52 protein-coding genes and 1 pseudogene (1 of these 53 running past the window's edge) are annotated in these 57,047 nt (G+C 49.6%); 27 read left to right on the top strand and 26 right to left on the bottom strand.

The window, feature by feature from the left end; genetic code table 11:
- The 10 genes from mfd to ACK5LI_RS00625 form a co-directional block, all read left to right on the top strand.
- On the top strand, positions 1 to 3,110 hold the 3' portion of the coding sequence (gene mfd, locus ACK5LI_RS00670) for a transcription-repair coupling factor (RefSeq protein WP_416945703.1). 346 nt of this gene lie to the left of the window's left edge; the window shows 3,110 of its 3,456 coding nt (coding positions 347-3,456); the start codon falls outside the window, past its left edge; its stop codon occupies positions 3,108 to 3,110.
- The gene (locus ACK5LI_RS00665) at positions 3,058 to 4,143 is read left to right on the top strand and encodes a peptidylprolyl isomerase (protein WP_416945702.1); all 1,086 of its coding nucleotides are present in this window, start codon (positions 3,058 to 3,060) and stop codon (positions 4,141 to 4,143) included. Before mfd ends, ACK5LI_RS00665 begins: the two co-directional genes overlap by 53 nt.
- Positions 4,144 to 4,276: 133 nt before the next feature.
- Entirely contained in the window at positions 4,277 to 5,215 is a 939-nt protein-coding gene (locus tag ACK5LI_RS00660; protein WP_416945701.1) for a SurA N-terminal domain-containing protein, read from the top strand.
- A 13-nt stretch (positions 5,216 to 5,228) separates the two neighbouring features.
- Complete coding sequence (locus tag ACK5LI_RS00655) at positions 5,229 to 6,173, top strand: RodZ domain-containing protein (RefSeq protein WP_416945700.1); 945 nt, start codon at positions 5,229 to 5,231, stop codon at positions 6,171 to 6,173.
- Between the two features lie 12 nt (positions 6,174 to 6,185).
- The gene (gene recO / locus ACK5LI_RS00650; RefSeq protein WP_416945699.1) at positions 6,186 to 6,932 is read left to right on the top strand and encodes a DNA repair protein RecO; all 747 of its coding nucleotides are present in this window, start codon (positions 6,186 to 6,188) and stop codon (positions 6,930 to 6,932) included.
- A gap of 54 nt (positions 6,933 to 6,986) precedes the next feature.
- A complete protein-coding gene (gene glyQ / locus ACK5LI_RS00645) occupies positions 6,987 to 7,871 on the top strand; it encodes a glycine--tRNA ligase subunit alpha (protein WP_416945698.1) in 885 nt (294 codons plus the stop codon).
- 13 nt (positions 7,872 to 7,884) lie between these two features.
- Entirely contained in the window at positions 7,885 to 9,975 is a 2,091-nt protein-coding gene (gene glyS / locus ACK5LI_RS00640) for a glycine--tRNA ligase subunit beta (protein WP_416945697.1), read from the top strand.
- A 155-nt stretch (positions 9,976 to 10,130) separates the two neighbouring features.
- Positions 10,131 to 10,394: a 30S ribosomal protein S20 gene (rpsT, locus tag ACK5LI_RS00635; protein WP_416945696.1), complete on the top strand. Its 264-nt coding sequence runs from the start codon at positions 10,131 to 10,133 to the stop codon at positions 10,392 to 10,394.
- A 229-nt stretch (positions 10,395 to 10,623) separates the two neighbouring features.
- Positions 10,624 to 12,021: a Trk system potassium transporter TrkA gene (gene trkA, locus ACK5LI_RS00630; protein ID WP_416945695.1), complete on the top strand. Its 1,398-nt coding sequence runs from the start codon at positions 10,624 to 10,626 to the stop codon at positions 12,019 to 12,021.
- A 15-nt stretch (positions 12,022 to 12,036) separates the two neighbouring features.
- The gene (locus ACK5LI_RS00625; RefSeq protein ID WP_416945694.1) at positions 12,037 to 13,482 is read left to right on the top strand and encodes a TrkH family potassium uptake protein; all 1,446 of its coding nucleotides are present in this window, start codon (positions 12,037 to 12,039) and stop codon (positions 13,480 to 13,482) included.
- A 177-nt stretch (positions 13,483 to 13,659) separates the two neighbouring features.
- Here the strand turns inward: ACK5LI_RS00625 and ACK5LI_RS00620 are convergent, their stop codons facing one another.
- From ACK5LI_RS00620 to ACK5LI_RS00595, 6 genes are all read right to left on the bottom strand, one after another.
- Complete coding sequence (locus ACK5LI_RS00620; RefSeq protein WP_416945693.1) at positions 13,660 to 14,331, bottom strand: adenylate kinase; 672 nt, start codon at positions 14,329 to 14,331, stop codon at positions 13,660 to 13,662.
- An 80-nt stretch (positions 14,332 to 14,411) separates the two neighbouring features.
- Entirely contained in the window at positions 14,412 to 15,515 is a 1,104-nt protein-coding gene (tilS, locus tag ACK5LI_RS00615; protein ID WP_416945692.1) for a tRNA lysidine(34) synthetase TilS, read from the bottom strand.
- Positions 15,516 to 15,560: 45 nt separating this feature from the next.
- The gene (locus ACK5LI_RS00610) at positions 15,561 to 15,896 is read right to left on the bottom strand and encodes a hypothetical protein (protein WP_416945691.1); all 336 of its coding nucleotides are present in this window, start codon (positions 15,894 to 15,896) and stop codon (positions 15,561 to 15,563) included.
- Entirely contained in the window at positions 15,893 to 17,245 is a 1,353-nt protein-coding gene (gene hemA, locus ACK5LI_RS00605; RefSeq protein ID WP_416945690.1) for a glutamyl-tRNA reductase, read from the bottom strand. Before hemA ends, ACK5LI_RS00610 begins: the two co-directional genes overlap by 4 nt.
- Before the next feature lie 3 nt (positions 17,246 to 17,248).
- Positions 17,249 to 18,073, bottom strand: a complete 825-nt coding sequence (locus tag ACK5LI_RS00600; RefSeq protein WP_416945689.1) for a cytochrome C assembly family protein — start codon at positions 18,071 to 18,073, stop codon at positions 17,249 to 17,251.
- Positions 18,060 to 18,737 carry a precorrin-2 dehydrogenase/sirohydrochlorin ferrochelatase family protein gene (locus ACK5LI_RS00595; RefSeq protein WP_416945688.1) on the bottom strand — a complete coding sequence of 226 codons (678 nt, stop codon included), beginning with the start codon at positions 18,735 to 18,737 and terminating at the stop codon, positions 18,060 to 18,062. Before ACK5LI_RS00595 ends, ACK5LI_RS00600 begins: the two co-directional genes overlap by 14 nt.
- Positions 18,738 to 18,851: 114 nt before the next feature.
- Between ACK5LI_RS00595 and ACK5LI_RS00590 the strand changes: the two genes are divergently transcribed.
- Together ACK5LI_RS00590 and ACK5LI_RS00585 are read left to right on the top strand one after the other, a co-directional pair.
- Positions 18,852 to 20,132, top strand: a complete 1,281-nt coding sequence (locus ACK5LI_RS00590) for a glycosyltransferase family 9 protein (RefSeq protein ID WP_416945687.1) — start codon at positions 18,852 to 18,854, stop codon at positions 20,130 to 20,132.
- Positions 20,132 to 21,448, top strand: coding sequence for a CgeB family protein (locus tag ACK5LI_RS00585; protein WP_416945686.1), 1,317 nt, complete (start codon positions 20,132 to 20,134; stop codon positions 21,446 to 21,448). Before ACK5LI_RS00590 ends, ACK5LI_RS00585 begins: the two co-directional genes overlap by 1 nt.
- 120 nt (positions 21,449 to 21,568) lie before the next feature.
- Here ACK5LI_RS00585 and ACK5LI_RS00580 read toward each other — a convergent pair whose 3' ends face one another.
- A complete protein-coding gene (locus ACK5LI_RS00580) occupies positions 21,569 to 21,877 on the bottom strand; it encodes an IscA/HesB family protein (RefSeq protein ID WP_416945685.1) in 309 nt (102 codons plus the stop codon).
- Between the two features lie 206 nt (positions 21,878 to 22,083).
- Positions 22,084 to 22,404, bottom strand: a complete 321-nt coding sequence (locus ACK5LI_RS00575) for an IscA/HesB family protein (RefSeq protein ID WP_416945684.1) — start codon at positions 22,402 to 22,404, stop codon at positions 22,084 to 22,086.
- A gap of 197 nt (positions 22,405 to 22,601) precedes the next feature.
- Here ACK5LI_RS00575 and pyrR point away from each other — a divergent pair, with 197 nt between their 5' ends.
- Complete coding sequence (gene pyrR, locus ACK5LI_RS00570; protein WP_416945683.1) at positions 22,602 to 23,135, top strand: bifunctional pyr operon transcriptional regulator/uracil phosphoribosyltransferase PyrR; 534 nt, start codon at positions 22,602 to 22,604, stop codon at positions 23,133 to 23,135.
- Positions 23,136 to 23,204: 69 nt separating this feature from the next.
- On the opposite strand, the gene argB is transcribed toward pyrR, so the two are convergent.
- From argB to ACK5LI_RS00555, 3 genes are all read right to left on the bottom strand, one after another.
- Complete coding sequence (gene argB, locus ACK5LI_RS00565; RefSeq protein WP_416945682.1) at positions 23,205 to 24,089, bottom strand: acetylglutamate kinase; 885 nt, start codon at positions 24,087 to 24,089, stop codon at positions 23,205 to 23,207.
- 20 nt (positions 24,090 to 24,109) lie between these two features.
- Positions 24,110 to 25,459 carry an ATP-dependent protease ATPase subunit HslU gene (gene hslU, locus ACK5LI_RS00560; protein ID WP_416945681.1) on the bottom strand — a complete coding sequence of 450 codons (1,350 nt, stop codon included), beginning with the start codon at positions 25,457 to 25,459 and terminating at the stop codon, positions 24,110 to 24,112.
- A gap of 205 nt (positions 25,460 to 25,664) precedes the next feature.
- A complete protein-coding gene (locus tag ACK5LI_RS00555) occupies positions 25,665 to 27,107 on the bottom strand; it encodes a Do family serine endopeptidase (RefSeq protein ID WP_416945680.1) in 1,443 nt (480 codons plus the stop codon).
- A 161-nt stretch (positions 27,108 to 27,268) separates the two neighbouring features.
- Between ACK5LI_RS00555 and ACK5LI_RS00550 the strand changes: the two genes are divergently transcribed.
- Positions 27,269 to 28,237, top strand: a complete 969-nt coding sequence (locus ACK5LI_RS00550; RefSeq protein WP_416945679.1) for an alpha/beta hydrolase — start codon at positions 27,269 to 27,271, stop codon at positions 28,235 to 28,237.
- 61 nt (positions 28,238 to 28,298) lie between these two features.
- Here ACK5LI_RS00550 and ACK5LI_RS00545 read toward each other — a convergent pair whose 3' ends face one another.
- Positions 28,299 to 29,741, bottom strand: coding sequence for a 30S ribosomal protein S1 (locus tag ACK5LI_RS00545; RefSeq protein ID WP_416945678.1), 1,443 nt, complete (start codon positions 29,739 to 29,741; stop codon positions 28,299 to 28,301).
- A gap of 154 nt (positions 29,742 to 29,895) precedes the next feature.
- Here ACK5LI_RS00545 and ACK5LI_RS00540 point away from each other — a divergent pair, with 154 nt between their 5' ends.
- The 4 genes from ACK5LI_RS00540 to ACK5LI_RS00525 all read left to right on the top strand — a co-directional run bounded on the left by ACK5LI_RS00540 (position 29,896) and on the right by ACK5LI_RS00525 (position 33,787).
- Positions 29,896 to 30,177 carry a peptidylprolyl isomerase gene (locus ACK5LI_RS00540; RefSeq protein WP_416945677.1) on the top strand — a complete coding sequence of 94 codons (282 nt, stop codon included), beginning with the start codon at positions 29,896 to 29,898 and terminating at the stop codon, positions 30,175 to 30,177.
- Positions 30,178 to 30,341: 164 nt separating this feature from the next.
- Positions 30,342 to 30,773: an Hsp20/alpha crystallin family protein gene (locus ACK5LI_RS00535; protein ID WP_416945676.1), complete on the top strand. Its 432-nt coding sequence runs from the start codon at positions 30,342 to 30,344 to the stop codon at positions 30,771 to 30,773.
- Between the two features lie 11 nt (positions 30,774 to 30,784).
- On the top strand, positions 30,785 to 33,277 hold the full coding sequence (locus ACK5LI_RS00530; protein ID WP_416945675.1) for a Lon protease family protein: 2,493 nt from the start codon (positions 30,785 to 30,787) through the stop codon (positions 33,275 to 33,277).
- A 288-nt stretch (positions 33,278 to 33,565) separates the two neighbouring features.
- Positions 33,566 to 33,787 (top strand): hypothetical protein, encoded by a 222-nt coding sequence (locus ACK5LI_RS00525; protein WP_416945674.1) that lies wholly within the window; start codon positions 33,566 to 33,568, stop codon positions 33,785 to 33,787.
- A 68-nt stretch (positions 33,788 to 33,855) separates the two neighbouring features.
- On the opposite strand, the gene ACK5LI_RS00520 is transcribed toward ACK5LI_RS00525, so the two are convergent.
- The 6 genes and pseudogenes from ACK5LI_RS00520 to ACK5LI_RS00495 all read right to left on the bottom strand — a co-directional run bounded on the left by ACK5LI_RS00520 (position 33,856) and on the right by ACK5LI_RS00495 (position 38,472).
- Positions 33,856 to 34,272: a hypothetical protein gene (locus ACK5LI_RS00520; RefSeq protein ID WP_416945673.1), complete on the bottom strand. Its 417-nt coding sequence runs from the start codon at positions 34,270 to 34,272 to the stop codon at positions 33,856 to 33,858.
- Between the two features lie 338 nt (positions 34,273 to 34,610).
- Positions 34,611 to 34,958 carry a glycine radical domain-containing protein gene (locus ACK5LI_RS00515; protein ID WP_416945672.1) on the bottom strand — a complete coding sequence of 116 codons (348 nt, stop codon included), beginning with the start codon at positions 34,956 to 34,958 and terminating at the stop codon, positions 34,611 to 34,613.
- On the bottom strand, positions 34,959 to 35,162 hold the full coding sequence (locus ACK5LI_RS00510; protein WP_416945706.1) for a pyruvate formate lyase family protein: 204 nt from the start codon (positions 35,160 to 35,162) through the stop codon (positions 34,959 to 34,961).
- A 17-nt stretch (positions 35,163 to 35,179) separates the two neighbouring features.
- Positions 35,180 to 36,732, bottom strand: a pseudogene (locus ACK5LI_RS00505) (pyruvate formate lyase family protein).
- Positions 36,674 to 37,486, bottom strand: coding sequence for a gamma-glutamyl-gamma-aminobutyrate hydrolase family protein (locus ACK5LI_RS00500; protein ID WP_416945671.1), 813 nt, complete (start codon positions 37,484 to 37,486; stop codon positions 36,674 to 36,676). Before ACK5LI_RS00500 ends, ACK5LI_RS00505 begins: the two are co-directional and overlap by 59 nt.
- Positions 37,483 to 38,472: an amidoligase family protein gene (locus ACK5LI_RS00495; RefSeq protein WP_416945670.1), complete on the bottom strand. Its 990-nt coding sequence runs from the start codon at positions 38,470 to 38,472 to the stop codon at positions 37,483 to 37,485. The genes ACK5LI_RS00500 and ACK5LI_RS00495 overlap by 4 nt, the downstream gene beginning before the upstream one ends.
- 196 nt (positions 38,473 to 38,668) lie before the next feature.
- On the opposite strand from ACK5LI_RS00495, the gene ACK5LI_RS00490 reads away from it, so the two are divergent.
- From ACK5LI_RS00490 to ACK5LI_RS00465, 6 genes are all read left to right on the top strand, one after another.
- Positions 38,669 to 39,781: an iron ABC transporter substrate-binding protein gene (locus ACK5LI_RS00490; RefSeq protein ID WP_416945669.1), complete on the top strand. Its 1,113-nt coding sequence runs from the start codon at positions 38,669 to 38,671 to the stop codon at positions 39,779 to 39,781.
- Between the two features lies 1 nt (position 39,782).
- Complete coding sequence (locus tag ACK5LI_RS00485) at positions 39,783 to 40,853, top strand: FecCD family ABC transporter permease (protein WP_416945668.1); 1,071 nt, start codon at positions 39,783 to 39,785, stop codon at positions 40,851 to 40,853.
- Between the two features lie 10 nt (positions 40,854 to 40,863).
- On the top strand, positions 40,864 to 41,619 hold the full coding sequence (locus tag ACK5LI_RS00480) for an ABC transporter ATP-binding protein (protein WP_416945667.1): 756 nt from the start codon (positions 40,864 to 40,866) through the stop codon (positions 41,617 to 41,619).
- A 10-nt stretch (positions 41,620 to 41,629) separates the two neighbouring features.
- A complete protein-coding gene (locus ACK5LI_RS00475) occupies positions 41,630 to 42,238 on the top strand; it encodes an FmdE family protein (RefSeq protein WP_416945666.1) in 609 nt (202 codons plus the stop codon).
- A 179-nt stretch (positions 42,239 to 42,417) separates the two neighbouring features.
- On the top strand, positions 42,418 to 44,613 hold the full coding sequence (locus tag ACK5LI_RS00470) for a HAMP domain-containing methyl-accepting chemotaxis protein (protein WP_416945665.1): 2,196 nt from the start codon (positions 42,418 to 42,420) through the stop codon (positions 44,611 to 44,613).
- 349 nt (positions 44,614 to 44,962) lie between these two features.
- Positions 44,963 to 45,988 carry a glycosyltransferase family 9 protein gene (locus ACK5LI_RS00465; protein WP_416945664.1) on the top strand — a complete coding sequence of 342 codons (1,026 nt, stop codon included), beginning with the start codon at positions 44,963 to 44,965 and terminating at the stop codon, positions 45,986 to 45,988.
- Here the strand turns inward: ACK5LI_RS00465 and ACK5LI_RS00460 are convergent.
- Positions 45,978 to 46,811: a tetratricopeptide repeat protein gene (locus ACK5LI_RS00460; protein ID WP_416945663.1), complete on the bottom strand. Its 834-nt coding sequence runs from the start codon at positions 46,809 to 46,811 to the stop codon at positions 45,978 to 45,980. The two genes, ACK5LI_RS00465 and ACK5LI_RS00460, sit on opposite strands and share 11 nt — an antisense overlap.
- Before the next feature lie 166 nt (positions 46,812 to 46,977).
- On the opposite strand from ACK5LI_RS00460, the gene ACK5LI_RS00455 reads away from it, so the two are divergent.
- Positions 46,978 to 48,657, top strand: a complete 1,680-nt coding sequence (locus ACK5LI_RS00455) for a diguanylate cyclase domain-containing protein (protein ID WP_416945662.1) — start codon at positions 46,978 to 46,980, stop codon at positions 48,655 to 48,657.
- 18 nt (positions 48,658 to 48,675) lie between these two features.
- Here the strand turns inward: ACK5LI_RS00455 and nadD are convergent, their stop codons facing one another.
- A complete protein-coding gene (gene nadD, locus ACK5LI_RS00450; RefSeq protein WP_416945661.1) occupies positions 48,676 to 49,350 on the bottom strand; it encodes a nicotinate (nicotinamide) nucleotide adenylyltransferase in 675 nt (224 codons plus the stop codon).
- 56 nt (positions 49,351 to 49,406) lie between these two features.
- Positions 49,407 to 50,666 (bottom strand): glutamate-5-semialdehyde dehydrogenase, encoded by a 1,260-nt coding sequence (locus ACK5LI_RS00445; RefSeq protein WP_416945660.1) that lies wholly within the window; start codon positions 50,664 to 50,666, stop codon positions 49,407 to 49,409.
- A gap of 201 nt (positions 50,667 to 50,867) precedes the next feature.
- Here ACK5LI_RS00445 and ACK5LI_RS00440 point away from each other — a divergent pair, with 201 nt between their 5' ends.
- Positions 50,868 to 51,539: a tetratricopeptide repeat protein gene (locus tag ACK5LI_RS00440; protein WP_416945659.1), complete on the top strand. Its 672-nt coding sequence runs from the start codon at positions 50,868 to 50,870 to the stop codon at positions 51,537 to 51,539.
- A gap of 225 nt (positions 51,540 to 51,764) precedes the next feature.
- Complete coding sequence (locus ACK5LI_RS00435) at positions 51,765 to 53,348, top strand: sigma 54-interacting transcriptional regulator (RefSeq protein WP_416945658.1); 1,584 nt, start codon at positions 51,765 to 51,767, stop codon at positions 53,346 to 53,348.
- Between the two features lie 78 nt (positions 53,349 to 53,426).
- Here the strand turns inward: ACK5LI_RS00435 and ACK5LI_RS00430 are convergent, their stop codons facing one another.
- From ACK5LI_RS00430 to ACK5LI_RS00410, 5 genes are all read right to left on the bottom strand, one after another.
- Positions 53,427 to 53,726 (bottom strand): hypothetical protein, encoded by a 300-nt coding sequence (locus tag ACK5LI_RS00430; RefSeq protein ID WP_416945657.1) that lies wholly within the window; start codon positions 53,724 to 53,726, stop codon positions 53,427 to 53,429.
- 87 nt (positions 53,727 to 53,813) lie between these two features.
- Positions 53,814 to 54,440 (bottom strand): 2-oxoacid:acceptor oxidoreductase family protein, encoded by a 627-nt coding sequence (locus ACK5LI_RS00425; RefSeq protein WP_416945656.1) that lies wholly within the window; start codon positions 54,438 to 54,440, stop codon positions 53,814 to 53,816.
- The gene (locus ACK5LI_RS00420) at positions 54,440 to 55,270 is read right to left on the bottom strand and encodes a 2-oxoacid:ferredoxin oxidoreductase subunit beta (protein ID WP_416945655.1); all 831 of its coding nucleotides are present in this window, start codon (positions 55,268 to 55,270) and stop codon (positions 54,440 to 54,442) included. Before ACK5LI_RS00420 ends, ACK5LI_RS00425 begins: the two co-directional genes overlap by 1 nt.
- Positions 55,271 to 55,277: 7 nt before the next feature.
- The gene (locus ACK5LI_RS00415; protein WP_416945654.1) at positions 55,278 to 56,420 is read right to left on the bottom strand and encodes a 2-oxoacid:acceptor oxidoreductase subunit alpha; all 1,143 of its coding nucleotides are present in this window, start codon (positions 56,418 to 56,420) and stop codon (positions 55,278 to 55,280) included.
- A gap of 8 nt (positions 56,421 to 56,428) precedes the next feature.
- The gene (locus ACK5LI_RS00410) at positions 56,429 to 56,695 is read right to left on the bottom strand and encodes a 4Fe-4S dicluster domain-containing protein (RefSeq protein ID WP_416945653.1); all 267 of its coding nucleotides are present in this window, start codon (positions 56,693 to 56,695) and stop codon (positions 56,429 to 56,431) included.
- Positions 56,696 to 57,047: the final 352 nt, after the last annotated feature.

Here is a 57,047-nt window from a genome sequence, read left to right as displayed (position 1 = left end):
CTGTCATTGTATCGCTTGATAACTTTGTCCCCAAGCTGCCGCCTCTATGGCTATTTGAGCGTCATCAGTTGACTCTGGCGGTCGGTGATGAGATGGGGCCCGTGCTTGTGCTGGAGCAGGCTGTGGAGTGGGGCTACAGCCGTGTTGCTTACGCTACTCAGCCAGGTGAAATCGCTTTGCGGGGTGATATTCTGGACGTGTATCCTCCGGGGTATACAAAGCCCGTCCGGCTGGAATTTTTCGGGGATCAGCTTGAAGAGATTCGAGTGTTCGATCCTTCAAGCCAACGCTCCCGCGGGAATTTGCAGGAAGTAACGTTGTTACCTACCGCACCGGTTGTTCTTGAAGGCGAACCTCGTAGCGCGGCACGCAAATTCTGGAAAGAAGCAGCAGAGGACGGCCGTCTGCCCTCGGAGGCGCCTGCCACACTGGATATCGCGGCTGATGAGGCAAAAGCCACTATTCTGCCGGGTGCGTACTATAGCGACGCAGTGTATCTGGAAAAATGGCTTCCTCCGCAGGCAGTGTATATTTTGCCTGCCGAACGTGAATTTAGCGATTCCCTGAAGCAGGCAGCCCGCATATGGGATGATTTTTCTGAGCTGCAACAGCGAGAGCATGGCATCGTTCAACCATCTGAGCTGACCATGCGCTCTGCGGATGATGTACTGGCTTTGGTTGGTTCCTCTTCACGCGCTCATTTTGAAGAATTAATTATGGGCGTAGAGCAGAAAGGGGAAAACCTGCCGGAGCGTACCTATGGCGCATTTCAGGACCTGTTCTTCGAGCAGGAGCAACGTGACAGACCTTGGCAGGCTTTAATTGAGTCTATCAAGCAATGGAGCAAGGCAAAGCGTCAGGTCATCTTAAGCTTCAGCACTTCCCGCAGCCGTGCAAAGTTTCTTTCTTTGGCAGAACAAGACGGGGTTTTGCCGTATCTTCGTTACGATAGAAAGGCGCAGGGTGTCTTCGCTCTTGTTTCCGGCTTTCGCAAAGGCGTGGAACTGGGCTGGGACAACTCCATTGTTCTGGGCGAGGATGTGCTGCAGCCACGGACACAGCAGCAGCGTGTCCGCTCGGGCGCTTTTGCCGGCCTGAAATCATATGATGATCTGACATCAGGTTCGATGCTGGTTCACCGTGATTACGGTGTGGCACGCTTTGAGGGGCTCCATCGGATGGACCTTGGCGGGGTCTCCAACGACTATCTTATTCTGACGTACGCCGGTGACGATAAGCTTTACCTTCCTGTGGACCGGCTTTCTCTTGTTCAGCGTTTCAAGGGGCCGGATGGTTCCAGCCCTTCATTGGATAAGCTGGGCGGAGCAGGTTGGAGCGCCAGCAAGGAAAAAGCCCGTAAAGCGATTGAAAAGATCGCTCACGATCTTGTGGAAATGTATGCATGGAGAAAGGTTGCAAAAGGCTATGTGTACTCGCCTGTAGGCGATATGTACCGGGAGTTTGAAGCCTCTTTCGGCTTTGAGGAAACTCCCGATCAGGCCAAAGCCATTGAGGATGTTCTTAATGATATGGAACGTCCGGAACCCATGGACAGGCTTGTCTGTGGTGATGTCGGCTTTGGCAAGACTGAAGTTGCTTTGCGTGCTGCGTTCAGAGCTGCCATGGATGGCAAGCAGGTTGTTTTGCTTTGTCCGACAACTGTACTTGCTGAACAACATTACCAGACGTTTAAAAGCCGTCTGGGGCATTTTCCGATCAACGTGGGAATGCTCAGCAGGTTTGTTACCCGTCAGCGGCAGAAAGAAGTTCTCTCTGCCTGCGAGCGCGGGCAGATTGATATTCTTATCGGAACGCATAGAGTGCTTTCCAACGATGTCATTTTGCCTAACCTGAGCCTGCTTATTCTTGATGAAGAACAACGATTCGGCGTTCGGCATAAAGAGCGTCTGAAGAAAATGCGTAAAAATGTAGACGTCTTGACGCTGACAGCTACGCCGATCCCCCGTACTTTGCAGCTTTCCATGTCCGGCATTCGTGAACTGAGTGTTATTGAAACAGCGCCGCCGGAAAGAAAGCCGGTTCAGACTGCTTTGATTGACCGTGATCCGGAAGTTCTTAAAAGCGTGCTGCAGAGAGAGCTGAATCGTGACGGGCAGGTTTTCTGGGTGCATAATCGGGTGCAGGGGCTTGAACGGGTGGCTGAATATGTCCGTTCTCTGGTGCCGGATGCCCGCATCGGGCTTGCGCATGGGCAGATGACTGAAAAGGCGCTGGAAGAGACTATGCACAAATTCTGGCATGCCGAGCTGGATGTTTTGGTGTGTACAGCAATTGTTGAATCCGGTCTTGATTTTCCGCGTGCCAATACGCTGGTAGTCGATCAGGCGCAGATGTTCGGTCTGGGTCAGCTCTACCAATTGCGTGGCCGGGTAGGCCGTTCAGACCGTCAGGCCCATGCGGTGTTTGTTGTGCCCGATGTGGATAATGTTCCTGATATCGCCCGTAAACGGCTTAAGATTATTCTTGAGATGGACTACCTTGGTGCAGGATTTCAGGTTGCCATGGAAGATCTGCGGTTGCGAGGTGCGGGTAACATTCTTGGAGAAGTGCAATCCGGCCACATGCTGAAAGTCGGCCTTGATATGTATCTTGAAATGCTTGAAGAAGAAGTAGCCCGCCTGAAAGGGGAGCCGCTTCGTGATGAAATGCAGACCGAACTTAACATCGGTATTACAGCCCATATTCCTGAAGGCTATATCGATGACGGCAGGGAACGCCTGAAGTACTACAAGGCACTTTCTTCCGCAGCGGACGGCGCAGCGCAGGAAAGCATTGAGCTTGAAATGCGCGACCGTTTCGGGCAGTTCCCGATAGAGCTTTCAGCCTTTCTCAGCATTCTAAGGCTGAAGCGCTACCTTGGTACGTTAAAAGTGCAAAAAGCAGATGTCTTTGCTGATAAGGTCCGCCTGACATGGGCTGAGGATGCTGATGTGATTTCTCCTGCTGCACTTGTGGCTTGGGTTGCAGAACATGCGGACAGAGCTCGTCTTGTTCCGCCTGCGATTATGGAAGTCTCTTTGCCGGCAGGCGATTGTTTTGAAGCCCGACTCTCCGGACTTCAGGCAGAACTTGAAGAACTACGGGCATGAGTATTTCATGCTGGATATGAATATGAAGAAAATTATTGTAATAGCAATATGTTCAGTTTTGCTGCTGGTCAGCTCGGGTTGCAAGGATGACTCTACGCAGCAAGGGGTTGTTGCCACAGTGAACGGGCAACCCATCTTTCTGGAAGAGCTTGAAGCCCGTTATGACTTAGATCATTTGAGCTGGAGCGGAGGAATGGTGCCCACCGTCGCTCAGCTTCGGAAAGACTATGGCAGAGTGCTGGCCGGTCTGGTTACGCAGCGACTGGTAGAGCAGGAGCTGGAAAAAACAGGGCTGGCTGTCACTGATGAAGAGGTGTTAAAGGCTGAAGAAGAAGTCCGTGCCGATTATCCTCCGGGTGAGTTTGAAAAGGTTCTGGTAGAAGATTACATAGACCTTGGCAGGTGGCGGTATATGCTCCGTCAGCACCTGCAGAACGAGAAATTTCGCTCTGAGGTTCTCAGGCCGCAGATTACTTTGAGCTTTGAAGAAGCAGAAGGGTACTACAAAGAGCACTTAAGTGATTTTTATCTGCCGGAGCGGGTGCATTTTCTATTTGTCTCCGGTCCGGACAGGGGGACTGTTGAGAAAGCCCGGGACATGCTTGCTGCCGGAACTCCTCGTGCGGAGGTTTTAAGCAGCTTCAGCCAGCTGTCTATCCGTGAATTGAAGATGCGTGAGGATCGTATACACGGAACGTGGAAGCAGCTCCTGGCAAAAGTTGAAGTCGGTCAGGGCACACCGGTACTCAGCGGTGAATCCGGATATGAATCTTTTGTAATGTTGGGCATGCTTCCTGAAAAAGTTCTCGGCCCGTCGCAGGCATATCCGATTATAGAGCGGCTGCTTGTTGAGGAAAAAATGCAACAGGCTTATGCAGACTGGCTTGAAGCTCGCTTAAAATCAGCCGAAGTTAAAGTTTCTGAACACCTGTTGCGCCCTGCAGAGGATGAAACACCCGTGCCGGATCTGACTCTCCCTTCACAAAAAGGGAGTGATATCTTTGACCTGCAAAATTCAACCGGAGAAAGCTAGCAATTGCGAGGTGTTGCAGTTTGTCATGGCCGCGTATTGGCTTCTCGTTGCAATGCTGCGCGAAAGATATTACATCCGGTTGGTTGTGTATTGTACTAACTGCCCTTTAATCAGAGCATTTCAGGAGGAATCCTTGCTGCGCCTTTTTAAATACTGCATTGTTATCGTACTGTTGCTTATGGCTGCGGTGCCACAGGCCAGTGCAGAATCTGTGATTAATAAAATTGTTGCTGTGGTAAACGGCGATATTATTACCAAATATGATCTTCAGGCCCGTGCTTCTTCCAAACTGCACCGTGCAGGGTTAAGCGCACTTGATCCGGCAGATGCCAAAGCTATCCGCCAGATTGAGGCCGAGACTCTTGAAGAAATGATTGTTGACCAGTTGATGGTGCAGGAAGCAAAACGCTACAATCTGCTTGCAGACGAGGTAGCCATTGATAACGAGCTTCGGTCGTTGCTCGCACGGATGCAGATTTCGCAAGAAGAGCTTGAAGCCAGACTGAGGACAGAAGGTCAGGATATAGATTTTTATCGTGGCCTGATTGCTAATAATATCATGCGCCAGAAGCTGCTTTCTTTCATGGTCAGCAGAAAAGTGGTAGTGACTCGTCAGGATATCGAAGCATACTATAATGAGCATAAGAGCGAATATATGCAGGATAAATCCGTAGCGCTCAGCCTTATTGTTTTTGCTCCTAATACTGATGCGGCTGCTGTTCTGCAGGACGTCCGTGACGGCAAGATGAGCTTTGCGGAAGCTGTGGAAAAGTACTCTATTGGTCCTTCTGTTGGCGGTGGCTCCATTGGCACTTTGGAATGGAGCAGTCTTATCGGCTCTTGGCGACAGTCTATCGAAGGTGTGCCTGCTGGCGGTATCGGCTCTGAAATCGAGTATGACGGACGAGCAGCTTATCTGCATGTTGACAACGTGACGGAAGGCTCTGCCAAGCCGGTTGATGGAGTGGCTGAAGAGATCGAGGAAAAGCTTCGTGAGCCGCTTTTGAAAGAACGTTTTGAAGAATACACCCGTAAGCTTCGTGAGCGGGCGGTTGTTGATATCCGCCTGTAGGTAAGGAGACGTGATGACTCTGAAAGAACTGGGCGAAGCGCTGCGGCAGGAACGTGAGGCCCGCGGTATTTCTTTGAAGGACGCCGAAAAGCGTACCAAGATTGCTGCGCGTATTCTGGCTTCCATTGAAGAGGGTAAGCAGGATAACTTTCCTCATCCGGTTTATGCAAAAGGGTTTGTAAAAACGTATGCCCGCTTGCTGGGAATGGACCCTGAGGAAGCCGGAGTTGTTGTAGACCGCGAACTCGTAGTTTCTGACGAGGAGGAACACGCGAAGCCTCCGCAGTTGATCGTAAAACCCAGAAGAAATTTTGCCCCTGTCATTATTGCAATTCTTGTAATTGCCTTGCTGGGGGCGGGTGGCTACGTGGCGTATACAAAGTTTGCCACCCCTGTTGAAAACTCTCAGGCAGAAGTTGCTGATGAGCCTGCTGGGGCTGCGTCAAATTCTTCGGGAACGGAAGCTGCTCCGGCTGATGCTGCTGCTCCTGAAACCGAAACCGGTAATGTTGTGCTCCCTTCCGCGCCGGAAGCGGAGCAACCTGCATCAGTTGAACCGCAAAGTGCAGTGGAGCCAACTTCAGAAGCTGTTGAAGCTACGGCTGAAACACTGGTTCAAAATGGAAAAGTTGCAGAATCTGTTCAGGAACTCGCAGTAGTGGAAGAGCCCGAGGCTGCACCTGTTGTGCCTGTCTCTGCTCCGGCTCCTGCCGCAGTTAGCGGTACTCAGGCATTAAGGGTTACAGCATCTCTTGATTGCTGGATTGAAGCCCGTATTGATGATGCCCGTGATCAGGAGCTGTTTCTGCGTAGCGGCAAGTCTTTTATTTTCCGGTTTGATGACTCTTTGGTCATTAAACTGGGGAACGGGGGCGGTGTCGCTTTGGCTTTGAATGGTAAAGTTGTTCCTGTGACTGCAAAGCCCGGAGAGGTTGTTACTCTGCACTTTCCGCAGTAGTGACTGCGTATTATGGACTTTACTGAAAAGGTCTTGGTGCTTCGCACCGGAAGATTTCGAGAAGCGGACTTATGGGTCCGCTTTTTGTCTCCATCCAGAGGTATTGTTACGGCGTTTGCCTTTGGTGGCTGCCGTAGCCGCAAGAGATTTTGCGGCTGCCTTGATGCTCTGAATCATGTGCTTCTTAAAGTTTCCAGCGGTAAACGCGGAACATACCTTTGTCTTGATGAGGGAACACTGCTGAACGGGCCTTCGAGGTTGCGTTCCGACTGGGGACGCATGGGGCTTGCCGCAAACTGTATTAAATTTTTAGAGGCAATGGGTGTCGGCCGTGAAGGTGCTAAAGACGCTTATGATCTGACTTGCGGAATGCTGGAGTTTCTTGAAAAATCAGACGCTGTACCGGACATTCTGCCGGTGATGTTCCGCGGCAGACTTGCTTTTGATCAGGGCTACCGGATTGATCCTTTGCGCTGTGGTACATGTGGTCAGCCTTTGGCAGATAGCGTCGAAACACGCTTTTTACCTCGTGACGGCGTGTTTTTATGCGCTGAACATTCCGGTCCGCACACAGGCGGACTTAAGATGTCTGCTGAAACCCTTGACGCCGTTCGATTTGTGCAGGAGAATCCTCCGCTCTTGTGGAACGCAATCCCGCTTTCTCCTGAAGGATGGAAGCAGTGGGGGCGTGCTGTTGATGCGTTTATTCAATACCATGTAGGCCTTGTTTGGGATAAAGGGCGTTTTCGAAAAGTTTAATGCCTTACTCTCGGCAGCCGTTAGATGTATTCTTATATTGTACAGGGGAAAATCATGAACTTTCAAGATGTTATCCTTACGCTGCAAAATTTTTGGGCCCAAAGAGGCTGTGCCATTCAGCAGCCGTTTGACAGCGAGTGCGGTGCGGGTACGTTCAACCCCGCCACTTTTTTGCGGGTAATCGGACCTGAGCCGTGGAATGTGGCGTATGTTGAGCCTTCCAGACGTCCGACCGACGGGCGGTACGGTGAAAACCCCAATCGCCTGCAGCATTATTTTCAGTTTCAGGTTATTTTAAAGCCTTCTCCGGACGATGTTCAGGAGTTATATCTCGATAGCTTGCGGGCTCTTGGAATCAATCCGGCTGAGCATGATATCCGCTTTGTTGAAGATGACTGGGAATCGCCTACGCTCGGTGCATGGGGGCTTGGCTGGGAAGTCTGGCTCAACGGCATGGAAGTGACTCAGTTCACTTACTTCCAGCAGGTTGGTGGTATTGATCTTAGCCCCACCAGCGTTGAAATTACGTATGGCCTTGAGCGTCTTTGTATGTACCTGCAGGAAAAAGAGTCCGTGTACGACCTGATGTGGAACGACACAGTGACTTACGGGCACATTTATCATCAGAATGAAGTGGAGATGTCCCGATACAACTTTGAAACCAGTGATGCAGAAATGCTGTTGAACTTTTTCAATGCGTATGAAAAGGAATGCGCCAGACTGTGCGAAGAAAAGCTTCTCTGGCCTGCGTATGACTACTGCTTGAAATGCTCTCATGCTTTTAACCTGCTTGATGCGCGTGGTGCGATTTCCATTACCGAGCGCACCGGCTACATCGGCAGAGTGAGAACTCTGGCATCTGCCGTTGCACGTCTTTATGCCGCGCAGCGTGAAGAAATGGGATACCCCATGCTCAATACCGGAATCAGGAAAGGATAGGGGAAGAATACACATGTCTGTTTTTGTACTTGAAATTGGTACAGAGGAACTGCCTGCCCGTTTTCTTTCCGGCTTGGAGCAGGAGCTGAACAATCGTTTTACATCTGCGCTCGGGGCTGCCGGCGTGGGCTTTGGTGCTATTGAAACTGAATCGACCCCCAGACGTCTTGCGGTTTGCATCAGAGATATTGAAGCTGTTCAGCGCGAATCTGAAGAAGTCGTCTCCGGTCCGCCGGTCCGTATTGCCTATGATTCTGAAGGTAATCCTACCAAAGCAGCTCTGGGTTTTGTAAAGACGCAGGGCGTGGAAATGGCTGACGTATTTACCCTTACTTCTGATAAGGGCCAATACCTTGCCGTGCGCAAAAAAATGGGTGGCCGACCGGTAAAGGATATTCTTGCTGAAGTTTGTCCGGATATTGTTGCTGCGCTTCCCTTTCCCAAGAAAATGAAGTGGGGCAGCGGCGAATTTACTTTCGGTCGTCCGCTGCGCTGGATGCTGGCGTTGTTTGACGCTGATGTCGTACCTTTTGCTGTGGCCGAGATGCAGTCCGGTAATTTGACCTATGGTCATAGAGTTCATGGCGCAGGTCCCTTTGAAGTAGCTTCTGCAGAAGAATATTTTTCTGTTGTTCGCGATAAGTGCAGTGTCACATTAGCTGCCGCAGAACGCCGCGAGATCACTATCAAGGGCGGGGATGCTCTTGCCGCTGCTGCCGGAGGCAAAGTCCTCTGGAAAGAATCGTTGCTTGATGAAGTTCAGGGACTTTGTGAACACCCTGTGCCGTGCCTTGGCAGCTTTGATCCTTCATTTCTTGAGCTGCCTGCAGAGGTGCTGCTGACCAGTATGGAAAGCCACCAGAAAAGCTTTGGTGTAGCCGGAGAAGACGGCAAGTTGCTTCCGCATTTTCTGACTGTGCTAAATATGACTCCCGTTGATATGGCTCTGGTGCAGAAAGGGTGGGAGCGTGTTCTGAGAGCACGTCTTGAAGATGCCCGTTTCTTCTGGAAAGCCGATCTTGCCGCGGAGCTTGATACGTGGCTTGCCAAGCTGGACAATGTTATCTTCCTTGCCCCGCTGGGCAGCATGGGTGACAAAACCCGCAGGCTGGAAAAGCTGTGCCGTTGGCTTGCTTCCTGTGTGGCTCCTGCGCAGGCTGAAGACGCCGCTCGAGCAGGGCGCTTGTCCAAAGCTGATCTTGTTTCTGAAATGGTTTACGAGTTTGACTCGTTGCAAGGGATTATGGGCAGTATTTACGCTCAGCGTAAAGGCGAGTCCGAAACCGTTGCCGCAGCCATCAGCGAACAGTACCTGCCGGCCGGCCCAGACAGTCCTGTGCCCGCTTCGGTCTGCGGTGCGCTACTTTCCATTGCCGATAAGGCCGACACTCTCGCAGGTTGCTTCGGCTTGGGCATGATCCCCACCGGTGCCGCTGATCCGTATGCCTTGCGTCGTTGCGCACTGGGCATCGCCCGGATTATGCTGGAAAAGAACCTGCGTTTTGATGTGAAAGAGTTGTTCCGTCTTGCTCAGGAAGGTTACGGCGAACGTAACTGGAAGTTGCAGCCGGCTGAGGCAGCAGAGAAATTGCAGGAATTCTTTACGCTTCGTCTTAAAAACCTGTTCGTATCTCAAGGTTACGAAACACTGCTTGTCGAAGCTGCCTTGCATGCAGGCTCTGATGATGTGTGGGCTGCAGGGGCCAGACTTGCTGCGTTGAATACTTTCAGCAAGGCTGAAGACTTCGGGCAGGCTGTGCTTACCTTCAAGCGTGCGGCGAACATTATCCGCAAGCAGGGACAGGAAGTCGGAGTAGAGCTTGATGGCAGGTATGATGCCGCCTTGCTTGAAGACGATGCAGAAAAACAACTGGTAAAAGCCATCGAAGATACGGCCCCCGGATTTGAATCGAAGTGGGCTGATGATGATTTTGAAGCGTTGTTTGGTTTGCTCAGAGAATTGCGTCCTTCTGTAGATGCGTTTTTTGATAGTGTAATGGTAATGTGTGATGATCCCGCACTGCGTCGTAACAGGTTGAACTTGTTGCAGGCTCTTGTGCAGCGCCTTGGGCGCCTTGCGGATTTCAGCGCATTGCAGATGTAATTTGTCAGGCTCTGGAATATGTTTGCCTGCGTGTAAAAAAATAGCACGTCAGGCTTGACAAGACAGGGGGCTTGGCAGTAAATGACTCGTTCCCCAGTGTTCCAGTAGGTCAAAAAAATATTTTTCACATAGAAGCCCTTTTTTGGAGGAATCCCTTGGCTAACCATAAGTCTGCCATTAAGCGGCACAAGCAGAGTGTCAAAAGAGCCGCACGTAACCGCGCTGTTAAAACCCGTATCAAGAACGTTATCAAATCTGTTCGCGCAGCTGTTACGGAGAAGGATAAAGAGCAGGCTCAGGCTACACTGACCGAAGCTATGTCCGTGCTGGATAAAGCATCCAGCAAGGGCGTTATTCACTGGAAGAACGCCGCCCGTAAGATCTCGCGTCTCAGCAAAGCTGTTGACGGCATCGAATAATTTTCGGGTCGTTTACTACGCAGATATTGCCCGTCACTTCGGTGACGGGCATTTTTTGTTCATAGTTCTTTTCTTCCTTTTTTGCGGTACAATTTGGTCCGGCAGCCGTTATTAAGTGCTGTCAACTGGTTAGTAGTGGTTGAACTGCTTCTGCTGTTTTGCTAGTGACCATTGGATGTAGTTGAAGGAGGATGCCCCTTTGTGTTTCACTTTCAGAGCAGGTTGTTGAATGCGCTTGTTTAAAAAAGAGCCTAAAGCGGAACAGCTGAAGGTTATTATTATCGGTGCTGGTGAGGTGGGCTATCATATCGCTCAGCGTCTGACCCGTGAAAATAAACAGGTTGTTGTGATTGACCAGCAGCCGGAAGCGTTAAAAAGAGTTGCTGAAGCTCTGGATGTTCAGACTATCCAAGGGTCTGGTTCCAGTCCGGTTGTACTGCACGATGCAGGGGCTGAGGAGGCAGACATTATCCTTGCCGTTACAGACAGTGATGAAATCAACATTATTGCCTGCCTTTTTGCCAATATCATCTCCCCTGACTCTACTAAGCTTGCCCGTATACGAAACGAAGAATATTCGTTGTATCGTGATGCGTTAGCTAAAGATATTCTGAATATTAGCATGCTTATCAATCCGGAAGTCGAGGTTGTCAAAAATATTGACCGCCTGCTTTCGCTGCCGGGGGCAGTAGACTACAGCGAATTCGCCGGAGGACGCATCCGTATGGTCGGCATGCGCATCTGCTCCGGTCCGCTTGCCGGCATCCGGCTGATGAATTTTCGTACCGTTGTGCCGGATGGAGATGTAATTATTGCGGCTATCGTCAGAAATGATGAGCTGATCATTCCCACTGGTATGGATGAAATTCGGGCAGACGACGTAGTGTACTTTGTCTGTACGGAATCCAGTCTTGAAGCTGTGAGAAGTGTAGTTGCAGCCTTGGAAGACCCGATTCAAAGCGCTCTTATCATTGGCGGCGGCAATATAGGCATGCGTCTGGCCAGCCTGTTTGAGCGAAAAGGGTATCATACTAAGCTGATAGATAAGGATGAAGCCCGATGCGGTGTTCTGGCCGAGAAGTTGAATTCGACTCTGGTGCTGTACGGTGACGGTACCGATCAGGACCTGCTTCGTGAAGAAAATGCAGGAACAATGGATGCTGTTATCAGCCTGACTTCGGACGAAGAAACAAATATTCTGTGTTCCCTGCTGGCCAAGAATATGGGGGTACGTAAGACCGTTGCCCGCATAAACAAAGTCGCCTATCAACCGTTGGTACGGGCCATCGGCATTGAACATTCTGTCAGCCCCCGTCTTTCTGCTGTTAATAGTATTCTGCATTACATCCGTAAGGGTAAGGTTCTTTCCTCCGTAGCTATCCGGGGCGAAGAGGCTGAAGTGATGGAAGCGCTTGCTGAAGAACAGTCGGAAGTTGTGGGGACCCCACTGCATAAGCTCAGCTTCCCGAAAGGGGCGCTTATTCTGGCCATGGTGCGCGGTGACGATGTTGTAATCCCCAGCGGCGATACTGTGATTGAGCCAATGGACAGGATTCTTATACTGTCTACCAGACAAGCTGTTTCAGATGTGGAACAGGCCTTGATGGTCAAGCTTAAGGCTTACTAGCAGGGCAGGTAATTAATGCGCATCAAGTATACTTTGTATGTCATCGGAGCGTTGCTGTGCTCTGTTGGCCTGACCATGTCTTTTCCGCTTTTGTTTTCACTATACTACGGTGACGCGGGAATCCTGCCTCTTTTATTCTCCATGGCGGCCACTCTAGCCGCTGGTGGCGGACTTGTTTTGCTTTTTAACGAGCGTTCCAAAACTCTTCTGAACCATCGTGAAGGCATGGCAATTGTTGCGCTGGGATGGCTTGGGGCGGGCATTGCCGGAGCGTTGCCGTTCTGGTTTGGCGGTTTTGCTGTCTTCAGCGATGCTCTTTTTGAGTCGATTTCAGGGTTTACCACTACCGGATCTACAATCTTTACCGACATCGAAGCGTTGCCTCGTGGCATTTTGATGTGGCGTAGCCTCACCCACTGGCTGGGAGGGATGGGGATTATCGTTCTTTCATTAGCTATTCTGCCTTTCCTCGGAGTAGGGGGCATGCAGCTATATAAGGCTGAAGTTCCCGGCCCTGTTCCGGACAAGTTGAAACCGCGCATTAAAGATACCGCGATGGCCTTGTGGAAGGTTTATCTGTTGTTTTCTGTGCTGCAGGTAGTCCTCTTACTGTTTGGCGGGATGGATTTGTTCGATTCCATCTGCCATACGTTCGGCACCATGGCCACGGGTGGTTTTTCAACCAAGAACGCCTCTGTAGGCCACTATGAAAGCGCTTATATCCAGACAGTTATTATCATCTTTATGTTTATTGCAGGCGTAAACTTTTCGTTGCATTTTAAATTGCTTCTGGGAGAGCCGAAAGCGTTTTTGAAAGATGAAGAATTCCGATTTTATGCCGCGGTCGTGGTTGTCTGCACTCTTATAGTTACATTTGCTGTGTATGGCAGTAACTACGGTGGGTTTGGCGATTCGTTGCGGCACGCCGCGTTTCAGGTAGTGTCGATCTGTACGACTACTGGTTTTGCTACCGCCGATTATGAACAGTGGGCACCCGTTACCATGGCTGTTCTGCTTTTCCTGACTTTCCTTGGCGGGTGTGCGGGTTCAACTGGCGGCGGAATAAAATGTATGCGCGTTTTGCTATTACTTAAACAGGCTTACCACGAAGTTTTCCGGCTTATTCACCCCCGATCTGTTTCACATGTGAAGATGGGCAGGCATATTGTTCGTGCGGAAGTTCTTTCTGGTGTTCTGGGTTTTTTTGTTCTGTATATCGGGCTGTTTATTTTATCATCTGTCCTGATTGCAGCTATGGGAGTGGACGTTCTCACTTCGTTTTCGGCAACGGCTGCTTGTATCGGCAATATCGGCCCTGGGTTAGGAACTGTCGGCCCTGCCGAAAACTTTGCGCACCTGCCAGTGGCAGCCAAGTGGGTGCTTACCCTGTGTATGCTTCTGGGAAGACTGGAAATATATACAGTGTTTATCCTTTTTGTTCCGGAGTTCTGGCGTAAGTAAGGATTAGTGCTTTTTCAGGGTTAGAATCAGCTACGTAACTGAGTACCCGTGCGCTTGGCTGGTGTCATCTTTATCCAGTTCAAGCGCACTTTTTTGTGCTTTTCGCCTTATGCTGTGCGCATAAAAAAAAGCCCTCGCAATTAGCAAGGGCTTTTTAAATGCAACGTAGCAGTAACGTTATGCAAGCTGGGCGAGAAGGGTATCTTTAATGGAGTTGATGTCACCTTCGCCGTTCAGCTCAATGTACTTGGTAACACCTTTCGCTGCCAGATCTTTGTAGAAGTAAGCGGCGGCCAGAGTTCCGTCTTCGGTATTGTAGTAAATGTCGTGACGCTTGTTGATGGCGCCTTCATCCTGGTCATCAGCACGGCTGGACAGATCGCCGCCACATACGCGGCACTTGTCGCCATTGGGCTTAATGGGGTCGATGAAAATGTTGTTGGGGTGGTTGTTGTCGTTGACGCAGAGGCGGCGGCCCATGATGCGGTTTTTCGCAACTTCACGGGGCAGCAGAATTTCGATGACGTAATCAAGCTTCATGCCTTCGGCCTGCAGGGCGTCCCACAGCTTTTCAGCCTGCACCATGTTGCGGGGGAAGCCGTCCAGCAGCCAGCCATTTTCGCCTTTGGTCTTGAGAGTTTCAAGAACCATGGGGATGGTGATTTCGTCAGGAACCAGATCGCCACGGTCAATGTACTCTTTGGCTTTTTTGCCAAGCTCGGTACCGCCACCGATGTGTTCACGGAAGATAGCACCGGACTCAATGTGAGCCAGATCGTACTTCTGCTTTACCAGAGAACCCTGTGTTCCCTTACCGCTGCCATTGGGGCCAAAAATGAGTATATTCACGTCATTCCTCCTTGTCATTTATTTCACGAAGTCATACTTCGAAGGCTTGGCACCTGTCAATCGAAGAAAAAGAGGCTATGTCAGGATTTTGCGCTGAAAATAATTCCTCCGTAGCGGATTTCAGCCTGCTTGTTACCGGAAAACTGTATGCGCTTGCCACCCTGATTGTTTTTCCATGCCTGCTCAAGATTCACTAACATGCTATATAAGACTTGGCCGGAACCTACTGTATCCAATACTTTTTTGTAAAGCCGAAATCGGGCTGCTTCGTGTAGACCTAACAGCATGTTACGCGGGATAAAAATCGTACCTGCCTCTACAGGGGGCAGGGCTGGAAGGGCTTGGTTCCAATATGCCGCATCACGGTTTGCCATTTCCCAGAGGTCTGAAATGGCTTCAGAGAATGCAGGATTCTCTTTTTGTAGCAGAGGGATAATTGTTTTTCTGATGCGGTTGCGCGTAAAGGAGAGGTCTTCATTAGATGCATCCTCGCGCCAAGGGCATCCAAACGATTCCAGGAATTCGACAAGCTTGTTCTTGTTTTTCACAAGCAGGGGGCGCAGTAGCCTTCGCCCGGGGTCAACAGAACTCATTCCTCCAAGAGCAGGCCAACCTGCACCGCGGATAAGCCGCAACAACACGTCTTCCTGCAAGTCACCGACATGGTGCCCTGTACAAATCCAGACATTCTCTGCGGAGCTGACCAGCTGGTTGAATAGAGCATGGCGTGCGTTTCGACCTGCTTCCTCAATCCCTGTTTGCTCGCTCGCGGCTTTTGCTGCAATTTCCTGCCGTTCAGAGTGCAGAGGTATTGCCAGCATTTCACACAATTCGGCTACAAAGCTGGCGTCTTCGGCGCTTTCTTCCCGAAGCGCGTGGTCAAGGTGCACTGCAGCCAGCTTGTGTCCCAGTCGGGGGGAAAGATAATGCAGAATCAGTAATAACGCTGTGGAATCAACGCCACCGGAACATGCCGCGATAAGCGTATGACCTTGCAGCGGGGCAGAGTCGGCCTGTTTGTCTTTATTCGAGATGCAACCGTGCTGCTCCATCTGGCTCAGTAGAAAGCTTTCTACGGCAAGACACAGGTGTGCCTGAGCGGGAGACAGGTCCTGCAAACGTTTGGGAAGCTCTGCGAGTTTTTTTAATACGGTAGGCATGGTGAGTGATGAGTTATAAAGCAAGTTCGCCGCTCCGGTATATTCCGGAGCGGCGATGGATAGTTTTTACTAAACTTGAATTCCCAGTTCGGACAGCAGGGAATCCATATAGCCCGTCATATGGGTTTGTAACGCTGGCGGTGCGTAGGCAATGCATTCGCAGCGCAGCATGTTGCGCGCTCTGACCAGAAGCTCCATTCTCATACTGTCTTCCAGCACTTCCAGAGCCATGGCAAACGGTCCGCATTTTTTTTGATGCCCCTGTTGGACTTCGTTCAGGTGTTGCTCGGGTACGGGCAGCCAGTACAGACCATCCAATCCGGCTCCCAACTCCATTGCTTTCAAACGGGTTGTAACTGCTTTGATGTCTTCTTCGGTCAGGTCTTCAATCACGTAGAGCTTCATAAAATTTCCTTTCCCGGACAGCTTACAGGGATTTCCGGTATGGGGCGCTTCCTGTCCGGATGCGCATCAAGGTGCTCCGGTTCATTATCCAGATTAAACATCCTGCGGGCAAAATCTATGTACCGCTGACCGGAGTCTTCCTCTTCGTAGCGGCGTTTTAAGAAACAGATAGGCTCGTGATGAATCTTTTTAACTACGGAGTTGAGCATGGCTTCCAATGCCATTCGGGTATTGTCATCTACAGGGCCGATGCGGCGCAGCGTTTTTTGCAGCTCTTCCTGCGCAATGTCCGAAGAGCGGCTGTACATGTCCACAATGGTAGGTTGCAGGTCCAGTGCACGCAACCAGCGGCTGAAGACCTCTGTTTCTGCCCTTACGATGGCCTTGGCCTTCGCTGCTTCCTCACGCCGGTGTGACAGGTTTTCTTCAACAACTTCTTTGAGGTCGTCGATATCATAAAGGTAGATGTTGTCCAGATTGTTTACGTCCGGATCAATGTCACGAGGCACAGCAATGTCAATGAAGAACATGGGCCTGTTTTTGCGGCGTTTCAGGATATCTTTAATGTCTTTGGCTCGTATGATGGCTTGATGCGCGCCTGTGGAGCTTATGATGATGTCAGCGTCTGCGAGGCGCGTGAACAACTCGTCAAAAAGGATTGCTTCGCCGTTAAACTGCTTCGCAAGTTCCAATCCGCGCTCAAACGTTCGGTTTGCGACATAAATTTTGTCGATTCCACAGTTTATCAGGTGTGCTGCTGCCAGTTCCGCCATTTCTCCGGCGCCGATGAGCATAGCTTTGTACTGACTCATTTCACCGAAAATGCGCTTGGCAAGCTCTACAGCTGCGTAGCTGATAGATACAGCGCTGGAGGCAACGGCAGTTTCTGTGCGTACACGTTTGGCTACGGAAAATGCCTTATGCAGCAGTCTGTTAAGTATGACTTTGGTGCTGTTGCGTTTGACGGCATCTTTGTAGGCTGTTTTCAGCTGTCCCAGAATCTGTGGTTCGCCCAGAACCATAGAGTCCAGACTGGAGGCTACAGTGAACAGATGTTCAACCGCTGCCAGACCCCGATGAATGTAAACATAAGGGCGCAGGTCTTCCGCGTTCTGCCCGCGGGCGTTTGCCCAATGGCACAGAACAGTTTCGGGAATCTCGTCGCCTTTACCGGCAATCATAATTTCCACACGGTTACATGTGGAAAGAATGACCACTTCGCTGATATTGCCGCCAACGGGAATAATGGCGGGCTCCAGAGAAGTGCATCCTGTAAGTGCGAATTTTTCACGCACTTCGACGTCGGCGGTTCGGTGGTTTAGACCGATAATGTAAATTTCCTGATCCATGATCTACTGCTGAAAGCTGTGGTGTGTGGGCATGAAGTAATTAACGCCGACAAGTGAGAATACCGTCAGGGCAAAAAGCCAGACAGCAAGAACTGCCGCCTTGCGCCCCCGCCAGCCCAGAGCAAGCCTGTGATGAAAGAGCAGGGCGAACAGGAACCACACTACAAGTGAAACGAGTTCCTTGGGGTCCCAAGTGATTACTCGTCCCCATTCGATGCGTCCCCATATAAATCCGCTGGCAAGGCCCATAGTGTACAGCGGAAAGCCGGACATTACGGCTACATGGTTTACTCTGTCAAAGGCGTTCAGTGACGGCATGTCTTTGGCAAAACCACTCAACTTGTCTTTGTTTTTGATTTTTTTATCCATATATATGAATAACAGCCCGGCCCCGAATGCCATGGTCATCAGACCGAGACTCAGGAAAAGCGAGCCGATGTGCAGACTGAAGAAAAGCCCGGAAAGCGATGCGGGAAAGGCTGATTGCACGGCTGTTATGCGAAGTGAGGCAATGAACAGAATCAGGGCAAGGGGAGCTGCGGTAATTGCAAGAAATGCAAGGCGCATCCGCCACCAGATGATAAAATAGATAAGCAGCATGCTCCATGAGAGCATCTGCATGTAGTTGCCTTTAGTCATCTCTGCCCATGAAGAATCAAAGATGTTGTAGGCCAGAAGCAGGGTGTGTGCGCAAAAACCGGCAACAGTAATCCATGAGGCAGCTTTTGTTATCCGCGGGCGACGGGTGGCAAGGCCGAAAAACTCGGCACATGTAGCCAGCACATAGAGATGTATAACTGTAAGCGTAAGAACTTTAACCAAGGTCATTCAGCAACTCTCCGATGTTGTTGTGCAATTCTTCGGGAAGCAGTTCCCGCAGCAGCAGTGATGCTTCATCGTTGCGTTTTTGGCGCAGCATTTCCGACAGATCAGAATTTACCAGTGACCTGAAAATTTTTGTATTTTTTGGGGTCTCATACCCAAGAGCAAGAACCATTGGGCGTAAGCGTCCCATTAAAGCGGCGATGGCTGTGTATCGGTTGCCGAACCATTCTTCCAGATCCATGCGGATGCGTCTTGAAAGAGCCGGACTGTTGCCTCCGGTAGATAGTGTTACCAGCATGTCTCCGCTTGTAAAGTGGGCGGGAACGGTAAAGCTGCCCGACTCCGGAGCATCGGCAACGTTACAGGGGATACCTTTTGCCTTGCAGGCCGCAGCTACCGTTGCGTTAATCTGTCCGCTGCCGGTGGCGGCAAAAACAAGCGCTTTCCCTTCTACGTCATGCTCATGAAATGGACGACATTCGTACACTACCGTACCGCCGGAAAGCAAGTCCTGCCATTCTCCGGCAGGCGGACAAGCGTCAATGACAAGAACCTGTTGCGGGCTGCAGGGCAGGAGAGCCTGCAATTTGCGCCTGCCCACTTCGCCTCCGCCTACTATAAGGCAATGTGCACCGGTAAGATTAAACAGCATCGGGTAGTATCGCATGGCTGCCTTATACAATCCCGAGCTCTAAAGGAAAAGGAGAAAGTATATCCTTCCAGCCTTGCTGCATACTACGGAATACGCTAGTGAAAAGTGATCAAAAACATAAGAGTAGTTATGAAAAAAGCGCTTGTAATCCAGCTGGCCCGTTTTGGCGACATCATTCAGACCAAGCGGCTTGTGCTGACCTTGCTGAGACGGTTTGATGAAGTGCACATAGCGGTGGATGATTCATTAAAAAGTTTGACATCAATGGTGTATCCGGCTGCCTGTGTGCACGGCCTAGCCGTTCATTCCGCTACCTGTCCAACAGATGTGCTGAGCCGTAATGTAAAATCTTTTGGCAAGCTTGCCGGCATCCAATTTGACGCAGTGTATAACCTGAATTTTTCGCGTCTCAGCATGGCGCTTTCAGCCCTGTTTGATGCTGAAAGCGTGCATGGCTACAGGATGGAAGCGGGCCAACCCGTTGTGCCGGAGTGGCCGCGTTTGGCTTTTCGCTGGACGAAAAAGCGGCGTCTTGCACCTGTTAATTTAGTTGATTTCTGGGCTGGATTTGCGTCTCGACCTATATCTGCCGGAGAAGTAAACCCCATAGCCAGCAGAAAAGGTGGCGGAATCGGCGTTGTGCTGGCAGGGCGGGAGTCCCGCAGGTCTTTACCCCCCAATGTGCTGGCCCGATGTGTTAAGGCCGTTTTTGAAGGATTGGACGGGCCGAAGATAACGTTGTTGGGCAGCAAGGCTGAAAGCGCACTGGCAAGACAGGTGCAACGCCACTTCAGCGGACCGATGGTTGAACGTACGGAAAACCTTGCAGGCAGAACTGACTATGCTGCTTTGGCAGAAGTGGTTGATACTTTTGATACCTTGCTCACGCCGGACACTGGCACCATGCATTTGGCTGCTCATCTGGGCACACCGGTGCAGTCGTTTTTCCTTTCCTCTGCGTGGTGCTTTGAAACGGGTCCATATGGCATGGGGCATCGTGTCTGGCAGGGGATTGTAGAGTGTACGCCTTGCGAAGAGGCCAGACCTTGCCCTGTTAATGTCGCCTGTCTGAACGCTTTCTCCGATGAACGTTTTCTGAAAGTGCTGGCCGGGCGTTTTGGTGATGAATATCCTCCCGCCATGATGGGACTGGTAAGCGTTCTTGACGATGTAGGTACCACCTACCTTCCTGTTTTTGGAGAAGATGCTGCTGCTTCTGCCCGCAGGCAACTGCGTTTATTGCTTGCGGACTATCTTTCCCGCGGAGTTGAGTCCTCTTCGGCAGCAATGCTTGGTGTTTTTGATGATGGGTCAAATCATTCGCATGAACTTGCTCAGATGATTTTCAGCGAAAGTGACTGGATGCTTGGGTATGACGATAGTGCAGAATTTGCTGGCGGAGGTGCCTGATGCTCTCTGGTGATGATGTGAATGTGGCTGGGATTGGCGGCGGAATGAATACAAAAGCCCGTGTGCTTGTGGTGCTGCCTTTTTATGGCGGCTCGCTTCCTGTAGGGAACTATTGTGTGCAGGCGCTACGCAACCTTGGGCACACCGTGGAAGTTTTTGAAGCTCCGGATTTTTATTCTGCCTTTACTGCGCTTAAAGGCCTTCGGGTAACCACAGACCGCCTTCAATATCTGGAAAACAGTTTTCTGCAGGTTATCTCTCAAGCTATTCTGGCAAAGGTAGAAACCTTTGAGCCGGATCTTGTGCTTTCTCTCGCTCAGGCGCCGTTAAGCAGGCAGGCGTTGAAGCGGCTGCGTAAAGACGGTGTAGCCACCGCCATGTGGTTTGTGGAAGATTTCAGGCTGTTTACCTATTGGCGGGCATTTGCGCCTTTTTATGATTACTTTGCCGTTATCCAGCGCGAACCCTTTCTTTCCCAGCTGGAAGAAATTGGTGTTACAGGTGCATTGTATCTACCAATGGCTGCTTTACCTTCTTTTCATAAGCCCGTGACACTCAGTGCTGTCGACAGGAAGAAATTTGGTGCAGATGTTTCTTTTCTGGGAGCAGGTTACCCCAACAGGCGGGTCGCTTTCAGGCAATTCTCTGGGTATGACTTTAAAATTTGGGGAACTGAGTGGGAAGGAGACACACTTCTTGAGCGGCATGTTCAGCTGAGCGGAGCCAGAATTTCCCCAGAAGATGCAGTCTCGATTTATAATGCGACACGTATAAATCTTAACCTGCACTCCAGCGTTCAGGCAGAGCAGCTTGTCAGCAAAGGGGACTTTGTAAACCCGAGAACTTTTGAGCTGGCAGCCTGTGGTGCATTCCAGCTTGTGGACGAGCGTGCTCTCTTGCCGGAACTTTTTAACTACGACGAAATGGTGACGTTTGAGTCGCTTGAAGAACTGCATGAATTGATAGCTGAATACCTGCATGATGAAGATGCGCGGCAGAGCATGGTAGCCAAAGCTCGTGAAAGGGTTTTGAAAGAGCATACCTACGAACATCGCATGCAGACGTTGCTGACTTTTATCAGCAACGGTCGTGAAAACTGGCCGAAGGTCAGAGACATACTGTTTGCGGAGGGTGCCGGCGCAGATTTACCCGCAGACCTGCAAGCAGGGCTAGGTAAGTTGTTAAACGAACTTGGATTGCCGCATGATACCTCATTCAGCGATCTTGCTTGGGCTATCAGGCAACGGCAAGGCAAGTTGAGTGAGCTGGAAACTGCGGTATTGTTTCTGGAAGAATGGAAGAAGCAGTATTCGTAGTAAACAAGCTGCCTGTCGGATAATAATCCCCAAAAAACTCCGCGCCGTTTGGTGCGGAGTTTTTTGGGCAGGAAATATAAAAAAAGGCCCCCTGAACGGGGGCCAGAAGTGCGGTATTTGTTAGCCGCAGGAAGAGCAGCTGCTGCAAGAGCTGCCGCCGCCCAGAGGCTGACCGGATTCAACTTGAAATCCCATGTAAGAGAGATCAATCTTGATGGATTCAGCCTTTTCCATCAATTCTTTGTTCACTGCAAAGGTGAAACCCTTTACTTCGTATACATTGTCAGATTCGTTTGACTCATCCAGAGCCAATGCCAGCCTGGGGCCGCTTCAGCCACCGGGCGCAAGGTACACGCGGATAGTGCTACGCTCTTTATCCGCAAAGTAGGATTCCAGCTCCTTGTGAGCGGTATCGGTAAGTTCGAACATTCCGTTCCTCCACGGTTCTGGTATGGGGAACAAGTAAGGGGCATAGCAAGGTTTGTCAATGGAAAGGGCTTAACCTATAGATAAAAACTCTAGCTCGGTAAGCTAACAATCCGGACAACATGTCAGAATGCTTTACGTCTTTCAGACTAATGAAAAACAAAAAACGGCCCGAAACGGGCCGTTTTGATGTTCTGTAGGAGATTGCGCTAGCCGCAGCAGTTGCTGGAGCTTCCGCATCCGCCGCATCCGCCGCCTCCAGGCAGGGGAATCTGCGGAGTAAGGGTAAAGCCGCTGCAGGTTACGTCGATGGTCACATTACCTACCTGCTGATGCAGGTCAGTGTTCATGACAAAGGTGTATCCGCCTGCTTCAGCAGTTTTATCAGCTTCGCCTGCTTCGTCCAGAGCCAGAGCAAGCCTGGGGCCGCTGCATCCGCCGGGTGCAAGGTAAATGCGGATAGAGGCTTTTTCTTTGTCCGAAAAATAGGCGTCTAGTTCTTTATGGGCGCTTTCCAGAAGCGTAATCATTGGTGTGTCCTCCAAAGTGAGACAAGGTGGGCATTGATAATATCAATACTTTTTTTTCTCTGTATTTGTTTTATAAATATACTAAATTAATAGCAAAAAGTCAATTGCAAACGATATGCACGCAATTTGCCTTGCCAGACGTTACGGTATACATATGGGGCCGTAATGTTGGTAACGCAAGACCAGAAGGGCTATTTATGCAAAAAAAGTGCATTCTTTCCGCTCAGGAAATCACAAGAACACTTGAGCGGCTGGCATATGAAATAATCGAACGCCACGGCGATTGTGAAAAACTGGCGCTGGTTGGTATACAAAGACGAGGTGTGGATGTGGCTGCACGGCTGCGTGAGGTCCTCAGTGCTCGTCTGGGTAAAAAAGTTCCGCTGGGTAGTCTGGACATCAATTTGTACAGGGATGACTGGACCAGTCTTGATTCTCAGCCGATGATCAACAAAACGGAATTTCCTTTTTCTGTGGACGAAGCAGAAATTGTTCTGGTTGATGACGTGCTTTTTACCGGCAGAACAATCCGTTCTGCACTGGAAGCTATTCTGGACTACGGCAGACCACGCAGAGTGGAACTACTTGTTTTAGTCGACAGAGGCCATCGTGAGCTTCCCATCCATGCAGACTATGTCGGTAAGATGGTAAATACCGGCAGAGACGAACATGTGAACGTGTTGGTGACAGAACGTGATGGCGAAGACGCTGTGGTGCTTCTGCAGAATTGACTTTGTCAGCAGGCAGTAGAATATAAAAAGCGGCAGGAGTGATGTCTTCTGCCGCTTTTTTTGTTGTGTTTATGCCTGCTTGGTTATTTCTGTGCCGATTCCGTGATCAGTGAATAGTTCCAGAAGGACGCAGTTTTCAATTCGCCCGTCAATGATCATGGCTTTTTCCACGCCTTCTTCCAGTGCTTCCAGACAGCACTTGACCTTGGGCAGCATGCCGCCTTTCAGGGTACCGTCTTCAAACAGCTTCATGGCTTCGGTAGTGGTCAGCGAAGAAATCAACTCTCCAGCATTGTTCAGAATGCCTGTAACATCGGTAAGCAGCAACAGGCGTTTGGCATTCAGCGCTCCAGCTACAGCACCGGCTACAAGGTCGGCGTTGATGTTGTAGGTGGTGCCTTCCTCGTCAACGCCGACAGGTGCGATGACAGGAATGAAGCCATCCCGTTGCAGACTGTTGAGCAGCGAAGTTTCAACGCCCGTCACTTCCCCGACTTTGCCAAGGTCGATAATTTCGGGTGCCTGAGCTTCCTTGCTGATGACCATTTCCATCTGGCGTGCCCGGATAAGCTGCCCGTCTTTGCCGGAAAGACCTACAGCCTTGGCTCCGCTTAGGTTAAGCAGGTTCACAATTTCTTTGTTTACCTTGCCTACCAGCACCATTTCGACAACATCCATAGTTGCATCGTCTGTAACGCGCAATCCTTCACGGAAGTTTGAAGGAATGTTCAGCTGCTTAAGCATATTGCCGATCTGCGGTCCGCCGCCATGTACAATGACAGGATTAATGCCCACGTATTTCAGCAACACGACATTCAACGCAAAAGCCTGCTTAAGGCTTTCGTCGATCATGGCGTTGCCACCATACTTGATGACGACGGTTTCCCCGCGGACTTTCCGGAAGTAGGGAAGCGACTCTATAAGAACTTTTGACTTGAACGCATCGCTCTGCACGGCAGCCTCCATGAAGCGGCTTAAAGAATGTAGCGGGTCAGATCCCTGTTAGCGGTAACATCTGCAAGATGCTGCTGTACGTACTCTTTGTCGATTGTCACCTTGTCGCCCGACCTGTCCGGTGCCTCGAATGAAAGGTCGGACAGAATTTTTTCCATAATGGTGTACAAGCGGCGTGCACCGATGTTTTCTGTCTCCTGATTAGCTTCCTGTGCAAATTCGGCAATGGCTTCAAGCGCGTCGGAAGTGTAATCCACCTGCACCCCTTCTGTTGCCAGCAGTGCTTTATACTGGACGGTCAGGGCATTTTTAGGCTCGGTAAGAATGCGCAGAAACTCCTTCTGCCCTAAAGCTGTCAATTCTACCCGTAAGGGGAAGCGGCCCTGCAGTTCGGGGACCAGATCTGACGGCTTGCTGTAATGGAACGCACCGGCACCAATAAAAAGGATATGGTCGGTGTGAATGATGCCGTACTTTGTGTTTACAGCTGATCCTTCTACAATGGGCAACAGGTCGCGTTGCACGCCTTCGCGTGAAATATCGGCCGATTTGCCCCCTTGCTGGCTGCTGGCAATTTTATCAATCTCATCAAGGAAGATGATGCCGGTCTGCTCTGTGCGTTCACGAGCCAGCTCGATGACTTTTTCATGATCAATGAGGCGTTCGGCTTCTTCCTGCAAGAGTATTTCGTATGCTTCACGCACTTTCATACGGCGGCGTTTACGTTTTGCAGGAAACGCTTTGCTGAACATATCTTTGAACTGCGAGCCGATTTCTTCCATTCCGGGCATGGTCATAACGTCCATTTGCGGGCCGGCCTGGATTTCTACTTCCATTTCAACTTCGCGTTCTTCCAGCTTGCCTTGACGCCAGAGTGTGCGCAGCTTGTCGCGGGTGGAGTCTTTTTTAGGCTCTGTGGACTGCGGAGCATCAAACGAAGTAGTCACCTGCGGAGAGGGGGGGAGCAGCAGATCCAGCAGGCGTTCTTCAGCTCCTGCCTCTGCTTTGGTTTTTACCCGCTGGTTTTCTTCTTCGCGAACAAGATTCACGCTGATTTCCATCAAGTCACGAACCATGGATTCAACGTCGCGGCCTACGTAGCCGACTTCTGTAAATTTTGTTGCTTCTATTTTGAGGAAAGGAGAAGCGGAAAGTTTGGCCAGGCGTCTTGCAATCTCTGTCTTGCCGACGCCTGTGGGGCCCATCATGATGATGTTTTTGGGGGCAACTTCATCACGAATGGCCGGTTCAAGCTGCTGGCGACGCCAGCGGTTACGCAGTGCGACTGCGACCATGCGCTTCGCTTGTTCCTGTCCGACGATGTATTTATCCAACTCTGAGACTATTTCTCTGGGCGTAAGAACGCTCATGTTCACTCCTTATTCCATCCGCAGGGCGGTAAGTATGGCTTGGAACGCTGCTCCGGTCTTATTCGGGCGGCGGGGCGGAATCATATCAATATGATTGACCAAAGCCAACACTAAGCATCATGCGTGCTCTCGACAAGATGCCGCAGGCAGGAAAAAGAAAAGGGGAGCCGAAAGGCTCCCCCTTGTATTGTAACTGGTACCAACATTATTTGGAGTCTAATGTCAGAGTTCTGAAGAAGCGTTCACCGCGGCGATATATCTGCAACATTATTGCACCACGCTTTGCGGCATCTCCTTCAACCACTTCCTGAAGTTGGCCTATGGTATTTACGGGCTTCAGGTTTGCCGTCATGATGACATCTCCGGGGCGTAGTTCTGCCATGGCGGCAGGAGAGTTCCGCTCAATGCCGACAATCAGGAGACCCTGAGGAGAATCCAGCTGTAACCGGCCGGCTTCTTCCTTGGTCATCTGGCGTAATTGGAATCCCAGTTCGCCAGTGGCGTTTTCCTGTTTTTGCTGTGAGCTGCCTTGCTGTGCTGCTATTTCTTTGCCTCGTTCTCCAAGTGTAAGTGTGAAGGTGCGTTGCTTTCCGCCGCGGATGGCTATTACCTTTGCTTTTTCGCCGGGATTAATAGCCGCAATGGTTCGCAGCAAGTCTGAAGCGCCGGTAATATTCGTACTGTTTACTTTGATGATAATATCGCCGGGGCGAATGCCGGCCTTGTCAGCCGGTTCTCCGGTGAGCACATTGCCGATCAGGGCGCCTTTGGTGTTGCTGAGACCCAGCGCTTTGGCGGTGTTCTCGTCGATATCCTGAATCGTCACCCCTATCCAGCCGCGTGCAACACGCTTGTTGGTCTTCAGCTCCTCAATAACGCGTCTTGCAAGATTACTGGGAACAGCGAAACCGATCCCCTGACCACTTGCAATGATTGCAGTGTTGATGCCTATTACCTGCCCCTTGCTGTTAATCAGAGGCCCGCCGCTGTTGCCGGGGTTGATGGAAGCGTCAGTTTGGATAAAGTCATCAAATGGTCCGGAACGGATGTCGCGGCCAAGTGCACTGACAATACCGGCAGTAACGGAGTGGTCGAGGCCGAAGGGGTTGCCGATGGCCATAACCCATTCCCCAACCTGAATGTTGTCAGAGTTGCCGAAGCTGAGCGTGGCAAGCGGACGTCCGGCGTCGATTTTCAGCAGTGCAAGGTCGGTTTCTGCGTCTGTGCCGACTACGGTTGCTACAAAAGTATCGGGTTCGCCATCTTTGCTTTCTACATTAACGGAAACGACATCCGCACCAGCGATGACGTGGTTGTTTGTTACAATGTAACCATCAGATGAGATTATAAAACCCGACCCCAGAGAGCGTTGCTTGCGCGGGCGCTGGGGCTGGTTGAAAAAAGGCTCAAATTGGTTGAAAAAATCATCAAAAGGCAGCCCCTTGGGCCTGTTTTGAAAAAGCTCCCGCAATTGCTCGGGAATCTGAGACTGAACGTTTTTCTCAGTGTTGATGTTTACAACCGCAGAGCCTGTCTGCGCTGCCAGTTTTGTAAAGTCAGGCAGTTCGGCGGCTTGAGCCAGCGAAACTGTAAACATAATTATGGATGTCAGAACAGTCAGTTGCAAACGTTTTGCGATTCGTTCCATACGATTCTCCTTGTAAACTGTCGTTATCAGGTGCAGACGACAGTGGCAATGCACTAAATAATATAACGTTCTTCTTTATTGTAAACCTTTCAGGCAGTTGAAATTTTTGAACTCATCATCTTGCTACATTGTAGCATGAGTAAAATTATGAGGATAGCGTTATGATACATATCAAAGGATACCCCCCTATGGATGAACAGACAGCTGATTTTTTAGCTAAAGCTGCTCAGACTGCAGCAGCGGGCGGGGGGAACCGTCTGGCTGAGATGGCACTTACAGATATTCGTAGCGATTATGAGTTGCGCCTTACTGCCGATGCAGCACAGGCGCCGGAAATGGCGGCAATCAGAGAATATGCCGTTTCGGTTGCCGGTCGTAAGGTCACGCTGCGATTATATGATCCGACAGGTAAAACCGGTATGCCCGTTATTTTGTTTATGCATGGAGGGGGCTTTGTAAAAGGCAGTCTGGAATCACACGATTGTTTTTGCAGAGGGCTTGCAAAAGAAAGTGGTCTGCCGGTTGTGGCTGTTGATTACAGACTGGCTCCTGAGGTGCGTTATCCGGGAGCAATGCAGGACTGTATAGCCGCTTTGGAGTGGCTGACTGACGGCGCTGAGCTGGACTTTATTGACAGTAGCAGGGTGATAGTGGCCGGAGACAGTGCGGGTGGACAACTGGCAGCTGCACTTGCTCTGTATGCTCGTGATAAGCGAATTTGCAATGTATGTGGTCAGATTCTGTTTTACCCTTGCTTGGATATGATGTGCTCGGGGCCTTCGCATACTCAGTGTGCAACGGGGTGTGGCCTGACGGAAGAGGCTGTGATTTGGTACTATGACCAGTATCTTCCTGAAGGGGCGGATAAAGCGAATCCGGAATTATCACCTGTCTATGCTGCAAATCTTGGCGGAGTGGCTCCTGCCGGAATTTTTAATGCTGTTTTTGATCCTGTGCGATCGGACGGGGAACTATATGCAACTGCTTTGAAAGAAGCGGGAAATGACGTTGAGCTTCATTTGTTTCCGACAGTGCACGGCTTTGCCAGCATGTATGTGCAGTTTGCGCAGGGGAAAAATGCTCTGGTAAAGGCCGGAGCATTTGCAAGAAGGGTAACCGGAATTTTTTGAGGCGTAAAAAAGGGGGCTTATAATCCCCCTTTTGAATATCAGAATGAGAGGTAAGCTATGCTTACTTCTTTTTCAGTGCGTTCTGAAGAGCCTGTCCAAGCGTGCCGAACCCGCCGGATGCTTTAGGCTGAGCGCGGTAAGCAGAAGGTACTTCTACTTCTTCCTGCTCCATGTTGTCCTTGGTGGTCAGGGTTATTTTGCGTTCTGCAGGATTTACTTCCAGCACTGCAAGAGTCACGGTGTCACCGGGTTTGCAGTTGGCAAGGCCGGATTTGGGAGCTGCGCTGATGCGGGACTGGGGCAGCAGGCCGGTAACGCCGGGAGCAATGTTCACGAACACGCCGAATTTAGCGCATTTTTCCACTTTGCCGGTTACTTCTGTGCCGGGGGCAAATGTTTCAGCAACGTTTTCCCACGGGTCGCCTTCGGCTTCGCGCAGGCTTAAGCTGATGCGGCGCTTGGAAGCGTCGATGTCTTTGATCTTTACAGAAACTTTATCGCCTGCAGTCACAACGTCTTCAGCGTTCATGATGCGCTTGGTCCATGACATTTCGCTGATATGAACCAGACCTTCAATGCCGGGGAGTACTTCTACAAAAGCACCGAAGGGGGTGCAGCGTACCACTTTACCTTCTACAACACTGCCGGCAGCAAGGCGGTCCGCAATGGTGTTCCAGGGGTCTTCCATTACCTGCTTTACCGAAAGAGCGATGCGCAGGCCTTTTTCAGTAGTGTCGATCTTCAGCACTTTTGCACGCAGTGCGTCACCCTGCGATACGGCTTCATCAGCACTCTGAACGCGTGCCCAGCCCAGCTCGGAAATGTGGATAAGACCTTCCACGCCGGGAGCCAGTTCTGCAAAAGCACCGAAGTTTGTCAGGCGGGTAACGCGAACGTCAACCACATCGCCTTCGTTCAGAGTTTTCATGAACTCGTTACGGCTTTCTTCCTGCTGTGCTTCAAGCAGTGTTCTGCGGGAAACGACCACGTTACGGCCATTGTTTTCGCAACGGGTAATCATGAACTGCAAGGTCTGGCCGACGTATTCTTCCGGATTTTCGACAAACCTGTTGTCAATCTGGCTGACGGGGCAGAATGCACGGCGGTGCATTACTTCTACGTTAAAGCCGCCTTTGCACTGGCCGGCAACTTTGCCCTCTACGGGAATTGCATTCTCAAATGCTTCCGCAAGAGCCAGTGCGCTGCCTGCGCTTCCGGCAGAACGGGAAAGACGTACTTCACCGTGTGCAATGGCGATAACGTAAAGATCCAGCTCGTCTCCTACGGCACAGGTCATATTGCCTTCAGCGTCTTTCATTTCGTCGGCTTCAACAATGCCGTCAACTTTGGAGCCGGTAGCAATAAACACGCTGGAATCGTCTATTGCGACGATTGTGCCTTTTACCTTTTCGCCGACTCGCAGAGTGGAGCCTTCTTCAGGGGTGTATTGGTCGAGCAGGTCTTCAAAATTTTCTACGCCTGCCTGGCTTTGTTCGTCAGTCATGGGGGTTTGCCTCCTAAAAAATACGCGTTCACGCGTTCGCAAACGGGGATATACTCCGACAGTTCGCCTGACGCAAGGTGAATCATGTTGCATCCGGCTTCTTGTCATGGCAAATAAGCATCTTCATACATGCGACGACAAATAGGAGGTCGATATGCAAACTGCAAAGGCAAGACACATTCTTGTTGAAACCGAAGAAGCCTGCAACGAACTGAAAAAGCGCATCGAAGCCGGTGAAGCTTTTGCCGATATAGCCCGCGAACACTCCCGCTGCCCTTCCGGCCGCAGAGGCGGTGACCTTGGTCAGTTCCGTCAGGGCCAGATGGTACCGGAATTTGACGAAGTCGTTTTCCGTGATGCCCTGAACGTTGTGCACGGTCCTGTGCGTACCCAGTTCGGCTACCACCTGTTGGAAATCACCGAACGTTCCGAGTAGTCTTTTTTATACTTCTCGACGTTTTCAAGGCACCTTCGGGTGCCTTTTTTTATTCCTCCGGCTGAAATTATTCCTGTTTTTGTTTATTTTCATTCACTTGGCCTTTTTTCTGGTGTACTAATGAAAGTACGAATCTTTCTACCGTGTTCAGGAGGGAAAAGGCCATGCCTAATCTAAAAATATGGAAAAATGCGGAGCTTCAGCGGATAAAGTCTGAAAGCGACCGGATGTTTGACCGGTTGTGTACAGAGTTTGGTCTGCCTTCAGTATGTAAGCCTTTTATGGAGCCTGCAGTGCAGATGGTTGAAAACGATGACATGGTTATCGTTGACGTTCGGATTTCTGATGTTAAGCCGGAAGAGGTAGAAGTTTACGTTTCCAACGAAATGCTGACGTTACGGTATGAAAGGAATGATTTATGTGCCTGTTCCAGCCAGCGAAGCATTTATGAGACAAAATTTCGCCTGCCGTGCAAAGTACGTACAGAAGAAGTTGAAGCAGAGCAGGATGCCGACGTAGTCAGAGTACGGATGCCTAAATGCAAGCGCGCCGAGTCGCGGCGTATCCCCGTAAAGGTCAAGCAAACCGGCGAGTAATGGAGAACGATATGAGCAGCAAACAGAATCCTGTAGTTCCTGTTGAACAGTTGCGGTGGACTTTGAATCCTGATGCTCTTCCTTTTAACTCTACCGATGAATTAGAAGAGCAGGAAAAAATTATCGGTCAGCGCCGGGGTGTGGATGCTTTTCGTATGGGGATGGGGATTGATGCAAAAGGCTACAATATATTTGTAACCGGTGCAGCCGGAGTCGGAAAGCTTGCCATGGTAAAGCGTCTGCTGAAAAGCCATACAACAGATGAAAAAACTCCGGATGACCTGTGCTACGTAAATAACTTTGATAATTCCGATGAACCTTACTTACTCCGTTTTCCGGCCGGAAACGGAAGAAAGTTTAAAGAGGCTGTGCAGCAGTTTCTTGAAGATGTGAAACGTGAACTACCTCAATTGTTTGAGAGTCAGGAGTATATCAACAGTAAAAACGAAATCATTGAAGCACATGATAAGAAGACTCGTGATTTCTTTAAAAATCTTGAGGCGCGTGTGCGTGATGCCGGTTTTGTCCTTGTTAATATGCAGATGGGGCAGGTGCAGCGGCCTGATATTGTTCCGTTGGTGGACGGCGAGCCGGTTCATTTGATGAAGCTGGAAGAGCTGGTTGATAAGGGCCGGTTTCCTCAGGAAGAGTTTGATGCATTGAAAGTGAAATATAAGGAACTAAAAGAAGAAATCGATACGATTTTTCTTGAAGTGCGTCATCTGCAGAAAGAGGTGAAAAAGAAGAGCGAAGAAGTGGATAAGCTGATGTTCAGCAACTCCGCTGCAGAGCTGGCTCAGCCTTTGTATGACCAGTTTAAAGATGAAAAAGTGCAAAAGCATCTGGATAGTATGCTGCACGACATGGCGGAAAATCTGGACTCGATACGTATGATCGGTCAGACCCCGCAGGGTATGCCGGGCATGCCCATGATGCCGATTCCCGCCGAGCCTATTCTGCATCCGTATCAGGTAAACCTGATTGTGGATAACGCGGAAAGAAAGGGACGTCCTGTCATAGTCGAATCTTATCCCACATACCGTAACCTTTTTGGTGGTATTGACAGGGTGATGGATCGCGGCGGGGTGTGGCGCACTGATTTTACCAAGATTATGTCCGGTTCGTTTATTAAGGCTAATGGCGGCTATCTGGTACTTAACCTGATGGATGCCATAATGGAGCCGGGGGTGTGGCAAACTCTGAAGCGGGCACTAAAAAATGCCGAGACTGAAATTCAGACTTTTGACCCGTGGTATTTTGTAACCACTTCCGGATTGAAGCCGGAACCTATTAAAATGGAAGTGAAAGTCGTTGTTCTGGCTACCCCGCAGCTTTATCACATGTTGCGGCACTATGATCAGGATATGACCAAGGTTTTCAAGATACGCGCGGACTTTGACTCCAGCATGATACGGGATGAAGAAGCCATAGTAGAAATCGCCAAGCTGATGAAGACGTTTGGCAGGGCACAGGGGCTGCTTCCTTTTGATAAGACTGCTGTAGCCCAGCTGATGGAAGAAGGTGTGCGTTATGCAGGAAGGCAGGAGAAAATATCTACGGCCTTTCCTGTGTTACGAGACATTATGGAAGAATCCAGTCATGTAGCCAGACTTGCAGAATCTGCCCGTGTGCAGGCAAAGCATGTGAACGAAGCTATTAAGGCTCGTATTGATCGGGCAAGCCTGATGGAAGAAAAGCTTCAGGAGATGATTGATCGCGGCAGTGTCTTTATTGATACGGATGGCGCCGTTGTAGGTCAGGTGAACGGGCTGGCTGTGTATTCCTTTGGCGACTATATGTTTGGCAAACCTTCGCGCATTACCGCCAACACAGCGATGGGCAGAGAAGGTATTATTAATATTGAACGTGAGTCTGACCTTTCCGGCGCGATTCATAATAAAGGGATGCTGATTCTTGCCGGTTTCTTACGGCAGAAATTTGCTCAGGATAAGCCTTTGACGTTGGCAGCTTCTATTGCTTTTGAGCAGTCGTATGGCGGTGTTGACGGAGATTCTGCTTCTTCGACGGAATTATACGCGTTGTTTTCCAGCCTGAGCGGGGTTCCCATTAAACAAGGAATTGCTGTTACAGGTTCTGTTAACCAGCGTGGTGAAGTGCAGCCCATCGGAGGGGTAAACGAGAAGATTGAGGGCTTTTTCTCTTGCTGCGAAAAGAAGGGCCTTACTGGAACACAAGGGGTTATGATTCCCAAAGCAAATGTGAAGGACCTGATGCTGCGGGAACATATAGTGGATGCTGTGAAAAACGGTAAGTTTTCAATATGGGCTGTAGACCATATTGATCAAGGCATTGAGGTGCTTACAGGTGTTTCTGCGGGCTTGCGGGGTAAAAACGGTAGCTACCCGAAGGGGTCAATCTACCAGCTTGTAGACGACAGGCTCAATGAACTTGCACAAGGGCTGAAAGCGTTTGGTGAAAAAAATGACGCAAAGAAGAAGCCTGCAAAAAAAGCAGGTTCGGGTAAAAAGCCCACTGCAGAGTAATGCATACGGCCCCTGACGGGGCCGTTTTTATGAAGAATGCTGTGAATATAGAAAACAGAAATTCTTTAATTCACAATGAGGTATGCCGGAAGCCGGAACCTGATGGAGATCTAAGAAAAGGCGTGTATAGCTGGCTAAGTATGAAGATCTGATCGGACGTTATTTTGTTCACAATGTGGTAACTGTTTAACTGCACAGCGTTGCATGAGCGTTGCTTTTTGTTATGCTCCCTCAGCCTACCTTATCTTTTACAGGAGAAGCGTTATGGTTGCACCACGAGAAGGAGCTGTGAAGCTGGCTGTTGTTTTACAGATGCCTGACGGGAAACGCGTTGAGATAGAGGCTGCGGAGGGAGGAAGCCTTTATGTTGATGTAGAGCAGGACTGTATGTGTAAAGAAAACTATAGTGTCCCTTGGTCCGATCTTTCTTCAGAGTATAAGCAAATGGCGGGTAAACTGATTGACGAAGTGGCCAGACGGGCTTGTTTTTTTGAGAAAAATCCCAAGTAAACTTTCTTTACAGGTTTAGACAGTACAGGGGGACGCAACACGTTGCGTCCCCCTGTACTGTTTACGTCTTACATGGAATTACTTCTGACAGGCAGTAACCGCCAGGGCAGATAGTATTTTTTTTCTGCGGCAGCGTTGTCTATAATATATCTGACGTTTTTGTGTTTAAATATTACAGGTTCTTTAAGCACATGTTTGTCAAACGTAACAATTGATACTGCAGGATCATGCTGTGTAACCGCATTCAAAGTAGCCTGAGTGAGACTATACCTTCCCCATATTATCCAGCATATTGCCAGAATCAGTATTGGTGAACCGATTACTCCTGAAATTGCCAGTAAGTCTCTGTTTTTTTTGAAGCGCATTATGAAAATCTGCAGCAGCAGCACGGTAATGCCCAGCAGCAGAAAAAAGCCATCAAATAAATAGTATATTTCTTTGAACCCCATGGTTGTCTCTCCGGCTGTTAAGGTATCGTCAGTCATGAATCAGCATGTGTAGCTGTTTAAAAAACAGCAAGTAGACATAGCTTAGAGGTCTTGAAAGGGCAATGGCGTACGTGGGCTGTTATATCGACTTCGTCAGGTCTACCTGAAGGGAGCTGGACCGCACGCTCTGTAGATAACAACGTGGTGGGCTAGGGGATTTGGCATCTGTGCACGCATGTAGCTCTGACGACGCCAATATGTATTATGGGATAGCGGCATCCATGGCATAGGCACGGATGCCGCTTAATTTTAAAGCGGGCGGTAAAACAAAGTTTGTAGTTTAGTTTGCCAGCATCGTCCTGCTTATGATTTCATCTTGAACTTCTTTGCATAGCTCAACAAAAAAGGCGCTGTATCCGGCAGCGCGTATAATAAGATCTCGATATTTGCTGTGCAGCCAGCAGGGTTTCGTTATCTATGTAGTTAAACTGCATCTGGGCATTGCCCACTATCGAAGCCGTGCGCAATAGTGCAATAAGACCGGCTTCGCCTTGCGGTGTTTCCAGCGAGCCGTGAAGCAGCTTAAAGTTATGTGACATGCCCAGACTCATAGATTCGACATTAATTTTCGCTACTGATTTTATGATGGCAGTAGGACCTTTGGTATCAGCACCTTGCGAAGGGCTCTTTCCGTCTGAAAGCGGTTGTCCGGAGAAGCGCCCGTCAGGAGTTGCTGCAATCATTTAGCCAAGAGGCGTGTTGAAAGACTGCGAAAGCGTTCCGTGGATCATTCGAGCGTAGAGTGTTTTTTGCCGGTTCATTGCTTTTTCAGTGTAGTCCACAATGTCTTTAGCAAGGTAGTCGGCATAGTCGTCATCGTTTCCGTACTTCGGTGCTTTCAGACAGTCTTTCCGAGTTTGCTCATGTCCTGCCCAGTTGGCATCAATCGCCTTTTTAATTTCGGTCAGGGAGTTTTTTTATCAAAAACAAGCTGCTTAATGGCAGACATGCTGTCTGTATAGGTGCCGAGTCCGGCACAGATAGTTCCGGGGCCATCGTAAAGAACGGCTCCACCGTCAGTAACGTCTTTGCCGCTTTGCATGCATCCATCTACAAATAGAGACATGTAGGGATTGGGAGCCATATCGCGAACCAGCTTCTGGTTGATGACAGTTCCCTTTGCAGTCATTTCTATAATGTAATCAATTTGTTTTTTTACAGCGGCTTCGAATTCTTCATAAGTTCGTAGCTCTTCAATATCGCCGGTGTCTACACCAACATTTTGCTCATCATATGAATTGAGTATGCCGCGGTTGAAAACCAGTTCGATGGCAACGGGCCACTGGGTAAAGCCGCCTGCGGTCCATTGGTGAATACGGCCTGATTTTTGTGGTTCCACACATCCCATCAGGCAATAATCGCGTGCATCCTCAAAATCGAAGCCTTTGCGAAGCATGATTTTTATATGAGCATCGTCAAAGTGGCACGCAGGCATCCCGCTGCCAGCTTTAATAACTTCTGCAATTTTTGCAGATAGATGTCCGGTGACTGGTTGTGAATCCGGCATGAGAGTGAAGGTTGGTAAACGCCCACGGCACGTACGGCATCCATAATCAGATAGGTCAGGTCTTTGGTTGCATCTCCGCCGTGCCTTTTTTGACCACCTACGCATATATTGATGAACGGCATATAACCGGCAAAGTATTTGGCAGTCGCGCCGGGGGTATACCAGATCATTTCCGAGCAGTTAATGATGAAGCAGCTCATCAGTTCAAATGCTTGCTCAGTTGTCAGAGAACCGGATTTAATATCGGACTGGTAGCAGGGAAAGACGTATTGGTCGAAACGGCCAAGAGAGGTGCTGCACTGGTTTTCTTCCAGCAGAAAAAGAGACTGAATCGTCCATATCGCCTGTAATGCTTAATGGAATGTCTGTGGCGGATTGGCGGGAACGCGGGCATTGACATCAGCGATTGCAAGTAATTCTTTTTGTCGTTCTGGATTTTGCTCTGCTTCAGCAAGTTCTTTTGCGTATGCAGACAGGCGATCGGCATATATCAATATGCCATTACAGGTTTCAATTGCAGCCTGATAGAACCAGATTTTTTTTTGGTTTTCTTCTATATCAGGAGACAACCGGGCAAGGCATAGCTCCGCTCCGGCTTTTATTCCGTTAATACCTTTAGTAAACAGAATGATATCATATCCGGGACTGGTATCTCCGCCGCCACTTGTGTGGTGATAGGAAAGGTCGCTTATGCATGCTTCTGCCGAGAATTCCCATAACCCCTCTTCCCGGAATGCCTGCTCACTGGCTTCATCAAGTGACTTGTCTTCCCAGAATGGAAATATTTCATTCCGAAGAGTTCTCTTGTCTTCTTCAGTTATTTCATAAGGGTCCTGAGGCCGTGTGCCGAGGGTCTCAAGCTCGTCACGGCTTTCGGCAATATGGGGTAGTTCAGGCCGATTTGGTATGGCCGGATGCAGTTCTTCTATACTCTTTGGCGTTGTAGACAAGGCTGGCAAACAGATGGCGTTGAGATTTCAGCTGAAGAAGGTATTCAGGGTGCCATTGGACGCCTACGAAAAAAGGATGTTGCTCATCCATGATGGCCTGAGGAACACCAGCCTCGTCCATTGCTGAAACGCTAAGGTTTATCCCCAGCTTGTCTACCGCCTGCCGATGCAGCGCGTTTACCATGATGGTAGGGGAAGTAAAAAAACACTGAAGCTTTGACCCGTTGCAGATATGAACCTTTTTGTGGGGCAATACAGTGTTCGGGTGGCGGACGTCCTCGTAAAAATCGACAATTGATTGATGCAGCGTGCCTCCCCTGACGACATTTAGCAGTTGCATTCCCCGGCAGATTCCAAGCACGGGCAGGCCTTGCTTTATTGCCTGTTGAATGAGAGCCGTTTCAAGCGAGTCTCTTTGTCTGTCGTGCTGCGGTCGCTGCTTAAGGCTGAATACACGACGTAACAGTAAAAGTAGTATGGCTACGCATGCGCTTTTGAGTTTGTAGACCCAGAATGTTGCCAACGATGTTTCAATCTGTCTTTCCTCTTCAAGCTTCTCCTGTCCGTACAATTCGGGGAACACGTCAGCTCCGCCGCTGACAACCAGTCCGTCTGCGAGGTGCAAATCCGGCGGGTTTGAAGGACTTGCCCGCAACGCTTTGCCACCGGCCAGCAAAATGCCCAGCTTAATACACAGCCATGATGCTGTTCCTCCGTTATCCGGCGTTGTGACAACAATCAGCGGTTTTCTCATGACGCAATCCAGTCTGAAAGTTCTTGCAGTATGGATCCGATGCTCGGAGGCGTTGCAAGATACGCATCACAAACTTTACGCAACTCGGTTTTGTCCGCTGCCAGTTGTTCAACGTTCACCCATCTGTTCCACTCCAGAGCCATGCTCCATGATGGTTCGTCTATTCTGCAGTCCGGCATTCTGAAGTGAAATGTCGGGCGCGGCTTAACAAGGTGAGGCTCCTCAACCTTGCTTATCACCCGGTCATAATCAAGGTGAGCAAACAGACATGTCATATCCAGCGGCCTGTTTCTTGTCGGGTTATACTGCAGGTAATCGTCGATCAACTGCCTAAGGTCGGGGGTGTAATCTGCTTTCAGCACTTTTCGTATATATGCTTCGGGGAAAGAATCAATAAAAGGGGAAAGCCTGCGTGAGATATCAATATCCATTTCAAGCTCAAGCCAGTGCTGAAGAACAAAAAAGGCTCTCATGTGGTCAAGTATAACCGCAGGCTCAAAGCTTGGGAGCTCCGGATTGAACTGCATGGCAAAAGCATACAGTAGAGAGTCTCGGGTTCCTCTGGCTGCTCTTCTTCTGAGTATGCTTTCAAGGCAGCTTAGCTCTTGCAACTCCGTTAACGGGACTGGCGGCATTACCAGTTCAAAGGGAACTGCCAGCGAGGCAATTTTTAGCAATAACGAGTCCAGAGAGTTCAAGGTTTCAATATCAAGATCAAATCCCAGCTCTGACAAAAGGTCTTTGTATTTTTCACTTTTCAGTTGAGAAGCATCTACTTCAAGTGTGAAATCGCCGAAGCGGGTGTTTGAAACTTTGTAAATGTAGTTGCTCTGACGTTCGGCCTTTCCTCCAAAAATGTCTGCTACATCCTGTGCCACATCCAGCAGCTGGACTCCTGTAAACTCCAGTTCAAAGCCCACTTTTCGTATTTCTCCGGCTGCGTTGTGCATTATGGGCGGCATGGCAAATCTAACTCTGTCCGGCATGTGAACTCCTGTTTTCATACTATTCGCTTTGGCTGTCTTTGAATGTAGGCATTGTTTCGGGGTAGGCAACCATATAACAATGTAGCGTAAAATGAAGTAAGTGGTTGTTGACCTGACGTTATACGCATTGTATGGGGGTGAAAAAAATAAAATTTGTAACACTGGCTTTAAAAGGCTGCTGAAGTCCGGAGGTTTCATGCGAAAACTGCTTGTTCTCGGAATGCTTGTTCTGTCTCTGACTATGCTGTGTTCTCCGGCTCATGCGGGAATCTTCCCTGACGTGGTTGATGCCACTGGTCAGCCCCTTACTTCCTCAACACCTGTTACAAAAGTTGTCTGTTCCGGCTCCGGGTGCTTACGGCTTTTGACATACATTGAAGCAGAAAGTCTGGCCGTTGCAGTTGACGACATGGAAGTTAAAAGAGCCAAATTTGACACACGTCCTTATGCTCTGGCTCATCCCGAGTTTAAAAAATTACCTATCTTCGGTGAGTTCAGGGGGCATGATAACCCGGAATTGATACTCTCGCTTGAGCCCCAACCTGAAGTTATCTTTAAAACATACACCAGCAGTATGGGGTACGATCCCAAAGAATTACAGCTTAAAACCGGCATTCCCGTTATCGTTCTGGATTATGGCGATCTGGGTGAGAATAGGCAGGCTTTATTCCATAGTTTAAGGGTGATGGGGCGCGTGACAGGCAAAAGTCAGCGTGCAGAAGAGGTCATAGCGTTTTTTGAATCTGCGATTGCTGATTTACATAAGCGCACGGCGCATGTTGCCCCCTCTGAGCAACAGTCTGTTTTTGTAGGCGGTATTGCTTTTAAAGGGCCGCATGGGTTTCAATCCACAGAACCCGGGTACCCGCCGTTTGAGTTTGTAAACGCAAAAAATCTGGCTGTTCAGGACTCAGCAGGAAAATGTTTGAAGCATTCTGATGTAGCAAAAGAGAAGATCGTTGAGTGGGATCCTGATTGCTTGTTTGTAGACTTATCCACCTTGCGCCTTGGTGACAAGGCCAACGGTGTAGCAGAGTTAAAAAGTGATCCGGCCTATCAGACTCTGAATGCAGTAAAAGCCGGTAATGTACATGGCCTGTTACCTTATAACTGGTACACACAGAACTTCGGCTCAATACTTGCCAATGCCTACTTTGTAGGAAAAGTATTGTATCCTGCTTTGTTCAGCGATGTTAACCCTGCGGAAAAGGCAGATGAAATTTATACGTTTCTGGTGGGCAGGCCGGTTTTTGAAAAACTGAATAACTCTTTTGACAACCTTGCATTTCAGCCTGTTCCGGTAAACTGATATGCATTTTAACGATGGTGTAGTGCCGGAAGCGTACCGAAAATATACGGCCACGCGGGTATTTTTTATTCTGCTGCTTGGTCTCTGTCTTGCCGTTGCGCTTGTTATTTCTGTCAGTCTGGGTGCAGCGAATATTGCTCTGCGCGATGTTCTTGGTAGTCTGCTTGGATTTTCCGTACCCCCGCGGGTGGATGCTATCATCTGGAATATCCGGCTTCCTCAGGCGCTGGCCGCTGTCGTGTCTGGTGCAGGGCTGGCTGTTGCAGGGGCCGCCATGCAGTCTATATTACGAAACCCCCTTGGCTCACCTTTTACTCTGGGTATATCGCACGCCGCTGCATTTGGGGCTGCACTGTCAGTGATGGTTCTGGGCGGGGGCATGATGACATCAACCTCCGTTGGAGCCGTAACGATTACTTCCCCCTTTCTTACCACTGGAACCGCTTTTGGTTTCAGCCTGCTGGCTGCATTTGTTATTATCGGTATATCCCGCATGCGCGGGGCAACGCCCGAGGTTATGGTTTTAACCGGTGTCGCTTTGGGGGCATTGTTTTCTGCAGGAACGATGTTTTTGCAATTTTTTGCAGATGACGTTCAGCTTGCGGCCATAGTTTTCTGGAGTTTCGGGGATACCGCACGGGCCTCATGGAATGAGCTAGGGCTGCTTTGTGCAGTAACTGCTTGCTGTGTCGTTTTTTTTATGACGCAAAGCTGGAACTATAATGCCATTGATACGGGCGACGAGACAGCCATGGGGCTGGGAGTCCGCGTGTCCCGTGTGCGCGTTATGGGTATGCTGGCTGCGAGTCTTCTTACTGCCGTCATAATTTCGTTTTTAGGCATCATCGGCTTTGTCGGTCTTGTTGTGCCTCATATGGTTCGTCGCATCATCGGGGGAGACAATCGTTTTCTGTTGCCGGCTTCTGTCGTTGGCGGAGCTCTGCTTTTGCTTGTCTCAGATACCGCCGCCCGTCTGGTTCTGGCTCCACATGTTCTTCCTGTCTCAGTGCTTACTGCCTTTATGGGGGCTCCCGCATTTCTTTGGCTGATAGTGAAAGGGTATAAACGTTAGCGAGGAAAGTATGACATTAGATGTCCAGAAACTGGGCTTTTCTTACAACGAACGTCAGGTGTTACATGATGTCGGCTTTCATATTCATGCCGGCGAGCTTGTGGCCATTCTGGGTCCGAACGGGGTCGGAAAGACTACGTTGCTCAAATGTCTGAATGCCATACATAAGCCCTCCGGTGGGGCTGTGATGGTTGAACGTCGCAACTTACTGACTATGACCCCTCATGAAATAGCTCTGAAGGTGGGGTATGTTGCCCAGCGTTCGGAAACGGCAAGAATGACTGTTTTTGATGCAGTACTGATGGGCCGTAAACCGCACATCAGATGGAATGCTTCTGAGCGTGACCTGACGATTACAGATACTGCAATCAGACGTCTCGGCCTTGAGGGGCTGGCGTTACGCTATGTGGATCAGCTTAGCGGAGGGGAGTTGCAGAAAGTGTGCATTGCCCGTGCCATGGTGCAGGAGCCGCAACTGCTTCTTCTGGACGAACCGACCAGTTCGCTGGATATGCGGAGCCAGATTGAAATAATGAAGATGCTGAGACATGTCATTGACGGCCATGGGATTGCTGCTGTCATGACTATGCACGATCTGAATACGGCACTGAGGTATGCGGACAGGGCGCTGTTTGTGAAAGGCGGAACTGTTTTTGCCGAAGTTGCTGTTGCTGATGTGTGTTCTGACGTTATCGAGGCTGTCTACGGAGTTTCTGTAACAGTCCATAACCTCGGCGGGGTGCCAACTGTCGTTCCTGCTGCATAAGGAGAGCAAAATGTCTTGTTTAATTCCCGGAGAAGTGCTGGATCAAGTCATTTCATTTCACGGGCATAGCTGCCCCGGCTTGAGCATCGGTGTTCGTGCTGCCGAGCTGGCGATACAGAAGCTGGGAGAGCCCGCTGACATTGATATGGTAGCAGTGGTTGAAACTGATATGTGCGGTGTGGATGCTATTCAGTTTCTGACAGGTTGCACCCTGGGTAAAGGCAATCTGATTCATCGTGATTATGGGAAAATGGCTTTTTGTTTTTACGACCGGATATCTGGCAACGGGTTTCGCGCTTTGCTTAAGCCCAACATGCGGGAGATTAACAGAGCAGCAATGACTCGTCTGATGAAAAGGCAGGCAGAGGGCGTAATTACAGAAGGCGAAGCGGAGACGCTTAAAAGGTTGCGTAATGAAATTCAGGATGCGTATTACGCTATGCCTCTGGATGAAATGTTTATTGTCTCAGAATGGTCTATGCCGCCCAGAAAAGCGGTTATTCTGGAAAGTCTGCAATGTGAATGTTGCGGGGAATATTCCATGGAGTCCCGTACAAGACGTTTCTCCGGTAAGGTGCTGTGCATTCCATGCTTTATGAAAGTTGAACAAAAAATGTAGCAGTACTTTCATATCAGCATTGTGCTTGTTTGCATAAATTATGTTAGTTTTGTGCATGCTCAGGCGCGTAAAGATTATTGAGAATTTGTTTCAACTGTCATAGAGTTGTTTTGAGCAGTTTGGGGGCGCCGCATGCATGCCGCATGCGGCTTATGGTTATTTTTTCTTCGGAGATGAGTATGCTTAAGCATATGTCCATTGCAGCCAAGCTGGGGCTTGGTTTCGGGGTGATGCTACTGTTGACTGGGGCTGTCGCGTTCATGGGATTTTCCAGCCAGAAAGTGCTTGTTTCAGAATCAGATACCACAAGCGCCGTACATACGGGTATGGAGAATATGCAACGCTCACGTTTGAGCGTTCTTTACTACATGCTCAATGCTGATGAAGCTTCAGTGCAGGCGTTTTCTGATCTCGGGCTTAAAATGAAGGAGACGCTCGGGGGACTGCAACGTACAACTAAAGATGTTGAAGAACAGAAGCGGTATGGAGAACTGACAAATCAATATGAAGCTTACGCGCAGGCTTTTGCACAGTATGTTTTGGCACAGCAAGCCTATGAGAGCGAGCTGAAAAGAGTAGTGGCGGTTGCAGAGTCTCTGGAACAGGACATAGAAAAGTTTGAAAGTTTGCTTGTTGAAGGTGCCCAGACGGGAACTTCTACTGCGGTTCAGTATGATACTCTGCGCAAGCTTCAGCTGCAGAAAGATATTTATGCTGGCTTTCTGCTTTCCCGAATTTCGGTTTTGTACTTCCTGAACGACAATGATCCTCAGCGATTGCAGCATGTTTATGCGCAGCTTGATTCTGTACTTTCTTTAGTAAACAAGCTTGTTCCGCTGGCAGAGAATGCTGAAGAGCGACAAAGCTTTCGTGCCCTTTCTGAAAAGGTGCAAAGCTATGGAAAGGGTGTAGAGATATTTGAAGAAGTCAGTTTGCGGCAGGCTGAGATTGCAAAGAATATGGTTGCCAGATCTGACGCGATAACTGCTCTTGTGGAACAGGCGTTAAAAGAGCAGCAGCAGGATATGCAGGAGCAGGTTGAAAGTGCCTCTCTGTTGACTGCGGCAATGACGGGGCTGGCTTTGATTGTCGGTCTGATGTTCGCTTATGTCATTACACGCTCAATTCGGGTTGGTTTATCAAAAGCAATTGCCGTTGCTGATGCCGTTGCTGTTGGCGATGATGATGTAAAGATCGATGCAGGCGGTAAAGATGAAATCGGGCAGTTGCTGAACGCAATGCAGCGGATGCTGGCTGCGCAACGTGATGTGGTAAGTATTGCCCGTCACCTTGCTATCGGTCAGCTTGATGTCACTGTTACTCCTCGTTCCGAGAACGATGCGCTTATGCTTTCTCTTAGAGAAATGGTAACTGCAGAGCATAAAGTCGCAGCCATTGCAGATTCCCTTGCAGGCGGCGACCTGCGGGTTAGCCTTGAGCCTCGATCTGCTGAAGACAGATTGTTCAAGTCGCTTGGCACTATGGTTTCGCGTTTTAGTGAAGTTGTCAGCGAAGTGCAGCTTAGTGCCGAGAATGTTTCTACTGGCAGCGAAGAGCTGAACGCAACGGCTGAGGCTCTTTCACAAGGCTCCACGGAGCAGGCAGCTTCTGTCGAACAGTGCTCTTCTTCTACAGAAGAAATGGCTTCCCGCATTGCGCAGAACGCGGAAAATGCAAAAACGACAGAAAGCATTGCCGCAAGCGCCGCACGCGACGCCCGTGAATCCGGTAAGGCTGTGTCGGAAACTGTTCTTGCTATGCGCGAGATTGCTAATAAAATATCTATCATTGAAGAAATTGCAAGGCAGACAAACCTGCTGGCTCTTAACGCCGCTATCGAGGCCGCGCGTGCAGGGGAGCAAGGTAAGGGGTTTGCCGTTGTCGCATCGGAAGTGAGAAAGCTTGCCGAGCGGAGTCAGGCGGCAGCGGCCGAGATTAACGAGCTTTCAGCTTCAAGCATGGGAGTGACAGAGCGCGCAGGTGAACTACTTGGTTCTCTTGTACCGGCTATTGAGAAAACATCTGACCTTGTACAGGAAATTGCCGCAGCAAGTATTGAGCAACGAGCTGGAGCAGAGCAGGTGAATTCTGCTTTGCATCAGCTTGATCAGGTTGTCCAGCAGAACGCAGCAGCTTCCGAGGAGGTTGCTTCCACCTCTGAAGAGCTGGCTGCGCAAGCCAGCCAGTTGCAACAAGCGGTAGCTTTCTTTCAGCTGAAAGCAACAAGAGTTAAACCTTCTCAACAGACTGTGCCCCAACGATCACTTGAAAGTGCGGTGTATGAACCTTCCCGTTCTGAAGTGAAGCCGGTAAAGCTGCGCTTTAATCTGGAGGATAAATCTGATGATGGCGATCAGGACTTTGAACGCTATTAATTAAGATACGGTAGAGAATGACAGGGCAGCGGCATAATGTCGTTGCCCTTTTTTGTTCTTGAAACGGTAACGGGCTGGTTTGTGGATCGGAGGCTTTGGTCCATGGGCTGAATTCCTCTGTTTTGCGGTGTCGTGCCATCGTTTTTTCCGGAGTAATTGTATGGCAGGATAATTGGAAAAACTGGGGGCAAAAAGATTCCAATGGGATGGGGCTGGATTTTGACACGGGGTAAAGAAACACAGGTGTTGCGGTTCAGGCCGACTCTTTTCATTTGTCATATTGCCTGATAATCTCTCGCTCCTTGTTCGTCATACGCTTTTTTCCATTTTATTTTTTTAAGGATAACCCATGAAACAACCTTCCCGTTGGCTGGTAATGCGCCTGAGTGCGCTAGGAGACGTGGTACTCACTACCGGAGTGCTTGACTATCTGGCCAAACGTTATGGGTGGACTTTCAGCGTGTTAACCAGAAAAGAATGGGCTGGTGTATTTGACGGACATCCAGCTGTTGAAAAGGTCATCGGCCTTGATTCCGCCCGATTTAAGCTTCCTGCGATGCTTCGCGAATTTCGCAGGATTTCAAAAGAGCATGCCGGTTGGGGGATGATTGATCTGCACGGAACGATTCGTTCGTACCTGCTGAGCATTCTTTGGCGTGGGCCGGTGCTGCGCTATCCGAAAATGTCTGCCGAGAGGCGCGCCTTTTTATCAAGCGGAGGACGGGTTGGCGCAGAAAAGCTGCTACGCTTCAATGTTCCGCAACGGTATGCCTTGGCTGTTCAGGATGAAGCGCCGGAGCGCAGTGACTTGTTACCGATTATCTACCTCACTGAGGCAGAGAAAAATGCCGCTAAAGCCATGTTGGACAATGCCAGACAGTTTCCTCTTATCATTCTGCATCCGTATTCAACGCATATTAACAAGGCTTGGGTGGATAAAAACTGGTATGCTTTAGCAGAACGGCTGTGTGCCGCTGGTTACCAGTGCGCAGTTGTCGGAGCAGGCAAAACGTTTTTTGCAGATGCTGCTTGCGGGGTGCTGGATTTTACCGGCAAAACATCGTTGCGCGAAAGCTGTGCGCTGCTTTCGCTGGCAGCTGTTGTGGTGACTGGTGACTCTGGCCCAATGCATCTTGCTTCTGCAGTGGGAACCCCTGTTGTGGCTCTTTTTGGTCCGACACATAAGGCGTGGGGGTTTTATCCGGAAGGGAAAAATGATGTTGTGCTGGAGGCGGAACTAAGCTGCAGACCATGTTCGCTCCATGGCAGCAAAAAGTGCCCGCACGACCAGGCTTGTATGGCCACTATAAGCGTTGATGAAGTATTTGATGCTGTTAAAGGAAAGGTTGAAGGCAAAAAGTCTGTTAACGCGTAAGAATCCGTTTTTCGACGGCTTTCAACAATTCTTCAGCTTCACGTAGCGACGGGTCTTTTTCCAATGCCAGCTTTGCGTAATCATATGCTTTGTCTTTTTCGCCCCATTCTACATATAGCTTCGCCAGATTAAGCAGCGTGATCGGGTGCCTTCCAAACTGTTTCATGGCTTGAATGTAAAGGCGCTCTGCAACTTCATACTCTTTGAGTTGCTTATAGGCTTTGATTGCTCCGGCCCATGCTTTGCTTTCAGTGGGAAAGCGCTTCAAAGCATCGTGCAGAACCTCTGCGGCTTCAAAGAAAAGTTCATATTCAAGCATGGTCAGGCCAACGAATGTCATAACACCTTCTTCCCGCCCCCAATCGTCAACTACACGTCTCAAGTAACTTTTGCCGCGCGGCAGTTGGCCTCTTTCCATGCAAGCCAGCCCTTTTTTTAACAACTCTTGTTTTTGCTCTTCGCTTTCACAACGTTTGAGCTCTTCGTTATGGATATTTTCCTGCTCAAGGCCATGCAGAATTGTTTCCAACCTGTCGACAAGTTCATGTTCTTCACCACGTAGATAGCGGACGTAAACCAGCGAATGAATTTTTTGCGAATGGAAAAAGCTTATAATGCGGGGCGAACGGTTAAACTCGGCAATGAGTTCTTCGAGAACTACTTCTGTTTCAAAGCGGGCAGGGCCAAGTAACGTTTCGGGATGATAAGATTTGATTGCAGAGATGGTGCAAAGGATAGCTTTTTCGATGCTACCCTGCCTGACAGATGATTTAGCACGGGCGAGGTTCTCACGAACGGATTTGGGAGCTGTTTTTCTAAGCATGGATGGACCTTATAAGTATAGTATCAATATGTATCTTTGTCTCCGTTAGATGTAAAGTCGTTAATTTGATGCATAAGATGGCTTCCCCTTAAGAGCGGTTGGTGATAGTAGTGTCCACAATTTACTTATACATGGATAGCTGAAATTTTCAGTGGGATACATGAGAATGCTTAACAATATGCCCAGAGTTCTTGTTGTTGAAGACGGCAGGCTTGCAGCTGCTACTTTGCGGATCCAGCTGGAATCTCTAGGCTATGTTGTTGTCGGAGTTTTTGAAAACGGAGAGGAAGCAGTTCGAAAGGCACCGGAGCTTCTTCCGGATATTGCACTGGTCGATATCATGCTTTCAGGAGTGCTGGACGGCGTGCAGACAGCTGCCGAGCTTTCAGGATGTTGTGACCTTCCGATTATATTTATCACAAGCAGTCAGGAAATTGAGACCTTTGAGCGGGCTAAACAGGTAAACCCTTTTGGCTATCTTGCTAAGCCGGTTGCCGTAGATACGCTCCATCGTTCTATAGAGATGGCTATCCACAAAAATAGGCTTGAGCAGCGCCTGCTGGAAAGCGAATCCCGTTACAGACTTATTGTTGAAAGCCTTAATGATGGACTGGCTATACTGGGAAGCGATTATTCTATCCGGTATTGTAACTCCAAGCTGCTTACAATGCTTAAAAAGCATATTGATGATGTGGTTGGGGGATCTTTTGTTAATCTTTTACATCCCGCCAAAGTAAGTAAATTTTGGCTCGAAACAAGAAAAGCCCAAAGTGACGGCTTTGCCTCGTTCGGAGGTAACCTGAGAGTCTCCGATGATGAATACCTGCCTGTTCGCATAGGAATTTCGAGCCGAACAGATGTGGTCGAATCCTCGGAAAGAGAGCTTGTCTGCGTAGTTACCGACGTTTCAGAGCTGCTTGCTTCTGCTGCTGCATTACGCGAGGCGGAAGCCAAGTACCGCACAATTTTTGAGAATGCTCGCGAGGGCATTTTTCAGGCAACCCCTGATGGACGATTCATCGAGCTGAATCCCGCAATGACAAGGCTTTTTGGTTTTATAGATTCGGCATCAATGCTGGGCGAGTTTCCTACACTTTGTCAGTTGTTTACATCAGAGAACGCAAAAGGTGATCTTTGCCTGCCGTTTTTGACATCGCAAAAATCAGTCCATGGCTTCCAGCTTTGTCTGAATAACAAGCAAGGTGGTAAGCTGTGGGTAGAGCTTAGCTGCCATACCGTTTTAGATGCTTCAGGTAATGTAACCCGCCTGGAGGGAATGGTTATTGACGTTACAGCGCGGCGTCTGCATGAACTCCACCTGCTCAAAAGAGCTACAAAGGATGATTTGACAGGTGTAAATAACCGGTCGGCTTTTCGTGAAGTTCTTGCAAAGACAATTACTGAAGTTCGCGGCGGGGAATATTTGTGTGCCTTGCTCTATATTGACCTGAACAACTTTAAAAAGGTCAATGACCGCTATGGGCATCATGTTGGTGACAAGGTATTGCGTGAAGTGGCAGGGCGCCTGAGCTTAAAAATCCGCAACTCAGATGTGATAGGCAGAGTTGGTGGAGATGAGTTCAGTGTACTGCTAAGAGGCATTAGCTGTGAGGAGGATGCCCGGCGACTTGCTACGAATCTCCTGACCTCACTGCACGATCCTTTTGACAGTCTGCCGGATGACAGTCTGTTGGGCATGAGCATTGGAGTTGTCCTGCTCGGGCTGGATGCTCCGGATCATTCCGTTGCGATGCGCAGGGCAGATGCCGCTATGTATCATGCCAAAACCATGCATCTGGGAGTCGTGCTTTGGGAGGCGGGAATGTATAAAGACACCGGCTCGTAAGGTTCCAATAACCAGTTATTACTCCAACCATTCTGCCCGAATGGTTTCTTCATGCTTTTCCATAATATCCAGAACTGATTCAGGGATCAGCCCTGCCAGGCAACGGCGCTGCAGCCAGCGTTCACGTATCAGTGAGGCGCTGATTTCGAGCATCGGTATAGGTAAGTAGAGTACTCTTCCGCCGCTGGCTGTCATGTATTCTTTTTGTACAGCAGGTAGTGACGGAGAAACCTGCTGTAATTTGCCGTCTGGCCAATCTTCTATCGCAGCTAGAAAACCATCCATTGTATCTGTGCCGCGAGTGACTATCAGCAGGTCGCTTACATCGGGCAATATAGTTCCTTTGTGCCACTGTGGTAAGGCGGGAAAGTCTTCTGCGCCAAGCACAAATAACATTTTGGCCTTTCTTTCTTCTGTCAGCAGTTTCAGCGTGTCCAGCGTATAGGAAGGACCTTGTCTTTGGCCTTCAATGGTGTTGACTGTAGCCCATTGGAACGGGGCAACCATGGCGTTTAACATGGCGCAACGGATTTCAAACGGCAGGATACCGCGAATGTTTTTATGTGGTGGAACACTGCAGGGCAACACTTCGACACCGTCAAGGCCTAGAGCCTCACGGACTTCGATGAGCAGCCTCAGATGGCCTATATGCGGAGGGTTGAATGTTCCGCCGAACAAAGCTGTTTTATACATAGCCACGCTGTAAGATAGAATAAAGAGCGGGGCGGTGATTGCCGCCCCGCTTATGATTATTGACGGGTTTGCCCGCTGCCCATCACGACGAATTTTGTTGTCGTGAGTTCTTCTACTCCCATCGGACCATAAGAATGCAGCTTTGACGTGCTGATACCGATTTCGGCCCCTAGTCCAAGCTGGCCGCCATCGTTAAAACGTGAGGATGCATTGACTGCAACCATGGATGCATCGACCTCGCGTACAAAGCGCATGGCATTTTCATGGTTGCGGGTGCAAATGATCTCTGTGTGATTAGATCCGTGCTGCGCAATGTAGTCCTGCGCCTCGTCTTGATTTTCAACAACTTTTACAACCATGATCAGATCGTGGAATTCTGTTCCGGGGTCTGATTCCGTCATGGGCTGGGCAGCTGTACCAAGCAGTGGGAGCGCTTTGGGGCACGCACGGAACGTGACTCCGGCTGAGCCAAGCCTTTCTGCTATCATGGGAAGCAACGTGTCGGCCTCGTTTTTATGCACAAGCATACCTTCAAGGGCATTACACACACCCGGGCGCTGAACTTTTGCGTTAAAGACGATTTCGCAAGCTTTTGTAAGGTCGGCGCCCTCGTCAATATACGCATGGCAGACCCCTTTGTAGTGTTTGAGCACAGGCATACGCGCTTGCTCTACAACCGTACGGATGAGGGTTTCTCCGCCTCGGGGAATGATTACGTCAACATAGTCTTCCAGTTCACAAAGAGCCTTGATGGCTGCCCTGTCAGTGGAGGGGACAACTTGTACAGCATCTTCGGGCAGACCGGCAAAAGAGAGTGCCTGATGAATAAAGCCAGCAAGTGCCATGTTGGAATGAAAAGCTTCTGATCCGCCGCGAAGAATTACAGCGTTACCCGCTTTAAGACATAAAATGCCGGAATCGACAGTAACATTGGGGCGTGATTCGTAGATCATGGAAATAACGCCCAGCGGAATTCGCATTTTACCCACAAGCAGGCCGTTGGGGCGTTGCCATTGTTTTTCTGTGGCGCCGATGGGATCGGGAAGGTCAGCTACAAATTCGCATGCGCCGGCCATCTCTTCGATGACGATATCAGTCAGGCGCAGTCTGTCCATGCGGGGGGCATCGAGTCCGCGGGCTTCTGCTGCTTCCAGGTCTTTACGATTTGCATCTGCAATTGCAGCTTTTTCAGTACGCAATATTTCCGCAAGCTTGATAAGAGCAGAGGATTTAGCAGCAGGTGAAGCTGCGCGCATGGCACGGGCTGCCTTTGCTGCTTTTTTTCCCATCTCTTGAAGTTGTGTATATATATCCATGATGCCTCCTGTCTTAATAATCGAAACATGAATTTGGTAAATTATCTGTTTATGCAATGAGTGGCAACATACTGTTGCACACCTCAACCTGTCGATTTCCCTTTTGACATTTCTGTAAGCCCTGCTTACAAGTGAATGCGTTTTTCAAAAAAGATGACGTCATACGTTGTCAGACCGCTTCCTAATGAAGGAGAAATCCGAATGTCTCAATCCAAAGAAGAGCAGACAACCCTGTTGGACCAGCTTAGTGCGGAAGTAAATCCCGCAGCTGACCCTGCTTTGAGCTTTGTTCTGAACAATATCAAAACCATAAGCATGGCTATCGGCGCAGTTGTACTGCTTGCCGGCGGTGCTGCCGCTTACTCGTGGAACAGCGAAAGCTCTTTGAAGCAGAGCCAGGCTGATCTTGGTATGATCGTAGCTACCAAGACTGGTGCAAATAGGCTGAGTGCGCTTGAAGCGTTTTCTGCCAAGGCCGGTAGCGAGCTTGGTGCGGCCGTTAACTACGAGATCGCCAAGGTCAGTATTGAACTGAAGCAGTACGATCGGGCGGCAGAAGCGTATAAAGCACTTGCCGCACAGTCTGATGCTGATGCCGCCATGACGGCCAAGCTGGGGCTTGCTCAGGTGTATATGAAGCAAGGTAAGCCCGCAGAGGCGGTAACAGTACTGAAACCTCTAGTGACCGGAGCTTCCGCAGAAGCTCAGAACACGATCAATCGCATGATTGGTGAGGCAGCCATGGAAGCTGGTGATTACAATCAAGCTCTGTCTGCTTTTGAAGCATTACAGCCTGTTGTTTCCGCGGATGAAAAAGGGTATATTGAATATCGTATTCAGAAGGTTAAGCAACGTTTGCAGGCTAAAAGCTAGGCTATACAGCCTACATGGCGTACGGTTTTCAGGAAAGGGGTCTTTATTACCTCTTTCCTCTTTCGGTTTTTGCTGCACTGCAGTGTAAAACAGAGTCGTAGAAATTGTTTGAGATATAATTTTCACGGTTCATTTTTTGATCAACCCAGGGTGATTGACCTGAACAACGTAGGTTGTCGACCTAGGTGGTAACGCCGTGGCCGGACGCCGCAATCAATAACTACTATGAGCCAGATTAATACTCAGGATTCGAGACTTCAACCTTACCTAGGAACCCTACAGCGCATAGTCTCTGATATGGGCCCCCAACGTCCATTCCAGTCGTCACTAAAGTCGTTGCTGCGAACGCTGGCTGAAAATCACCAGTTTAAACGCCCCCACCTTGTCATTTTTGATCCAGAAACTCAGACCCTGAAACTTAGTCTTGCACACGACCCTGCAAAGTCTGATGACATTGAATACGCCCCCGGCGTAGGGGTGACCGGTCAGGTTTTCAGTTCCGGTCAGCCGGTTATTGTTCCTCGTATGAAGGATCACCCTTCATTTTTGAACAAAGCCTTCGGGCGCTCGGAAGAAGAGCTTGCGACTCTGGGGTTTATTTGTGTGCCTGTTCTTGGACCTGGTGAAGAAGCTGCACCACGTGAAGTTATCGGCACTTTGAGTGTTGATACGCCCATCACCGACCTGCCTTCTCTGGAAGGACAATGCCGCTTCCTTCAGGTTGTTGCGGGAATGATTGCAAATCAGGCCGCCTATCTGCAGGAAGAGATGGCCCGGCAGAAGCATATGATGACGCAGGGGCTTATTGCCGGTGATTCTACTGAAACCGGTATGCAGGCAACAAACATTGTTGCTGCCTCCAAGTCCATGCGACTGGTTTTAAACCAGATTGCTCAGGTCGGTCCCAGCCGCGCTACTGCACTTTTACGAGGTGAGTCCGGAACCGGTAAAGAACTGCTTGCCGAAGCAATCCATCAGGCCAGCCCCAGACGCGACATGCCGCTGATTAAGCTGAATTGCGCTGCGCTGCCTTCCGACCTCGTGGAAAGCGAGCTGTTCGGCTATCAGAAGGGCGCATTTACCGGAGCGGTGCAGAATAAGAAAGGCTTGTTTGAACTTGCGCATAAAGGGACTCTCTTTCTTGATGAAATCGGCGAGTTGAGTGCTACTGCTCAGGCAAAAGTGCTTCGTGCGATTCAGGAACAGGAAATTCAGCGCCTCGGTAGTGAACAGACAATTTCTGTTGATGTTCGTCTTATTTGCGCAACGCATCAACATCTGGAAGAACTTGTTGAGAATGGTAGTTTTCGTGAGGATCTTTACTATCGTATCAATGTTTTTCCTGTGTTTATTCCACCGCTGCGTGAGAGAAGAGAAGATATTCTTCCTGTTGCGGAGCATTTTCTTAAAGGCTACGCAGAAGAATATCAGAAAAGCATCAAACGTATTTCGACTCCGGCCATTGATCTGCTGACGCAATACCACTGGCCCGGAAACATCCGTGAGCTTAAAAACTGCATTGAGCGGGCTGTTCTGGTCTGCGATGAGCAGGTAATACGTACTTATCATCTGCCCCCGTCGCTTCAGACCGCAGAAAGTACCGCAACGGATTCCAACCTTTCGTTTTGCGAAGCTGTTGCCAAATTTGAGCAGGAATTGCTTGTAGATGCTTTGAAAAAAGCACGGGGCAATATGCTGCAAGCTGCAAGAGATCTGCGGGTAAGCTACCGTATTGTAAACTACAAAGTGAAAAAATACGGTCTGGATGCCAAAAAGTTTGCCGTCAGCAAAGGGCGCCCTATTAAATAGCTAACGCATTTATGAATATGAAAGAGCGGGGTCATGCTTCATGACTCCGCTCTTTTTTTGTACAAGAATGGAAGCGTATTACGCTTCTTCAGGAATGTCTGCCAACCAGTTCTGCAATGCGTCAACGATCATCTGTGCCTGCTTGGGGCTGGAAATGTTGAACTTTGACTGAGGCTTGTATTCTCCGCTCATTTTACGGTAGCGGCGGATGATATATTTGTCGGTGCTGTATTCCTCAGTCTTGTGGTCCCATTGCTGGTAGCGGAAGAGAACGGTTGCCCAGGCGCCTTTAGAAAGGATTACTTTATCAAGTTCTTTAACAATCAGAATACCGTTTTCTTCGTAATCAACCGTCAATTCTTCCACTGTGGTGCTCATTGCAGCTCCTTGCTGGCAGTAGCTAAGCTTATATACTGCTGTAATTTTAAGTGATGAAAAAGAGGGAGCGTGGGCTCCCTCTTTGTATTATTCGTGTTCCTGTTCTTCTGCCGTACTTGCATGGTCTTTGGCAACCCTCCATATCTCCGGGGCCTCACCAAAGTGTTTGGCGGCCTGACGCTGACCAAGGTTAAAAGCCTTGATGTTGATGGCCTGAATTTTTGCAGGCATATTTTCTTCAAGGCTTTTACGTACAAGGCGGCGTTCTGCAAAAGGCAGTAGATGAGTAACGGCACCGAGGACAAGAGTGTTGATTGTCAGCGGGTTGCCGATTTTTTCTTTTGCCAGTGTGGTAAACGGCAGTCCGAGAAAATGGTTTGTCGGGGTATGCTGTACCAGTGTGGTGTCTATCAGCAGGATGCCTGCCCGCTTCATGTAGCGGTAGTAGTTGTTGCAGGCTTCCTGACTGAGCGCAACAAGCAAATCCAGATTTTCAGTTTTCGGGTAACTGATGGGACTGGAACTGATGACAACGTCAGCTCTACTTGAACCGCCACGGGCTTCGGGGCCGTAGCTTTGGGTCTGGGTAACGTAGTAACCATGCCCCAAAGCCAGAGAAGACCCCAGCAGCCTGCCAAGGGTGATAATTCCCTGACCGCCGAGGCCGGAGAGCCTGATTTCGAAACGATGAATTTCCTGTTGTCCTTTTTTCATCAGGCACCGCCCATCAACTTGGTTTTAAGAGCCGCGTATTTTTCTTCCAGTCCGGGCTGTCCGCGGTCGCGGAAAAGGCCGATGGGGATTCGAGGGTCGCCTTTGGCTACTTTGCCGGATTCCACAGATTCAAGCTTAACAGTGTTCTTTTTCAGCCACTGGTACATGTCTACTGCACTTCTGAACTTGTTTTTACGTCCGTACTGCGTCGGACATGGCGACAGAGCTTCAACCATTGAAAAGCCGGGACTTTCAAGTGCTCCGGTAATAAGCCTGTCCAGCAGGTTTGCATGGAACACCGTGCCTCGGGCCACATAGTTTGCTCCCGATGCTTTTGCCATTTCAACAAAGTCGAAAGAGGGTTCCAGCGAGCCATACGGAGTTGTCATGGACATGTCGCCATGAGGGGTGGCAGACGAGCATTGTCCGCCAGTCATGCCGTAAATAAAGTTGTTCAGAATCAGCGTGGTGATGCCGATGTTACGGCGTGCAGCATGGATCAGATGGTTACCGCCGATGGACATGGCATCGCCATCGCCCATAACGCATATAACCTTGAGTTGCGGGTTGGCCATTTTAATACCCGTTGCAAAAGTAAGTGCGCGGCCATGCGTTGTATGGACTGTGTTAAAATCCACATAAACAGCCATGCGGCCGGAACAGCCAATGCCGGCCACAATTACCACGTCGTCTTTAGCAAGACTCAGGCTGTGTACGCTTCTGATCAGTGACCCGAGGACAATGCCGTGACCGCAGCCGGCACAAAATACGTGCGGAAACTTTTTGTTATGCCGCAGGTAATCGTGGATGAGTTGAGTAACGTCAGACATGCTCCACCTACACTATGGCTTTGAGAATTTCCGACGGAGAGATTATCTGACCGTCGACGCGGTTAATTGTCTTCACCCGGGTGCTTCCGCTGTTGACCCGTTTCACTTCACGGGACATCTGCCCCATATTCATTTCGGGTACAATGACAGCCGTGCATCGTTTTGTGAGCTTTTCTACTGCAGGACGAGGAAAGGGGAAGAGTGTTTTCAGAGTAAGTAAGCCTGCTTTGTAGCCTCGCTCGCGAGCCTGTTCGACTGCAAGATGAGCAGAACGGGCAACGCTGCCGTACGCGACAACCGCGATATCCGCATCTTCCAGCATGTACTCGTCAACCAGCTGAATGTCGGGGTAGAATTGGTCAATTTTACGGAACATGCGCGACATGGCTTCGTTGACTTCATCCGGACGTGAAGTGGGAAAGCCCATTACGTCATGGGTGAGGCCGGTGTAATGCATCCTGTAGCCGGTGCCGATGGGGGGCATGGCCGCTACGCCACGGGCAGTATCCGCAAAGGGCTTGAACCATTCAGGTGGCACGGAAGGCTGGACACGCGAAAGGATTTCAACGTCCTTAGCGTCTGGTATTTCAATTTTTTCTCGTGTATGTGCAGTGACTTCGTCAATAAGCAGGATGACAGGTGTACGGTACTTTTCGGCAAAGTTAAACGCCACGATTGTCATATCAAGGCATTCCTGCACAGTGGAGGCGGAAAGGACAATAATAGAGTGATCACCGTGAGTGCCCCAGCGTGCCATCTGTACATCACCTTGAGAAGGACTGGTTGGAAGCCCTGTGCTGGGTCCGCCGCGCATAACGTTAACAATAACCACCGGAGCTTCGACCATACAGGCATACCCTATATGTTCCTGCATAAGCGAAAAACCGGGGCCGGAGGTCGCTGTCATTGCCTTGCGGCCTGCCAGAGAGGCACCCACTATGGCCCCCATACTGGCAATTTCGTCTTCCATCTGGATGAAAACACCGTTTTCATGGGCGGGCAGGCGCGTTGCCATTACTTCCATGATTTCGGTTGAAGGGGTGATGGGATACCCTGCATAGAAGGTACAGCCGGCAAGCAATGCGCCTTCGGCGATAGCTTCATTGCCCTGTGCGAAGACTTCGTTTCTTTTCCTTTTTCTCTGGGCCATTTGAATCATCACTCCTGGCTTTGAGGTGGTGCTGAAGGCCCGTAAACGGGACAGGTGGCACCAGTTTGCTTAGGCTTGATCACTATGGCGAAGTCAGGGCAATGCAGCTCGCAAAAGCCGCAGTTTATGCACTGATCCATCCTTGTTACTTCAGCCTTTCCCAGTGTATTGATTTCAAGCACCTTGCCCGGACAAAAAGCTACGCAGATACCGCAGCCTTTACACCAGTCCGGGTACACACACACCAGAGTTTGCCCTTTGTCTTTTTTTGCCATTGCACATCCGCAAAAGAATTGGTTGGTGCGCAAACGTGTCTGCAATGTGCAGACACAGGCAATAATATGTATTGCCTTCCCAAGTTAATTGCCAACAATTGTTAAACCAGCTTGTATTGCTGTGCAAGGCCAAAGTGTATTATTTGCAGTAGTTGAGTCCTCAGTCAGTTTATAACAGTCAGGAGTCAGTCTTGGAGAGTTCTTTTATCCCCCCGTTTGCATGGAATTCACGTCGTTCTCCCGTCTATGGTGAACAATATATGGTTGCTGCTTCGCAACCGGCTGCAGTGAGCGCTGGGCTACAGATCGCCCAACAAGGCGGCAGCGCAGCAGATATGGCTGTAGCCGTTGC

This window comes from Oleidesulfovibrio sp., from assembly GCF_047973035.1.
GTDB lineage: Bacteria > Desulfobacterota > Desulfovibrionia > Desulfovibrionales > Desulfovibrionaceae > Oleidesulfovibrio.
This window is presented reverse-complemented; position numbering and strand designations above follow the sequence as displayed.

Coding starts and splice junctions, on each gene's coding strand:
- ACK5LI_RS00655 (WP_416945700.1), top strand. CDS start 5,229: ATGACTCTGAAAGAACTGGGCGAAGCGCTGCGGCAGGAACGTGAGGCC.
- recO (WP_416945699.1), top strand. CDS start 6,186: ATGGACTTTACTGAAAAGGTCTTGGTGCTTCGCACCGGAAGATTTCGA.
- glyQ (WP_416945698.1), top strand. CDS start 6,987: ATGAACTTTCAAGATGTTATCCTTACGCTGCAAAATTTTTGGGCCCAA.
- glyS (WP_416945697.1), top strand. CDS start 7,885: ATGTCTGTTTTTGTACTTGAAATTGGTACAGAGGAACTGCCTGCCCGT.
- trkA (WP_416945695.1), top strand. CDS start 10,624: ATGCGCTTGTTTAAAAAAGAGCCTAAAGCGGAACAGCTGAAGGTTATT.
- ACK5LI_RS00625 (WP_416945694.1), top strand. CDS start 12,037: ATGCGCATCAAGTATACTTTGTATGTCATCGGAGCGTTGCTGTGCTCT.
- ACK5LI_RS00610 (WP_416945691.1), bottom strand. CDS start 15,896: ATGAAGCTCTACGTGATTGAAGACCTGACCGAAGAAGACATCAAAGCA.
- hemA (WP_416945690.1), bottom strand. CDS start 17,245: ATGGATCAGGAAATTTACATTATCGGTCTAAACCACCGAACCGCCGAC.
- ACK5LI_RS00600 (WP_416945689.1), bottom strand. CDS start 18,073: ATGACCTTGGTTAAAGTTCTTACGCTTACAGTTATACATCTCTATGTG.
- ACK5LI_RS00595 (WP_416945688.1), bottom strand. CDS start 18,737: ATGCGATACTACCCGATGCTGTTTAATCTTACCGGTGCACATTGCCTT.
- ACK5LI_RS00590 (WP_416945687.1), top strand. CDS start 18,852: ATGAAAAAAGCGCTTGTAATCCAGCTGGCCCGTTTTGGCGACATCATT.
- ACK5LI_RS00585 (WP_416945686.1), top strand. CDS start 20,132: ATGCTCTCTGGTGATGATGTGAATGTGGCTGGGATTGGCGGCGGAATG.
- ACK5LI_RS00575 (WP_416945684.1), bottom strand. CDS start 22,404: ATGATTACGCTTCTGGAAAGCGCCCATAAAGAACTAGACGCCTATTTT.
- pyrR (WP_416945683.1), top strand. CDS start 22,602: ATGCAAAAAAAGTGCATTCTTTCCGCTCAGGAAATCACAAGAACACTT.
- hslU (WP_416945681.1), bottom strand. CDS start 25,459: ATGAGCGTTCTTACGCCCAGAGAAATAGTCTCAGAGTTGGATAAATAC.
- ACK5LI_RS00555 (WP_416945680.1), bottom strand. CDS start 27,107: ATGGAACGAATCGCAAAACGTTTGCAACTGACTGTTCTGACATCCATA.
- ACK5LI_RS00550 (WP_416945679.1), top strand. CDS start 27,269: ATGATACATATCAAAGGATACCCCCCTATGGATGAACAGACAGCTGAT.
- ACK5LI_RS00545 (WP_416945678.1), bottom strand. CDS start 29,741: ATGACTGACGAACAAAGCCAGGCAGGCGTAGAAAATTTTGAAGACCTG.
- ACK5LI_RS00540 (WP_416945677.1), top strand. CDS start 29,896: ATGCAAACTGCAAAGGCAAGACACATTCTTGTTGAAACCGAAGAAGCC.
- ACK5LI_RS00535 (WP_416945676.1), top strand. CDS start 30,342: ATGCCTAATCTAAAAATATGGAAAAATGCGGAGCTTCAGCGGATAAAG.
- ACK5LI_RS00530 (WP_416945675.1), top strand. CDS start 30,785: ATGAGCAGCAAACAGAATCCTGTAGTTCCTGTTGAACAGTTGCGGTGG.
- ACK5LI_RS00520 (WP_416945673.1), bottom strand. CDS start 34,272: ATGACTGACGATACCTTAACAGCCGGAGAGACAACCATGGGGTTCAAA.
- ACK5LI_RS00515 (WP_416945672.1), bottom strand. CDS start 34,958: ATGATTGCAGCAACTCCTGACGGGCGCTTCTCCGGACAACCGCTTTCA.
- ACK5LI_RS00500 (WP_416945671.1), bottom strand. CDS start 37,486: ATGAGAAAACCGCTGATTGTTGTCACAACGCCGGATAACGGAGGAACA.
- ACK5LI_RS00495 (WP_416945670.1), bottom strand. CDS start 38,472: ATGCCGGACAGAGTTAGATTTGCCATGCCGCCCATAATGCACAACGCA.
- ACK5LI_RS00490 (WP_416945669.1), top strand. CDS start 38,669: ATGCGAAAACTGCTTGTTCTCGGAATGCTTGTTCTGTCTCTGACTATG.
- ACK5LI_RS00485 (WP_416945668.1), top strand. CDS start 39,783: ATGCATTTTAACGATGGTGTAGTGCCGGAAGCGTACCGAAAATATACG.
- ACK5LI_RS00480 (WP_416945667.1), top strand. CDS start 40,864: ATGACATTAGATGTCCAGAAACTGGGCTTTTCTTACAACGAACGTCAG.
- ACK5LI_RS00475 (WP_416945666.1), top strand. CDS start 41,630: ATGTCTTGTTTAATTCCCGGAGAAGTGCTGGATCAAGTCATTTCATTT.
- ACK5LI_RS00470 (WP_416945665.1), top strand. CDS start 42,418: ATGCTTAAGCATATGTCCATTGCAGCCAAGCTGGGGCTTGGTTTCGGG.
- ACK5LI_RS00465 (WP_416945664.1), top strand. CDS start 44,963: ATGAAACAACCTTCCCGTTGGCTGGTAATGCGCCTGAGTGCGCTAGGA.
- ACK5LI_RS00460 (WP_416945663.1), bottom strand. CDS start 46,811: ATGCTTAGAAAAACAGCTCCCAAATCCGTTCGTGAGAACCTCGCCCGT.
- ACK5LI_RS00455 (WP_416945662.1), top strand. CDS start 46,978: ATGCTTAACAATATGCCCAGAGTTCTTGTTGTTGAAGACGGCAGGCTT.
- nadD (WP_416945661.1), bottom strand. CDS start 49,350: ATGTATAAAACAGCTTTGTTCGGCGGAACATTCAACCCTCCGCATATA.
- ACK5LI_RS00445 (WP_416945660.1), bottom strand. CDS start 50,666: ATGGATATATATACACAACTTCAAGAGATGGGAAAAAAAGCAGCAAAG.
- ACK5LI_RS00440 (WP_416945659.1), top strand. CDS start 50,868: ATGTCTCAATCCAAAGAAGAGCAGACAACCCTGTTGGACCAGCTTAGT.
- ACK5LI_RS00435 (WP_416945658.1), top strand. CDS start 51,765: ATGAGCCAGATTAATACTCAGGATTCGAGACTTCAACCTTACCTAGGA.
- ACK5LI_RS00430 (WP_416945657.1), bottom strand. CDS start 53,726: ATGAGCACCACAGTGGAAGAATTGACGGTTGATTACGAAGAAAACGGT.
- ACK5LI_RS00425 (WP_416945656.1), bottom strand. CDS start 54,440: ATGAAAAAAGGACAACAGGAAATTCATCGTTTCGAAATCAGGCTCTCC.
- ACK5LI_RS00420 (WP_416945655.1), bottom strand. CDS start 55,270: ATGTCTGACGTTACTCAACTCATCCACGATTACCTGCGGCATAACAAA.
- ACK5LI_RS00415 (WP_416945654.1), bottom strand. CDS start 56,420: ATGGCCCAGAGAAAAAGGAAAAGAAACGAAGTCTTCGCACAGGGCAAT.
- ACK5LI_RS00410 (WP_416945653.1), bottom strand. CDS start 56,695: ATGGCAAAAAAAGACAAAGGGCAAACTCTGGTGTGTGTGTACCCGGAC.